At 64.2% G+C, this 54,334-nt stretch carries 57 protein-coding genes and 1 tRNA gene (1 of these 58 cut by a window edge); 22 read left to right on the top strand and 36 right to left on the bottom strand.

Annotated elements, in window-relative coordinates:
- The 3 genes from clpA to IVB13_RS00320 form a co-directional block, all read right to left on the bottom strand.
- Positions 1-1,562 carry the 5' portion of an ATP-dependent Clp protease ATP-binding subunit ClpA gene (clpA, locus tag IVB13_RS00330; protein ID WP_018455181.1) on the bottom strand. 844 nt of this gene lie to the left of the window's left edge, so 1,562 of the gene's 2,406 nt are visible here — the first part of the coding sequence; it begins with the start codon at positions 1,560-1,562; its stop codon lies off the left edge, out of view.
- Between the two features lie 290 nt (positions 1,563-1,852).
- Complete coding sequence (gene clpS / locus IVB13_RS00325; protein WP_018455182.1) at positions 1,853-2,185, bottom strand: ATP-dependent Clp protease adapter ClpS; 333 nt, start codon at positions 2,183-2,185, stop codon at positions 1,853-1,855.
- A gap of 781 nt (positions 2,186-2,966) precedes the next feature.
- Positions 2,967-3,305 (bottom strand): phasin family protein, encoded by a 339-nt coding sequence (locus IVB13_RS00320; RefSeq protein ID WP_007603238.1) that lies wholly within the window; start codon positions 3,303-3,305, stop codon positions 2,967-2,969.
- Positions 3,306-3,689: 384 nt separating this feature from the next.
- Between IVB13_RS00320 and IVB13_RS00315 the strand changes: the two genes are divergently transcribed.
- Entirely contained in the window at positions 3,690-5,534 is a 1,845-nt protein-coding gene (locus IVB13_RS00315; protein WP_247487266.1) for a D-alanyl-D-alanine carboxypeptidase, read from the top strand.
- 224 nt (positions 5,535-5,758) lie between these two features.
- Here the strand turns inward: IVB13_RS00315 and IVB13_RS00310 are convergent, their stop codons facing one another.
- From IVB13_RS00310 to IVB13_RS00295, 4 genes are all read right to left on the bottom strand, one after another.
- Positions 5,759-6,484 carry a DnaJ domain-containing protein gene (locus IVB13_RS00310; RefSeq protein ID WP_018455184.1) on the bottom strand — a complete coding sequence of 242 codons (726 nt, stop codon included), beginning with the start codon at positions 6,482-6,484 and terminating at the stop codon, positions 5,759-5,761.
- A 70-nt stretch (positions 6,485-6,554) separates the two neighbouring features.
- Positions 6,555-7,304, bottom strand: coding sequence for a VWA domain-containing protein (locus tag IVB13_RS00305; protein ID WP_247483040.1), 750 nt, complete (start codon positions 7,302-7,304; stop codon positions 6,555-6,557).
- A 121-nt stretch (positions 7,305-7,425) separates the two neighbouring features.
- Positions 7,426-8,286: an alpha/beta fold hydrolase gene (locus tag IVB13_RS00300; protein WP_007603233.1), complete on the bottom strand. Its 861-nt coding sequence runs from the start codon at positions 8,284-8,286 to the stop codon at positions 7,426-7,428.
- Positions 8,287-8,633: 347 nt separating this feature from the next.
- Complete coding sequence (locus IVB13_RS00295) at positions 8,634-9,557, bottom strand: division plane positioning ATPase MipZ (protein WP_018455186.1); 924 nt, start codon at positions 9,555-9,557, stop codon at positions 8,634-8,636.
- A gap of 281 nt (positions 9,558-9,838) precedes the next feature.
- On the opposite strand from IVB13_RS00295, the gene panC reads away from it, so the two are divergent.
- The gene (gene panC / locus IVB13_RS00290; RefSeq protein WP_247487264.1) at positions 9,839-10,690 is read left to right on the top strand and encodes a pantoate--beta-alanine ligase; all 852 of its coding nucleotides are present in this window, start codon (positions 9,839-9,841) and stop codon (positions 10,688-10,690) included.
- Here the strand turns inward: panC and IVB13_RS00285 are convergent.
- The 4 genes from IVB13_RS00285 to IVB13_RS00270 form a co-directional block, all read right to left on the bottom strand.
- Positions 10,687-11,127: a DUF1489 domain-containing protein gene (locus tag IVB13_RS00285; protein ID WP_018455188.1), complete on the bottom strand. Its 441-nt coding sequence runs from the start codon at positions 11,125-11,127 to the stop codon at positions 10,687-10,689. The two genes, panC and IVB13_RS00285, sit on opposite strands and share 4 nt — an antisense overlap.
- A gap of 42 nt (positions 11,128-11,169) precedes the next feature.
- Positions 11,170-12,135 (bottom strand): hypothetical protein, encoded by a 966-nt coding sequence (locus IVB13_RS00280; protein WP_085351366.1) that lies wholly within the window; start codon positions 12,133-12,135, stop codon positions 11,170-11,172.
- A gap of 159 nt (positions 12,136-12,294) precedes the next feature.
- Positions 12,295-12,498 (bottom strand): hypothetical protein, encoded by a 204-nt coding sequence (locus IVB13_RS00275; protein WP_007611353.1) that lies wholly within the window; start codon positions 12,496-12,498, stop codon positions 12,295-12,297.
- Between the two features lie 325 nt (positions 12,499-12,823).
- Positions 12,824-13,486 carry a glutathione S-transferase family protein gene (locus IVB13_RS00270; RefSeq protein WP_085360925.1) on the bottom strand — a complete coding sequence of 221 codons (663 nt, stop codon included), beginning with the start codon at positions 13,484-13,486 and terminating at the stop codon, positions 12,824-12,826.
- Positions 13,487-13,610: 124 nt separating this feature from the next.
- Between IVB13_RS00270 and IVB13_RS00265 the strand changes: the two genes are divergently transcribed.
- From IVB13_RS00265 to IVB13_RS00245, 5 genes are all read left to right on the top strand, one after another.
- A complete protein-coding gene (locus IVB13_RS00265; RefSeq protein WP_018455192.1) occupies positions 13,611-14,324 on the top strand; it encodes a DUF599 domain-containing protein in 714 nt (237 codons plus the stop codon).
- 1,111 nt (positions 14,325-15,435) lie between these two features.
- Positions 15,436-16,281 carry a glycosyltransferase family 2 protein gene (locus IVB13_RS00260; RefSeq protein ID WP_247487262.1) on the top strand — a complete coding sequence of 282 codons (846 nt, stop codon included), beginning with the start codon at positions 15,436-15,438 and terminating at the stop codon, positions 16,279-16,281.
- Positions 16,278-16,700 (top strand): hypothetical protein, encoded by a 423-nt coding sequence (locus IVB13_RS00255; RefSeq protein ID WP_247487261.1) that lies wholly within the window; start codon positions 16,278-16,280, stop codon positions 16,698-16,700. Before IVB13_RS00260 ends, IVB13_RS00255 begins: the two co-directional genes overlap by 4 nt.
- Positions 16,697-17,749, top strand: a complete 1,053-nt coding sequence (locus IVB13_RS00250; RefSeq protein ID WP_247487258.1) for an HlyD family efflux transporter periplasmic adaptor subunit — start codon at positions 16,697-16,699, stop codon at positions 17,747-17,749. Before IVB13_RS00255 ends, IVB13_RS00250 begins: the two co-directional genes overlap by 4 nt.
- Positions 17,750-18,230: 481 nt before the next feature.
- Positions 18,231-18,395: a hypothetical protein gene (locus tag IVB13_RS00245; RefSeq protein ID WP_247336178.1), complete on the top strand. Its 165-nt coding sequence runs from the start codon at positions 18,231-18,233 to the stop codon at positions 18,393-18,395.
- Positions 18,396-18,934: 539 nt separating this feature from the next.
- On the opposite strand, the gene IVB13_RS00240 is transcribed toward IVB13_RS00245, so the two are convergent.
- The 4 genes from IVB13_RS00240 to mgtE form a co-directional block, all read right to left on the bottom strand.
- A complete protein-coding gene (locus IVB13_RS00240; RefSeq protein WP_085384444.1) occupies positions 18,935-19,918 on the bottom strand; it encodes a hypothetical protein in 984 nt (327 codons plus the stop codon).
- A 49-nt stretch (positions 19,919-19,967) separates the two neighbouring features.
- The gene (locus IVB13_RS00235; protein ID WP_018455196.1) at positions 19,968-20,786 is read right to left on the bottom strand and encodes an aldo/keto reductase; all 819 of its coding nucleotides are present in this window, start codon (positions 20,784-20,786) and stop codon (positions 19,968-19,970) included.
- A 185-nt stretch (positions 20,787-20,971) separates the two neighbouring features.
- Positions 20,972-21,289, bottom strand: a complete 318-nt coding sequence (locus IVB13_RS00230; protein WP_247487256.1) for a helix-turn-helix domain-containing protein — start codon at positions 21,287-21,289, stop codon at positions 20,972-20,974.
- Positions 21,290-21,511: 222 nt separating this feature from the next.
- Positions 21,512-22,933 carry a magnesium transporter gene (mgtE, locus tag IVB13_RS00225; protein WP_018455198.1) on the bottom strand — a complete coding sequence of 474 codons (1,422 nt, stop codon included), beginning with the start codon at positions 22,931-22,933 and terminating at the stop codon, positions 21,512-21,514.
- A gap of 116 nt (positions 22,934-23,049) precedes the next feature.
- Between mgtE and IVB13_RS00220 the strand changes: the two genes are divergently transcribed.
- A complete protein-coding gene (locus IVB13_RS00220; RefSeq protein WP_162496377.1) occupies positions 23,050-23,823 on the top strand; it encodes a polysaccharide deacetylase family protein in 774 nt (257 codons plus the stop codon).
- A 190-nt stretch (positions 23,824-24,013) separates the two neighbouring features.
- Positions 24,014-25,333: a polysaccharide deacetylase family protein gene (locus IVB13_RS00215; protein ID WP_247487254.1), complete on the top strand. Its 1,320-nt coding sequence runs from the start codon at positions 24,014-24,016 to the stop codon at positions 25,331-25,333.
- Between the two features lie 3 nt (positions 25,334-25,336).
- Here the strand turns inward: IVB13_RS00215 and IVB13_RS00210 are convergent, their stop codons facing one another.
- Complete coding sequence (locus IVB13_RS00210) at positions 25,337-25,711, bottom strand: hypothetical protein (RefSeq protein ID WP_018455201.1); 375 nt, start codon at positions 25,709-25,711, stop codon at positions 25,337-25,339.
- Positions 25,712-25,978: 267 nt separating this feature from the next.
- Here IVB13_RS00210 and IVB13_RS00205 point away from each other — a divergent pair, with 267 nt between their 5' ends.
- Positions 25,979-26,251: a hypothetical protein gene (locus tag IVB13_RS00205; protein WP_204511410.1), complete on the top strand. Its 273-nt coding sequence runs from the start codon at positions 25,979-25,981 to the stop codon at positions 26,249-26,251.
- 19 nt (positions 26,252-26,270) lie between these two features.
- Here IVB13_RS00205 and IVB13_RS00200 read toward each other — a convergent pair whose 3' ends face one another.
- The 6 genes from IVB13_RS00200 to IVB13_RS00175 all read right to left on the bottom strand — a co-directional run bounded on the left by IVB13_RS00200 (position 26,271) and on the right by IVB13_RS00175 (position 30,051).
- Positions 26,271-26,459 (bottom strand): hypothetical protein, encoded by a 189-nt coding sequence (locus tag IVB13_RS00200; protein WP_204511411.1) that lies wholly within the window; start codon positions 26,457-26,459, stop codon positions 26,271-26,273.
- 160 nt (positions 26,460-26,619) lie between these two features.
- Positions 26,620-27,564, bottom strand: coding sequence for a cation diffusion facilitator family transporter (locus IVB13_RS00195; RefSeq protein ID WP_204511412.1), 945 nt, complete (start codon positions 27,562-27,564; stop codon positions 26,620-26,622).
- 18 nt (positions 27,565-27,582) lie between these two features.
- Positions 27,583-28,488, bottom strand: coding sequence for an NAD(P)/FAD-dependent oxidoreductase (locus IVB13_RS00190; RefSeq protein WP_247487252.1), 906 nt, complete (start codon positions 28,486-28,488; stop codon positions 27,583-27,585).
- Positions 28,485-29,561: a flavodoxin family protein gene (locus tag IVB13_RS00185; RefSeq protein WP_247487251.1), complete on the bottom strand. Its 1,077-nt coding sequence runs from the start codon at positions 29,559-29,561 to the stop codon at positions 28,485-28,487. Before IVB13_RS00185 ends, IVB13_RS00190 begins: the two co-directional genes overlap by 4 nt.
- Positions 29,562-29,641: 80 nt before the next feature.
- Complete coding sequence (locus IVB13_RS00180) at positions 29,642-29,842, bottom strand: hypothetical protein (RefSeq protein ID WP_247412476.1); 201 nt, start codon at positions 29,840-29,842, stop codon at positions 29,642-29,644.
- A gap of 2 nt (positions 29,843-29,844) precedes the next feature.
- Positions 29,845-30,051, bottom strand: coding sequence for a hypothetical protein (locus IVB13_RS00175; protein WP_018455208.1), 207 nt, complete (start codon positions 30,049-30,051; stop codon positions 29,845-29,847).
- A 72-nt stretch (positions 30,052-30,123) separates the two neighbouring features.
- Between IVB13_RS00175 and IVB13_RS00170 the strand changes: the two genes are divergently transcribed.
- Positions 30,124-30,666, top strand: a complete 543-nt coding sequence (locus IVB13_RS00170) for a hypothetical protein (RefSeq protein ID WP_247487249.1) — start codon at positions 30,124-30,126, stop codon at positions 30,664-30,666.
- A gap of 12 nt (positions 30,667-30,678) precedes the next feature.
- Here IVB13_RS00170 and IVB13_RS00165 read toward each other — a convergent pair whose 3' ends face one another.
- The 5 genes from IVB13_RS00165 to IVB13_RS00145 all read right to left on the bottom strand — a co-directional run bounded on the left by IVB13_RS00165 (position 30,679) and on the right by IVB13_RS00145 (position 36,396).
- Positions 30,679-30,891, bottom strand: coding sequence for a hypothetical protein (locus IVB13_RS00165; RefSeq protein ID WP_247487247.1), 213 nt, complete (start codon positions 30,889-30,891; stop codon positions 30,679-30,681).
- A 138-nt stretch (positions 30,892-31,029) separates the two neighbouring features.
- Entirely contained in the window at positions 31,030-31,776 is a 747-nt protein-coding gene (locus tag IVB13_RS00160) for a Crp/Fnr family transcriptional regulator (protein ID WP_085351355.1), read from the bottom strand.
- Positions 31,776-34,943 carry a CheR family methyltransferase gene (locus IVB13_RS00155; RefSeq protein WP_247487245.1) on the bottom strand — a complete coding sequence of 1,056 codons (3,168 nt, stop codon included), beginning with the start codon at positions 34,941-34,943 and terminating at the stop codon, positions 31,776-31,778. Before IVB13_RS00155 ends, IVB13_RS00160 begins: the two co-directional genes overlap by 1 nt.
- A 170-nt stretch (positions 34,944-35,113) precedes the next feature.
- On the bottom strand, positions 35,114-35,380 hold the full coding sequence (locus IVB13_RS00150; protein ID WP_018455213.1) for a hypothetical protein: 267 nt from the start codon (positions 35,378-35,380) through the stop codon (positions 35,114-35,116).
- A gap of 8 nt (positions 35,381-35,388) precedes the next feature.
- Positions 35,389-36,396 (bottom strand): chemotaxis protein CheB, encoded by a 1,008-nt coding sequence (locus IVB13_RS00145; RefSeq protein WP_247362515.1) that lies wholly within the window; start codon positions 36,394-36,396, stop codon positions 35,389-35,391.
- An 89-nt stretch (positions 36,397-36,485) separates the two neighbouring features.
- Here IVB13_RS00145 and IVB13_RS00140 point away from each other — a divergent pair, with 89 nt between their 5' ends.
- Positions 36,486-36,896, top strand: a complete 411-nt coding sequence (locus IVB13_RS00140) for a response regulator (protein ID WP_085384485.1) — start codon at positions 36,486-36,488, stop codon at positions 36,894-36,896.
- Positions 36,897-37,227: 331 nt separating this feature from the next.
- On the opposite strand, the gene IVB13_RS00135 is transcribed toward IVB13_RS00140, so the two are convergent.
- A complete protein-coding gene (locus IVB13_RS00135) occupies positions 37,228-38,010 on the bottom strand; it encodes an SDR family NAD(P)-dependent oxidoreductase (RefSeq protein WP_018455217.1) in 783 nt (260 codons plus the stop codon).
- 171 nt (positions 38,011-38,181) lie between these two features.
- On the opposite strand from IVB13_RS00135, the gene IVB13_RS00130 reads away from it, so the two are divergent.
- The 5 genes from IVB13_RS00130 (at position 38,182) to IVB13_RS00110 (ending at position 43,024) form a co-directional block, all read left to right on the top strand.
- Positions 38,182-39,357, top strand: coding sequence for a zinc-dependent alcohol dehydrogenase (locus IVB13_RS00130; RefSeq protein WP_018455218.1), 1,176 nt, complete (start codon positions 38,182-38,184; stop codon positions 39,355-39,357).
- A gap of 12 nt (positions 39,358-39,369) precedes the next feature.
- Positions 39,370-39,912, top strand: coding sequence for a hypothetical protein (locus IVB13_RS00125; RefSeq protein ID WP_204511419.1), 543 nt, complete (start codon positions 39,370-39,372; stop codon positions 39,910-39,912).
- Positions 39,913-39,939: 27 nt separating this feature from the next.
- Complete coding sequence (locus tag IVB13_RS00120; RefSeq protein WP_247487243.1) at positions 39,940-41,544, top strand: alpha-amylase family glycosyl hydrolase; 1,605 nt, start codon at positions 39,940-39,942, stop codon at positions 41,542-41,544.
- Between the two features lie 143 nt (positions 41,545-41,687).
- Positions 41,688-41,867: a hypothetical protein gene (locus tag IVB13_RS00115; protein WP_018455222.1), complete on the top strand. Its 180-nt coding sequence runs from the start codon at positions 41,688-41,690 to the stop codon at positions 41,865-41,867.
- Positions 41,864-43,024, top strand: coding sequence for a DUF305 domain-containing protein (locus IVB13_RS00110; protein WP_247487241.1), 1,161 nt, complete (start codon positions 41,864-41,866; stop codon positions 43,022-43,024). Before IVB13_RS00115 ends, IVB13_RS00110 begins: the two co-directional genes overlap by 4 nt.
- Before the next feature lie 12 nt (positions 43,025-43,036).
- Here IVB13_RS00110 and IVB13_RS00105 read toward each other — a convergent pair whose 3' ends face one another.
- Together IVB13_RS00105 and IVB13_RS00100 are read right to left on the bottom strand one after the other, a co-directional pair.
- Positions 43,037-43,645 carry an isochorismatase family cysteine hydrolase gene (locus IVB13_RS00105; protein ID WP_018455224.1) on the bottom strand — a complete coding sequence of 203 codons (609 nt, stop codon included), beginning with the start codon at positions 43,643-43,645 and terminating at the stop codon, positions 43,037-43,039.
- Positions 43,646-43,679: 34 nt separating this feature from the next.
- Entirely contained in the window at positions 43,680-46,001 is a 2,322-nt protein-coding gene (locus tag IVB13_RS00100; RefSeq protein WP_018455225.1) for an FdhF/YdeP family oxidoreductase, read from the bottom strand.
- A 117-nt stretch (positions 46,002-46,118) separates the two neighbouring features.
- Here IVB13_RS00100 and fdhD point away from each other — a divergent pair, with 117 nt between their 5' ends.
- Positions 46,119-46,991 (top strand): formate dehydrogenase accessory sulfurtransferase FdhD, encoded by an 873-nt coding sequence (gene fdhD, locus IVB13_RS00095; protein WP_249808079.1) that lies wholly within the window; start codon positions 46,119-46,121, stop codon positions 46,989-46,991.
- Positions 46,992-47,177: 186 nt separating this feature from the next.
- On the opposite strand, the gene IVB13_RS00090 is transcribed toward fdhD, so the two are convergent.
- Positions 47,178-47,262: transfer RNA gene (locus tag IVB13_RS00090), tRNA-Leu, on the bottom strand.
- Positions 47,263-47,499: 237 nt separating this feature from the next.
- Complete coding sequence (locus IVB13_RS00085; protein WP_085351347.1) at positions 47,500-47,742, bottom strand: FliM/FliN family flagellar motor switch protein; 243 nt, start codon at positions 47,740-47,742, stop codon at positions 47,500-47,502.
- Between the two features lie 79 nt (positions 47,743-47,821).
- Here IVB13_RS00085 and lipB point away from each other — a divergent pair, with 79 nt between their 5' ends.
- Both lipB and IVB13_RS00075 read left to right on the top strand, forming a co-directional pair.
- Entirely contained in the window at positions 47,822-48,559 is a 738-nt protein-coding gene (gene lipB / locus IVB13_RS00080) for a lipoyl(octanoyl) transferase LipB (RefSeq protein ID WP_247399122.1), read from the top strand.
- A gap of 184 nt (positions 48,560-48,743) precedes the next feature.
- Positions 48,744-49,457: a DNA helicase gene (locus IVB13_RS00075; RefSeq protein WP_018455229.1), complete on the top strand. Its 714-nt coding sequence runs from the start codon at positions 48,744-48,746 to the stop codon at positions 49,455-49,457.
- Between the two features lie 57 nt (positions 49,458-49,514).
- On the opposite strand, the gene IVB13_RS00070 is transcribed toward IVB13_RS00075, so the two are convergent.
- Positions 49,515-49,937 carry a 4-oxalocrotonate tautomerase family protein gene (locus IVB13_RS00070; protein WP_247487239.1) on the bottom strand — a complete coding sequence of 141 codons (423 nt, stop codon included), beginning with the start codon at positions 49,935-49,937 and terminating at the stop codon, positions 49,515-49,517.
- 112 nt (positions 49,938-50,049) lie between these two features.
- Between IVB13_RS00070 and IVB13_RS00065 the strand changes: the two genes are divergently transcribed.
- Entirely contained in the window at positions 50,050-50,904 is an 855-nt protein-coding gene (locus tag IVB13_RS00065) for a LysR substrate-binding domain-containing protein (protein ID WP_247336146.1), read from the top strand.
- Positions 50,905-51,051: 147 nt separating this feature from the next.
- Complete coding sequence (locus IVB13_RS00060; RefSeq protein WP_247487237.1) at positions 51,052-52,572, top strand: PAS domain-containing sensor histidine kinase; 1,521 nt, start codon at positions 51,052-51,054, stop codon at positions 52,570-52,572.
- An 8-nt stretch (positions 52,573-52,580) separates the two neighbouring features.
- Here the strand turns inward: IVB13_RS00060 and IVB13_RS00055 are convergent, their stop codons facing one another.
- The 3 genes from IVB13_RS00055 to IVB13_RS00045 all read right to left on the bottom strand — a co-directional run.
- A complete protein-coding gene (locus tag IVB13_RS00055; protein WP_007603158.1) occupies positions 52,581-52,880 on the bottom strand; it encodes an acylphosphatase in 300 nt (99 codons plus the stop codon).
- Complete coding sequence (locus tag IVB13_RS00050) at positions 52,877-53,743, bottom strand: isocitrate lyase/PEP mutase family protein (RefSeq protein ID WP_018455234.1); 867 nt, start codon at positions 53,741-53,743, stop codon at positions 52,877-52,879. Before IVB13_RS00050 ends, IVB13_RS00055 begins: the two co-directional genes overlap by 4 nt.
- 163 nt (positions 53,744-53,906) lie before the next feature.
- Positions 53,907-54,334, bottom strand: a 428-nt coding sequence (locus IVB13_RS00045; RefSeq protein ID WP_247487235.1) for a biotin/lipoyl-containing protein, incomplete at its 5' end; no start/stop codon positions are given.

Raw genomic sequence — 54,334 nt, 5'->3', positions numbered from 1 at the left:
CCGAGCGACGCCGCCAGCTGTTTTGCGACCTCGGTCTTGCCGACGCCAGTCGGACCCGAAAACAGGTAGCAGCCGATCGGCTTCTCCGGCTCGCGCAGGCCGGCACGCGCCAGCTTGATCGAAGCGGCGAGCGATTCGATCGCCTTGTCCTGACCGAACACCGTGCGCTTCAGGGTCTGCTCGAGATGCTTGAGCACCTCGGCATCGTCCTTTGACACGCTCTTCGGCGGGATCCGCGCCATCGAGGCGATCGTGGTCTCGATCTCCTTGATGCCGATGGTCTTCTTGCGCTTGTTCTCGGCGACCAGCATCTGCGCCGCGCCGGATTCGTCGATCACGTCGATCGCCTTATCCGGCAGCTTGCGGTCGTGGATGTAGCGCGAAGAGAGCTGTACCGCAGCCTCGATCGCCTCGTTGGTGTATTTCAGCCGGTGGTAGTCTTCGAAGTACGGCTTGAGGCCCTTGAGGATTGCGATCGCGTCCTCGACCGTCGGCTCGTTGACGTCGATCTTCTGGAAGCGCCGCACCAGCGCGCGGTCCTTCTCGAAGTGCTGCCGGTATTCCTTGTAGGTGGTCGAGCCCATGCAGCGAATGGTGCCGGAAGCCAGCGCGGGCTTGAGCAGGTTCGAGGCATCCATCGCCCCGCCCGACGTCGCGCCCGCACCGATCACGGTGTGGATCTCGTCGATGAACAGGATGGCGTTGGGATGCGCCTCGAGCTCCTTCAGCACCTGCTTCAGGCGTTCCTCGAAGTCGCCGCGATAGCGCGTACCGGCGAGCAGCGTGCCCATGTCGAGCGAGAACACGGTCGCAGCCGCCAGCACCTCCGGCACCTCGCTGTCGACGATGCGCTTGGCCAGGCCCTCCGCGATCGCGGTCTTGCCGACGCCGGCCTCGCCCACGAACAGCGGATTGTTCTTCTGCCGGCGACACAGCACCTGGATCGCGCGGTTGATCTCGGAATTGCGTCCGATCACCGGATCGATCTTGCCGTCGCGCGCCTTCTTGTTGAGGTTGACGCAATAGGTCTCGAGCGCCTCGCCCTTCTTCTTGGCGTCCTCGCTGCCCTTGGTCTCGGTCTCCTCGTCGACACCGCGCACCGGCCGCGCCTCGGAGACGCCTGGCCGCTTGGCAATACCGTGGCTGATATAATTGACGGCGTCGTAGCGCGTCATGTCCTGCTCCTGCAGGAAATACGCGGCATGACTCTCGCGCTCGGCAAAGATCGCGATCAGCACGTTGGCGCCGGTCACCTCTTCGCGACCGGACGACTGCACGTGGATCACCGCGCGCTGGATCACGCGCTGGAAGCCTGCGGTCGGCTTGGCGTCATCGGCGCCGTCCGTCACCAGGTTCTCGAATTCGGTCTCAAGATAATTGACGAGGCTCGTACGGAGCTTGTCGAGGTCGACGCTACAGGCGCGCATGACGGCGGCTGCATCGGAGTCGTCGATCAGGGAGAGCAAAAGATGCTCGAGCGTCGCGTATTGGTGATGACGCTCGTTTGCGATCGCCAGTGCACGATGCAGGGATTGTTCAAGGCTTTGGGAAAAAGTCGGCATTCGCGTCCTCTATGGCCCCCACCATCATGATCGCCATCGCCCGGTCAGGCAACAACAACCTTTGTCACATATAGTTATACAAGATCGCGGCGAAAGACCGGTTCCGCGACTCAGGCGGCTGCACAGCTACGGTATTTTTTGATGCAAAACCCGTTCCGGTTTGGGCACGATCAGCACCGGTCCGAAATTCCGTAGTTTTGCCCTCTGCAACGAACATCGCGCGCAGACATCACGCGGCAATCACACTGCGACATGCACAAGAACCGGCTTCGAATGCGCCGTAACGTGTCTTACTTCTTTTCCATCACGCATTGCAGCGGATGCTGGTGCTTGCGAGCGAAATCCATCACCTGCGTTACCTTGGTCTCGGCGATCTCGTAGGTGAACACGCCGCACTCCCCGATCCCGTGATGATGAACGTGCAGCATGATCTTGGTTGCGGCCTCGGCGTCCTTCTGGAAGAATTTCTCCAGCACATGAACGACGAATTCCATCGGCGTGTAATCGTCGTTCAGGATCAGCACACGGTACAGGTTCGGCCGTTTGGTCTTCGGCTTGACCTTGGTGATGACGGACGTGTTTGGCGCGGAAGGACCGCCGGAACGGTTCTCGTCGTTGCTCATCAGGGCAGCGTGGGCGGCGGCGGCCGCGGACGGATCTGGTCTGGAAGACAGTTGCGGCATGGCTCAGGCGTTCAAATTCCCCACGGAAGCGTATGACGGTTCGCCGCGCAGCCCCGGCCTTCGGAGCTTCGCACAGGCGCACCGCCTTTTGGATCGCCGCTTCCAGCCGGTCCGGTCCAAACCGGATCGGCCTCACCGAATATGGGCCTGCCCCCGGCTCGCCGCAAGCGTGCGGCAGCTCGGCCGATGCGGCCATGGCGGTCCCGATTCCCGGTCCGGGCGATCCTCACCAAGGTTAATCAATCCGGACTGATTTGACAAAAGCTTCCGCCCCGCCGGTTTAGAAGATGTTCACCAGGAACCCGGCCAGCAACGCGGCTGCGGCGGTTTCGCGCGGGCTATCTCCGGTTTTCTACGGACCAATTGCCCCTCAATGGCGTGACGCGAAAACGGGCAAAGGCACAGATTTCCGGGGATCGTCACGCCTCGCAGATCGACGCGCGGCAGAAGAAGCTGTGCGATAACGCCAAGGCGGCGAACATCACGATCCATACGGTGCAGGTGAACACCGGAGCGACCCGACCTCCCGCGTGCTGCAGTATTGCGCGAGCCGCTCCGACAAGTTCTATCTGGTGACGAAGGCAGATCAGACGTCTCGATGTTCAAGGAAACCGGCACGCTGTGGAAGCTGCGCGTGGCGCGCTGAGACCTACACTTCGAGACAAACAAAAAAAGCCCGGCTACTGCAGCCGGGCTTTTGATTCCAGGACGTCAGGAAACGTTAGCTGGCGGCCGGGGTGAACTTCGACACGATGGTCTCGACCGGCTTGAACGCCTGCTTGGCGAGGTCGCTGTAAAGGCCGGCGATCTTCTGCGATTCCGCGACGAAGGACTCGTAGGCGGAACGGGCGAATTCGGTCTGCGCTTCGACGGCCTTGTCCAGCGACTTCACGCCGGAAAGCTTCTCGACGAAGGACTTGGTGTCTTCGAACGACTTCTTGGTGTAGTCGCCATAAGCGCTGGCGATCGCCTGAAGGCCGTGCTGCATCGACGTCGCGGAGGCGACGTACTGCTCGAAGTGCTCTTTCCCGTAGCCCTGAAAGTCTTCAACCTTGAACATTCGGAATCCTTTTCCCTAGCCTGTCGGAAGCCCCGGCTCCCTGACTCTGCTCACGATTAGTGCAACGCACAAAAAAGTCAAGAATTTTGTGCGTCGCACAAAATTGCGGGCAAATTTGCCAAGATTCCCGGGGTTTCCCGCAATGGTTCCTTAAGCTTTTGGAAACCGCGGCCCCCTACCTTGATTCCCTGGACGTGTTCAACTTCCACAAGCGGCCAAAAGCCGTTGGAGAACATCACCTTAGCCAGAACAGCGGCTCAGGTCCAACGTCCCCCGCGGCGAACATCTGCGGAGGACAGCCTGAGCAGGTAATGATCCCGGGTCCCTTGGGCACAATTTCGCCTCACGAGCCGGTGATCAAGTCAGAAACGGGGACGGGGTTTCATGCTTCGTAAAAACTTGTCTTCCTCGCGCTTGGCGCGGGTTGGCGTTTTTGGGCTTCTTGCGGTCACGAGTGCAGTCATCTTCACCACCGATGCTGCCGAGGCGCGGCGCCACCGGCGTCACACCGCGCACCACCGCGTGCAGCGCGATGTGTCCGAGAGTTCCAGCCCGAAATTCGCGTCGATCATCGTCGACGGCAACTCCGGCTCCGTGCTTCAGGCCACGAGTCCCGACGGGATCCGCCATCCGGCCTCGCTGACCAAGATCATGACGCTCTATTTGCTGTTCGAGCGCCTCGAGTCCGGGAAGATGAAGCTCGACACCGAGATGCCGGTGTCGCAGCACGCCGCCGATCAGGATCCCACCAAGCTGAACCTGCGTGCCGGCCAGACCATCCGCGTCGAGGACGCGATCAAAGGTCTCGTCACCCGCTCCGCCAACGACGCAGCCGTTGTGATCGCGGAAGCGATTGGCGGCGACGAGGACGACTTCGCCCAGATGATGACGCGCAAGGCGCGTTCGCTCGGCATGTCCAGGACGGTTTACCGCAACGCCAACGGTCTTCCCAACGACGAGCAGGTCACGACCGCGCGCGACCAGGCCACGCTCGGCCGCGCCATCCAGGAGCGCTTCCCGCGCTACTATCGCTATTTCGCGACCTCGACGTTCAACTGGCGCGGACAGTCGATCCGGAACCACAATCATCTGCTCGGGAATGTCGAGGGCGTGGACGGCATCAAGACCGGCTATACTCGCGCCTCCGGCTTCAATCTCGTGACCTCGATGCGCCGCGGCAACCGCCACCTGATCGGCGTGGTGCTGGGCGGCCGTAGCGGCGGCTCGCGCGACGCCATCATGCGTAACCTGCTCGCGGAGAACCTCGATAAGGCCGCGACCACCCACACCGTCGCCGCGGTCACCGAACGCAGCGGTTCCGACGCCGCTGCCGAAGTCGCCGATACATCGGACACCCCGGCCCGTTCCGCTCCGCAGGTCCAGGCGTCGGCTGCCCCTGCTCCCGAAGCAGCCCCGTCGCGTCTCGCCGCGCGCCTTTCGACGCTTGCGGCTGCGGCTGCCGCGGTGCCGCCGGCTCAGCCCAGATCTGAAGCCAATAGGCCTGAAGTTCGGCCGATAGAATCCAAGATCGAGCCTGCGCCGCTCACCAATGGCGTGATCTCGAGCCAGCCGCTCTCGATCATCCCCGGTTCGTCCGAACCGATGAAGCCGGTCCGGGTCAAGACCGTCCAGGTCAAGGCCGGCGCGGTGAAGGTCGCCTCCGCCGCCCCGGCTCAGATCGCACCGCAGGTCACGAGCACGATCGCATCCCGCTCCGAAGTCGCCGAAACCTCCGGTGCCGTCGTCGCCCGCGCAGACCTCATCAACAAGCCCGAGGCCAGCCAACCGGAAGCTCCGAGGGCCGAGATCACCCGTGCCGAGCTGCCGCGGCAGCCGGCGGGCTTCGGCACCGGCAACGGCACCCTCGGCGTCTTGCCGGCCGCCACCGCCGCACCCGCCCCGGCTGCTGCGAAGCTCGCATCAGCCGACCCGGCGCTGCAGCCGATCCAGATGAGCGCCACCACGAAGCCGGTTGCTACCCACAGCGGCTGGATCGTTCAGGTCGGCGCGCTCGAGAGCGAGAACCAAGCCCAGCAGCGCATCGACGCGGCGCGCAGCTCGGCTCGCGGCCTGCTCAGCAAGGCCGACCCGTTCACCGAGCCGGTCGTCGCGAAAGATAATCGCAAGCTCTACCGCGCCCGCTTCGCCGGGCTCGACCGGGACCAGGCCGAAGCCGTCTGCCGCACCCTGAAGCGCGCCGATATCTCCTGCATGACCGTCCGCAACTGAACTTTCGCACCGCTCCAATGAAAATGCCCGCGCCTTGCGCGGGCATTTTCATTTTCGGGATGCGGTGACCGACGAGGCTGTTCCACGACAACCTCTCGTCAAGGATTTACGGTTAAAACTTTACGCAAGGGATCGACCACGCCGACAATGGCGGGCATCGGGGCGACGGCAAACAGAGCAAGCAGAGCTCACACGGGACGAGCGTTTGTAGCGTGGTGCCGGAGTTAGCCGTTATGCGTGCGAAGCAGAGTATCCTTGGCCTCGTTTACACGGGCAGCGAGATACGTCGAGCCCCCCTGGTCGGGATGCAGTTTCTTCATCAGGGACTTGTGAGCCCGGCTGATGTCGTCACGCCCCGCCCCCGGCTGCAGGCCAAGGATCTGATAGGCCTCCTCCGTCGTCATTTTACCGCTCGCCACCGTGCGGCGCTGCCCCCCTGCCGCATCGCCCTGCGCGTTCTGACGCCAAGCGGGAAACCGGCGGTCCAGATAGCTTTCAAGTAGGGCCACGCTCTCGGCGTCGAACGCCGGGACCATTGCCAGCAGGGCCGCGAGATCGAACTCATCGAGATCGCGCCCGGCGTGAGGCCCGGCGACGATCTGGCCTCCGAGCTGGCCGGAATCGTGATCGAGCCGCATATCCAGGAATTGCGAGCGCACGCGCGAGGCCTGACCGGCCGGGCGCGTCGCGCCCCCGCCGAACAGCCCGCCGATATTGCCGAAGCCGGCGTTTGCCATCGGTGTCCAGCCCAAGAGCCCGGCGCCGAATATCCCGAGCGGGATCGCCACCACCAGTTCGCCCTTCAAGCCCGTGAACGCTGCGACAGCCAGCGCCACCACGCCGCCACCGAACCTGATCGCGCGTGCCAGCACGGCCGGATTGGCCGAACGGAACATCTGGAGCAGCAAATAAAGGGTGATAATGGCGATAGCGCCGGCGATCAGGGTCATGGCCGGAATATAGTCGGCCTACCGCCAAAAAGCATCGAGTCCTTGCGCCCCCGCCGACCGCGCGCCAGCGCTACTTCATCTGGCCGATCAGCCTGGCCGCGCCACTGGCGGTCTTGGCCAATTGCAACAGCGCCTCGCGTCCGCCGGCCGCGTAGGCGGCGGCTGCGCGCAACAGCTCGCGCAACTGCGCCGCCGCGCCCGGATCGAACCGGCACCAAGCGCCGCCGGTCAGGCGCGCGATCTCGCGAAAGGCCTTCTCGGCCACCGCGTCATGGCCTTCCTGAAAGACGAACACAGGCACTTTGAGCATGCCGAGCTCGCCTGCCTTGGCGCAGAGCTGGTCGACGTTCTCCTCCATGGCGTCGCCGACGAAGACGACGGCGCGCACGCCGGATGCGACGGCCTCGCGCCGCGCCTCGCTCAGCACCTTGCCGATCTGGGTGTCGCCGCCACGGCAATCGATCTTGCTCATCAGCGCCGCCAGCCTGGCGCTGTCGGAGATCCATCCCGTGGCGCGGCACTCGTTGAAGCCGCGATAGTAGACGAGCCGGATGTCGAGACTGCCGAGCGCGGCGGTCTCACGGAACATGTCGGCCTGAAGCGCGCAAGCCATGTCCCAGGTCGGCTGCCGGCTCATCGTCGCATCCAGCGCGAAGATCAGCCGCCCTTTTGAACCGGGCGCATGCGGTGACAGCGCGCGCGCGTTGGCGACGAAGGCGGCGATGTCCTCCGAGGTCGAGGTCCCCGCCTGCGGCACAGCGTCGCCTGGTTGCGCCGAGACGGCATCGCGGCCGCGCGGTTTGATGGGTTCGCCGGACATTTCCTTGACCCTTGCGTGAGCGGCTAATGTGGTCAGCACATGCAGCCCGGTCAATGCGCAAAGCCCCCGCAGGCGGCAGCCGGCGGAGGCTTTGAAATCGGTATCGACGACGAGGAAGGCGTCAGCTCTTGGCGGGCGCCATCAAAGCGACCGGCCCGGGCTCGAGAATCTTGGGCGGGGACGATTGCGTGTCGACCGGCGCCACTTCACTGTCGGTCGCGCTCAGGAACTTGTCGAGCATGCCCTGGATCGAGTTCTTGGCAGCATCCGGACCGGTGTCGCGCATGTCGTTGTGCTGGAATTCGGTCTTCACGACCTGGATGCCGGCCTTCTCGCATTCTTCGTCGGTCGGGATCACACCCGCATCGGCCTTGAACTGCGGATCGGTGGAGCGGAACGACAGGATCTTGAACTTCCCGGCGGTGACGAAGGGCACGCGAAGATTGTCGAGTGTGACGACCTTCTTGACCTCATCCGGATACTGCTTGGCGAAATACATCGTGATGTCGCCGCCCATGGAGTGGCCGACCATCGTCACCTTTTCGTAGTCGGCGTTGGGCTGAACCTTCTTCATCTCCTGCATGGCGAGATGGATGTTGGCGACGCCGCGCAGGATCTGCGGCAGCCGGCCGACATAGATCTCGCCGGGCTTGGTCACCATCGGTGGATCGGTCGGCAAATCATGCTGCGGGCTGACGACGAGGTAGCCGCGCGCGGCGAAAATGTTGGCGAGGAAGCCGTACTCGGTGTTCTTGACGGTGTTGCCGTGGTTGATCACGGCGACCGGCATCGTGATCATGCCGGCATTGGCCTGCATTTCCTTGTCACGACGGATCGCGATATCGACGGGCACCGCACGGTTGTCGCGCGAGGCATCGTAGAAGGTGATGGTCTCGTGCCTGATTGCCCACTTGCTCGCCGTGAAATAGGCGACGCCACAGAGGGCACTGACCGAAACCAGAACGGCAATTCCACGCTTCATTTTCGTCCTCAGCCTCAGGCTCTTGCGGCCTGAATCTCCCTGTTGAAAATCGTGTTCTTCCGGAGCTCTTCGGCCCCTGGTCGCCTATTCCCTAATATATGTCACAGCCGCGTGACAGGAAGGCCAAATATTGTGAACCGGCAGCCCTTTCATTGTGCGGCGCACACGTTTCTTGGGCATCTCGCTCTCACACGGCTACGTCAGGGTGCACGTCACCATCCGACGCAACCTGTCTCGATCGGGTTCCGTTTTGCAGTAAACACGGGGTGAAAACGGTTGAGCGCGGGCTCGGTTCCCCGGGGGAGACCGGCCTCTTGATCGACTGGAAGTAGCGATGTACCGCCGCCTCAAGCGCCGAGGATGTCGTGGACCTCGAGCGGCTTGTCGACCTGGTTGAACCACTCGGCGCGATTGGCCGCGCGGCGACGTCCGCGCTCGTCGAGCGGAAGCTTGAGCTGGCGGAGCAGGCTCGTCACCTCCTCCCGTGCGGTGAGATGGCCGAGATTTGGCCGCATGCCGAGCGTGGCCTCGTCGATCTCGTCCAGCGCGGTCAGACCGCGCGGGAAGAACTCGCGATAGACGACCCGTTCGGCGAAGCCGTCGACGTAGCGGAAGCCGAGCCGCAGCGACAAATCCTTCAACCCATCGGCAACGAGCTGCTTGTTGCGGGAGCCGAGCATCGACAGGCGGTTGCGCACCACGATCCAGTCGGTGGTCGCACCGTCGAGCTGGCGGCGCTTGCGCCTGACATCCCGCACCATCTCGGCGTAGTGGCTCTCGCCTGTCACCGCGTAATTGGCGGGATCGACAGTGCCGAGCACATCGAAATCGAGGAAGCTGTCATTGATCGGGGTCACCAGCGTGTCGGCCATCGAGTGCGCAAGCCGCATCAGGTAGCTGTCGGTGCCGGGCGTATCGATGACGATGAAGTCGAAGCTGCTCTCGACCGCCGAGACCGCCTCCATGAACTGAAGGAACTCCGAATTCTCGTTCTCGGCAACCTGCATCGTTTCGCCAAGCTTGATGCAGCGATGCAACGGCAGTTCGAGGTCGAGCTTGGTTCGGCGCGCCCAGGCGGAACGGTTGTTGATGTAGTGAGTAAAGCTCTGCTGACGGCAGTCGAGGTCGATGGTGGCGACGCGCTGGCCGGCTTTGAGAAGCGCGACTGCGATGTGCAGGGCGGTGGTCGACTTGCCGGAGCCGCCTTTCTCGTTGCCGAGCACGACCACATGCGCCGAGCCGGACTGGCCTTGGCTAGCTTGCACAAGCATCGCGATCCTCAACACCCCTAACGAATATCTTCGAGTTGGCCGCGTCTGCGGTCAAGTGAAATGCGTGACAGGCAAGACAAATCGCGGCGCGCTGACCTTCATCATGAATCGCGGCGCCGCTTCGCGTCTGTGATCCAGCCCACAATGCCGCGACGCTTGCGCGGCTTTGCGCGGGATGCTGTGCCGCATCCGGATGCATGGCGTCCATGGTCGCCGCTTGTTAAGGTTAGCCTGCCGGGCGCCGGAACGCGCCCGTCGATTCCCGATCGCGTCGAGTTCTGATGTCACGCAGCCCCTTGATCGCCCGCACGGTCCCCGCCTTGCGACGCGCCGTCGACAATCTTCGCAAGCGAAAGGCGACGATCGCGCTGGTCCCGACCATGGGAGCGCTCCATGACGGCCATGTGTCGCTGGTACGCCTCGCCAGGCGGCGCGCGAGCCGCGTCGTGGTGTCGATCTTCGTCAACCCGACCCAGTTCGCGCCGACCGAGGATTTTGGCGCCTATCCGCGAACCTGGAAGGCCGATCTCGCCAAGCTAGCCGCCGAGGACGTCGATATCGTCTGGCATCCCGGCGCCGAGGCCATGTACCCGGAGGGCTTTGCCACCCGCATCGTGCCGGAGGGACCGGCGCTGGCTGGCCTCGAAGACCGCTTCCGCCCGCATTTCTTCGCCGGCGTCGCCACTGTCGTCGGCAAGCTGTTCACCCAGTGCCGGCCGGATGTCGCGATCTTCGGCGAGAAGGATTTTCAGCAGTTGCGGGTGGTGGCGCAGATGGCTCGCGACCTCGAGCTCGGCGTCAAGGTGATCGGCTCCCGCACCGTGCGCGAGCGCGATGGGCTCGCGATGTCCTCGCGCAACGTCTATTTGTCGCCACAGGAGCGGCAGACCGCAACCACGCTATACCGCGCCATGAAGGAGAGCGCCGGGCGCATTCGCGCCGGCGAAGCGGTCGCGCCCGCAATGGCGCGCGGTGCCGCGATGATCACGGTGGCCGGCTTTGAGCTCGACTATTTCGAAGTGCGCCATGCAGCGACCCTGGCACAGGTCAGCTCGCGCAACGACGGACCGTTGCGCATCCTGGTCGCGGCCAAGCTCGGCACCACCCGGCTGATCGACAATATCGCGGTTTAGAGCAGCCCGAGATCGCGCAGCTCGCGCCGCATCGGCTCAGGCATCGCCGCGATCGAGCCGGCGGCGGACCTGCCGAGATCGGGCGGCACCGAATCGTCGGCAAGATAGCGCCAGCCCTGGAACGGGCGCATCGGCCGCGGCGACACCGGGATCACCTTCGGCTGCATAACGATCCGGCAGCGCCCGATGCCGTCCTTGTCGCGGAACGGCTCGATGCCGATGATCTTTTCGCGCGCGGCGACCTCGCCCTTGATCACCCAATAGAGCGACCCGCCCGACAGGATCTCGGCGTCGCGCTTGGGCACCATGCGGGTGATGTGGATGTGATGTTGCGGCAGCCCCTTCTTCTTGGCGGTCTGCATCCGTTCGGCGGTCCACTCCTTCAATTCCTTGACGGATTCGCAGCCGACGGCGAGCTTGATCAGATGTAGTGGCATGCCCCAGCATTAGCCGGACAGCCACGCATTTGGAATGCCGATCTACTCGTTATCCGCAGCCGGGGCAGCCGCGGCCGGCGGCGTGAGCGGAACCGGTGCTGCCGCCGGCGCCCGCGCAGCCTTCGGCGCAGGCGGCTTCTTCGCGGCGGGAGCTGCGGCCTGCGCCGAGGCCGCTGCGGGGGCGCGCGGAGCCGCCGCGTTTGCGGTGGGCGCCGCCTGACGCGTCGGCGGCTCGGGATTCATGATGCTGACCGGCGGCGTCGACGAGGCACTCGGGAACTCCGCATTGGTCGGCTTGCCCGTCGGCATCGACGGCGGCAGCCCCGCAAGTGCGGCAGTGGCCGGCAACGATTGCGCTGCTGCAGGCGCATTCCAGGTCGGGGCGTAGCGCGCGACCAGCGTGTCGTAGAGATGGGAATCCATGTTGGCGGCGACCCGCTGCTGGTCGGTCAGCGAGCGGAAGGCCGCGCAGTCAAACTGCGTGCAGCCATCGCGCGCGACCAGCACATGCGCGACCAGGCCGTAGCGATCACGCTCCAGCGACTTGCGCAGCACCTTGATGTCGGGCGTCAGGCTCTTCTCGGCGGTCGCGGCATCGCCGAGCGCCGTCAGCCGGTCGATCCTGGCCGCGGTCGTGGAGACGGCCGCAGCCGCCGCGTCAGGCGCGCCGAACAGCGCCTTCTCGCAGCCCATGGCCACGGCATCGCCCGCGAGATCGTCGAGACAGGACAGCGCCGGCAGGCTCGCGGTCATCGCCGCCTGTGCGCGCGCCTCGGTCGGCGTGGTCTGCCCCGCCGGTCCATCGACGCGCACAACAGCAGCCAGCGCGATGGCAATGGCGAGCAGCGCAATGACGGTCAGCGCGCCGTTGGCGACCGATCGTTCGGCGCGCAGCAGCGTGACCAGGAGAATCAGTCCGAAGAAGCCGGCAGCCGCCAGCATCATCCACATTGGAAGGGCCGGCGAGCTCCAGATTTGGTCAAACGACGAGGCCCATGCCCAGTTCATGCGCGACGTCCCCTCACGCGAGCAGAGAGCGAATGGTCAAAGCGAGTACCGAGAGTCGGCAACTGCCCCCGGCCCACCTTTTGAAGGTGAAGCGGGCCTTTTGACGGCGGCAGAATACAAATTCCCGGGGACGCGCCAATGCGCGGATAGCGTCGGCCTTCAGGACAGCGCGAGCTGGCTTTCCTTGGCGACGCGTTCGAAGGCTTCGGTCGAGCTCTTGATCCGGTACTGACAGTCGTCACCATCGGTCGGCAGGAGGCGGATGACCTCATACGAGCCGCTGGCAGCGGGGCGTGCGACATTGCTGGCGGTGAACAATACGCGCGCGCCAATAGGGAATTTGTGCTTCAACACCCTCTCCATCACTCAAACAACGCCTGCCACGCCCGTGGTCCCACTGCGTCGGCCGGCCGGAAACCCGGCCGCTGTATAGCATGCGACGAGCGTTTTTGGCCAGCAGTATGCGACATGGCAAACGTGCGAATTTTGCAGTTATTTCAGAGTGATGCCGTCAGCCGACGATACCGCCGGAACCGGTTCTTCCCGGGGGTATGGGGCAAACGGTCGTCGGGGCTGGCGTGATCCACCACCTTGGGAGGTTCCTGGGCCGTGAGGTCCCTCTGCCGACGACTCTGGCGATTGAGCGCCGCCGGCTTGCTCGGCGTCGAGCGAGGCCGATCACCGCGGATTACACGTTCTCGAACTTTTCGATGACCAGCGTTTCGGCGAGCGCGTCCCGGGTCCATTCCTGGAACGCCGGCAGCGCCAGCATCGTGTCCATGTAGGCCTTGGTCTCCGGCGTGACTTGGATCGCGTAGGTGCGGAAGCGGTGCACGACCGGGGCATACATCGCATCCGCTGCGCCGAAGCGCCCGAACAGGAACGGTCCATTGGCGCCATACCGGGCCCGGCATTCGCGCCAGATCTCCTGCACGCGCGCGATATTGGCCTCGGCGTCCGCCGACAGCGTCACGGGGCGCACCGGACGGTGCAGGTTCATGCCGCATTCGTTGCGAAGGGCCATGAAGCCGGAATGCATCTCGGCGCACACCGAACGGGCATGGGCGCGCGCGGCGGCCTCGTCCGGCCACAGCTTCACTTCCGGATAGCGCTCGGCGATGTATTCGATGATGCTGAGCGAATCCCACACCGTGATGTCGCCATCGACCAGCACCGGCACCTTGCCGGCGCGGCTGAACGAGATGATCTGCTCCTTGTCCGCGGGATTGTCGGTGTAGAGCGGGATGAGGGTCTCCACGAACGGAATGTCGTTGGCGCGGAGCGCGAGCCAGGGCCGCATCGACCATGACGAGTAATTCTTGTTGCCGATTGCGAGTTTCAGCGCAGCCATGTCATCAGTCCTTCTCGATACGCCTTGAAGCGAGCCGCTTTTAACGCCATCGCCTGCCGCCAATCAATCGTTGCTGCACCTCGCCATGCGTGGCAAGCGTTGCGATCCTCTCCGGGAGACTGACATGAGCAGGCATTGGGTCGACATCACAGCCGTCGGCTTCTTCATCATCGAATGGCTGGTCTACGCCCTGACGCTGGAGCAATCGGCCTATGGCCGCGACAGCCTGTCGGCGCGCATGAACCGCTACCGCGAGGTGTGGGTGCGCCGGCTACTCGACCGCGACGCGCGCATGGTCGACATGCAGATCATGGCCTCGTTGCAGAACGGCACCGCCTTCTTCGCCTCCACCAGCCTGATCGCGCTCGGCGGCGCGCTGGCGCTGCTGCACGCGACCAACGACGCGATCACGATCTTGAGCAAGCTGCCGATCGATCTCAGTACCTCGCCGGCGATGTGGGAGCTGAAATGCGTCGGCCTCGTCCTGATCTGCGTCTATGCCTTCTTCAAATTCGCCTGGTCGTACCGCCTGTTCAACTATGTCGCGATCCTGTTCGGCGGCATGCCGGCAGCCGCGCAGCGTGACACGCCGGAGGCCGAAGCTCATGTGATCCGCACCTCGCGCCTGTTCGAATCCGCCGGCCGCCATTTCAACCGCGGCCAGCGCGCCTTCTTCTTCGCACTCGGCTATCTCGGCTGGTTCGTCAGCCCCTGGGTGTTGTTCGTGACCACGGCAACCGTGGTGATCGTGACTTGGCGGCGGCAGTTCGCCTCGAGCGCGTGGGAAGCGATGGCGCCGGAGGTGGTGAATGGCGAGGAGACGCGGCGCGGTCCCTGACGCGCTCGTGTTGCGGCTCTGCAGTGCACCGCTGAGTAGCGGTGCGTCCACAAGAGCGAATGTGGCGCACCCTCTCTCCACATCGTCATTGCGAGCGCAGCGAAGCAATCCAGAATCCCCCCGCGGCGGCAGACTGGATTGCTTCGCTGCGCTCGCAATGACGGAGCATGAGGCGGCAGCGCCACTTTTCCAGCTCGCATCTTGAATTGCGACTATAGCTTCGCACCTTCGCGGCGCATTTTGCCCGAGTCTGGCCACTTCACCCTCTTGTCCCAAGAGGCACAGGGAAGTCTCCGGTCATAGTCCTAAGCCGGCGTCTCGATCTGCTATGTGCAGCGATTGCCGCATGGAACTCCCTAAAGCCGCTTTGATCTATCTCAATTCTCTTACAGACGCGGGCATCAACTTGAGAGAGTCGCGTCATCGCTCCGCCGCGCCGGCCGGGCGGTTGGGCGCTTCCAGGGAGCTCGATATGATCAAGTCGCTCGGAATTGCCACATTCGCCTTCTGCTTCGCAGTATCGGCTCAGGCGATGACACCTGCCCCGATTGCACAGCCCGAAAGCCTCGTTACGGAAGTTGCTGCTGCCTGCGGCGTCGGTAGGACACGTATCAACGGCGTGTGCGTAGCACGGACGACGGTCCGTCATACCCGTCGGGCGGTCCGCAGATGTGTGAGAGGAACAACGTGCTGATTGCTTGTCCTTCAGGACAATACCGCAAAGTGGTCTCGCCATGATTAAAATAGAAGAGTACCGACCCCAACGGTACATCAACGGCCCCCGGCCTCAGCCCTCCAGACTGAGGCCGTCTTGCGCCTGAAAGGTTGGCCGGACCGGTCACCTTGTCGGATTTATCGACCCGGCAACAGCATGAAACCGCAATGCTGATGCCAGCAGGCCAACAAAATCAAAACTCGAGAGCACGCTTCCATCGTCAATTGGCCAAGCCGATGCTGGAGGTGAATAGCGCAGACACACAAAGCAAATGTTTACGCAATTTACCACTCGACCATCAACGCGATGGTCTTCATTTTCCCATCTGATAATTGCCTTGCGCGCCTTGTTTGGTCGGATGCTCGGAATGGTCCTTTCGCAGCGGAGGTGGCCGGCATGTCCGAAATGGTAGAAGTGCTCGCCGGAACGAGTTTGTTTCTGCTCGCCTTCTCGCTGCTGATATTCGACATACCCCGCTACACCTTATCGCTGGTGTCTCTTGCTCTGTTCAGCTCGAAGCGGCGAAGCGCCAGTGGGACGGTTTGCGAGGCGACGGTAAGCGTGATTATCCCGACCTTCAACGGCGGCTCCGGGCTTGCTCCTTCGATCAGCTCGCTGCGCCGGCAAACCCTGCGACCTGTCGAAATCATCGTCGTCGACGACGGCTCCACCGACCAAACACGCGCGGTCGCGGAGCGGGCGAGAGCGCAGGGGCTAGTTGATATGGTCATCTGCCATGGGACCCGCTGCGGCCGCAGCGCTGCCATCAACGCTGCAGCACGGTTTGCCCGCGGCGATCTTCTTCTGACCGTAGATGCCGACACTGTCTTCGAACCGAACGCGGTTGAGCGCCTCGCGGCTGCGTTCGGCGATCCGCTCGTCGCCGGCGCAAGTTGCAACATCGCGATCAGCAATGAGCGCGATTCGATATGGACAGGACTTCAAAGCGTCGAATACCTGATGTCGATCACTGCGGGGCGGTCGATCCTCGACGTGGTGGATGCGATCGCGTGTCTGTCCGGCGCCTGTTCCATGTATCGGCGGGATATCTTCACGCAGCAGGGCGGGCTCGACGTCGGCCCTGGCGAAGATATGGAGTACACCTTACGGCTCCGCAGGCTCGGCTATGTCATTCGGTTCGTGTCCGACGCCTGGGCGGAAACAGCCGGCCCCGCAAGCGGCATCAGTCTGTTGCGCCAGCGCGCGCGCTGGGATCGCGATGCTCTGCGCATCCTTTCATGATGTATGGCGAGCTGAGTTTTCGCCATCCGCTAGAGCGTTTACCGGACACGATCCAAAGGCTGGACTTCATCGTCTTCGATCTCGTTCCGACGCTCAGCCTGCCGTTCTACTTGGCCTACATTGTGCTGTTGTTCGGCCCGGATGCCGTGTTGTTTCTCTCGGCGATCTACCTGCTGCTGCTCTGGATCTCGGTATTCACTATGGCACTTGTGTTCGCCCTATTCCAACGATCCGTCGGAAACTTTGGCTGGAAGATGGCGCTGATCTTTCCCTTGTACCAGGGCGTCTATCTGAAGTGCGCGCGGTTTTTTTCCTACTCTTCGGAAATCATCTTTGCCTCGTCGCGGAACGATGATTTCGTGCCACCGCGCGTTCGCCGTGCACTATTCGGAGATCGGACAAAAGAGGTGGCCAAATGACGGTGGCCCTGACGCGACTCGATCCGCATATTCCCGATCCTATCGAGAGCCGTCGGCGCGCGGCCGGACGGACCGTCCGCGCCGCCTATGCGACAATCGTATTCGGCATACTCGCATTCTTTGTCGTCTATTTCGGGAGGCCAATTCTCTATCTCGGCGGCCCGGGCAGCGTGTCCTCGCCAAGATATTTGGTTTCACTGCCCTACATCGTGCAGATCAACAGCATCACCGTGGTGAGAGGTGGATCGGTCAAGGCAGGCGAAGAAATCGGAAGGGTGCGGTCTCCGCAGCACGATGAAATCGTCGCTACTTATATGCGCTCGCTCGCGGACATCGCCGGCCGCAAAGCGGAACTGCGTGTCAAAGCCCGGGTTGCGCGCGAATCTCTCGACGCGGCGCGCTCACATCTGCAGCTTGCTGAGGAAGCTGTCCAACTTATCGCAACCTCATCGGCCGCGAGCCTGAATTACCGCATTGACATGTCGCGGGAGCGCGCCCTGGCGAACAAAGCCGTGGTCTCGCAGGAGGCGGAAGCCGCCGAGGCCAGCACTCAATTGGCCGCTCTCGACGAATTCAGCCGGCAACTTTCTGATCGCCTCGAAAAGGTTGAAAGCAGCTTTGCCGACGGAAGAATCTTTTCACCCATAGCTGGCATCGTCGCGAACAATCCAGCGCGTGCCGGCCAGTCACTGGTGGCGGGCACTCCGATCGCAGAAATTCTCGACCCCACCGATGTCTTCGTCGACTGGTACGTTCCCAACGAACGCCTGTCCGACCCGAAAGTCGGCAACGAAGTCTTTGTCCTGTTCGGCAACCGGCGAATTCTGGGCGAGATCGTGGAAATTCTGCCGGTGTCAGACGTGTACCCCGGAGCGGGCTCATCGGCGGCGCGCGAGCGTACCGCCTCGCAAATCGCGCGAATTCAGTTCAGCCCAGGCGCGCATCCCCCGGCGCTGAACTCGGCCGTCGACGTTCACATGCACTACACACAACTCAGCGCGCGCATCGCTTCCATGCTGGTGAAACTATTCGGGCTCGACGAGCTGTGAGAGGGAGCGAGGTGCAGCATGCAGATCGAAGCGAACCAAACGGGTTGCCCGGCTTGCGGCTCCTCCGCGCTGATGTTGTTTCCAGTATTCCACCACATGATCTGCGCCTATGTTGGTCCGGAGTATGACTTCACGCCAAACATCGCGGGATATACGTGCCCGAAGTGCTGCCGCGACATTGTGTCGGCCGACCCAGCTTGCGAGATCGTGGGCACTAGCGCGCGGTGCACAAGGTGTTGGGTCGAGATGGTGGTGTCCCCAGCGTGTGCTCCGGCTGGCTTGTAAGGATTAGCGGCGATCTCGGCTTATCCGTCGCTCAAGTGCGACTGCGGCGAGCAGAGTTGGACAGAGAATAAGCATAGGGTAGCTTCAGCAGCCAGGTAGAGCTGCCTTGGTCGGTAGCACGATGCCCGACTGTAACTACGATAGTTTCAACGGTCTCGCCTGTCTCCACAGGGCGAGTGAAGTTTGAGACAAATGGTTGCAACTCAACAGCGCATCGGTCAACAATGCCGCGCGAGTTGACGAAGGCGGAATTTTCACCACTTTTCCCAAGCGCGCCCGCGCTCCCACACACGGCGTTCTGGACCCAACGCGGTTGGCCGACATTGTGGCGATGGTCGCCGAGCAGGCACAAACTGCATAGACACCCGGTCGTAGCGGAGGCATCATAGCACCCGGTTGGCGTGTATCGGAGGACACCATGATCAGCTTGATCCGCGTTTTCGATATCGCCGTACTCACGTTGGGCATGTTCAACGTCTTGCTGGTGGCATTGATTATCTTTGCATTTTGATGCTCCCGCCGACGCGGCAATCGCCGTGCACGCGCGGCGGCTGCGCTTCAATTTCGCCGCCCGACTCAGGCTGAGGTTGTATTCGCTGCCGGCGTCTCGTCTGTGGCGGTTTGACAGGCGGCGCCGTGACGAAGCTTTGCAGCGCCGCTCGTCGGCACGAAGCTTTGGGCTCAGAGAGCAATCCGCCCTGCCCTTGGCCTCTCGCCCCCGAACGCTGCCGCGTCCACCGCAAGCCGGCTCGCGAACATGACGACCACAAGATCGCCCCTCAAGGATGAGCCGGGATGGCCAACACATACGCCGTGTCCGAATTTCGGCAAAGTGGAATATATTTGCGAAGATGGATTGACAGCAGAGCGACAAAGCAAGGCCGTAGCCCAAGCGAGAGTTTAGCCGCCGAAATCCCGCGGGCTGAACGGCAGGTCCATCACCTTCCATTCCCCGTATTTGTCGGCCGGCAACATCTTGTAGGGCTGGCAGGCCTGAAGCGCGCTCATGGCGGACTTCACGAGCGCGACGCCCTTTGCGGACGGCGGGGCTTCGATCAGGATCGGCTCGCGCGCCAGCGTGCCGTCGGTCGCGAGCACGGTGCGCAGCTTGATGTTGACGTTGTCGGTCGGCGCGACCCCAGCCGGCAGCTTGGCGCAGCTTCGCAAATGACGACGCAGCTCGGCGATGATTTCGACCGGCAGCTTCGCCGCGATTGAATCCTTGGCATCGCCGCCATCGTCTTTGGGGGCGTCTTTCGGCAGCTCCGTCGGCAATTCCGGCGGCAGGCCCAGCATGACGCCGTATTTGACAGTGACGTCGGGCTCCGGCGCCTGATAGGACGGCGGCGGCGCGGCCTCCGGGTGCTGCATCGCTTGTGGCAGTAGCTGTGGCGCCGGGGGCTGCGGCGTCGCCTGAGGCGGCGGCGACTGCGATGGCTGAGGCTGTGGCTGTGGAGGCTGCGGTTGCGGCTGCGCATTTGCCTCGCGCTGCTGCGGCGTCTGTGAAGGCTGTGGCTGCGGCTGTTTCTGCTGCGGCGGTTCAGGCGAGGCCTGCTGCTTCGAGGACTGTGCCGCAGCCTGCTGCTTCGCCTCGGGCTTCGGCGCGGCCGCCGCCTTGTCCTTATCGTTCAAATCGAACTTCGGCAGTTTCAGGTCAGGGGTCGGCTCCGGCGGCTTCGCCTTGAGTTTTTCCCCGGTCTTCTCCTCGGCTTTGGCCTCCTCCTGCTTCACCTGCTCCGGCGTCACGATGCTGACGGAAACCGATTCGGGCGGGCTGGCGTGAAACGGATGGACTTCGCTGATCACGATGATCAGCGCGACCAGCGTCAGATGGGCGATCGCCGACGCTGCAATGTCCGTCCGTATGATCTTCCGCAGTTCCATCGCCTGACTTCAGGTTGCCAAGCTGGTCCTAGCATACGGCAGGCCCCTCTCAATCCCATTTTGGCGCGAAGGCGAAATCGGTCAGGCGGCCCCTGGGACTGGCCAGCGCGGCGATCTGGGCCATCTCGTCGTCCGAAAGCTCGAAATCGAAGATCTCGATGTTTTCCGACAGGCGTTCGACGCGCGAGGTGCGCGGGATCGCAGCGACATTCTGTTGCACCAGCCAGCGCAGGCAGACCTGCGCCGGCGTCTTGTGATGCAGACGCCCGATCTCGGCGAGCGTCCGGTCGGTCTTGATCCGCCCCTTGGCGATCGGGCTGTAGGCGACCAGCGCGAGCCCGTGCTGATCGCAGGCCGCCCTCACCTTCGCCTGGTCGAGATAAGGGTGGTATTCGACCTGGTTGCAGGCCAGCGGCTCCGGCGACAACGCCACCGCCTGCTCGATCAGCGCCACGGTGAAATTGGAAACGCCGATGTGGCGGGTCAGGCCCATGCGCTTGGCATGCGACAGCGCGCCCAGCGTCTCCTCCAGCGGCACGTGCGAATTGGGCCAGTGCAGCAGCAGGAGATCGACGGAGGGAAGTCGCATGCGCGCCAGGCTCTCCTTGACCGAGCGCTCGAGATCGTGGGGCGCGAAATGATTGGTCCAGACCTTTGTCGTCAGGAAGATGTCGTCGCGGCGCACGCCGGAGGCGCGCAAGCCGTCGCCGACCTCGCGCTCATTCTCGTAGACCTGTGCGGTATCGATGTGGCGATAGCCGAGCCGCAGCGCCTGCTCGACCACACGGGTGCACATGCGCCCGCTCAGCTCCCAGGTCCCCAGCCCGATCGCCGGTATCCTTGCGCCATTGGTCTCGACGAACAGCATGAGGAATCCTCTCTGTCGCGGTCGCCCCAAATCATGATCCAGGCGTCATTATGAACCCGGCTGGCAACACTGCCAACGGGCGACACCGGCCGCCGGGTCGGATCTTGCGCGCAATGCTAACGGGAGGTTCGTGCCAGGCCTTGACGTCAGGCCTTGACGTCAGGCCTTGAGGTCAGGCCTCGAGCTCAGGCTTTGGCAAGCGCCTGGAATACGGTGTCAGGCGCATGCGCGATCACAGCGAGCAGCGCGCGGGCGGGTCCCCGCGGGGCCCGCTTGCCCTGCTCCCAATTGCGGATGGTCTCGACGGGAACGCCGAGCTTGGCCGCGAACTCCATCTGGGTCGGGCAGGCACGGCGGCGCAAATCGCGCACGGCGAGCGAGCTGGTGTCGGGCGGCGCTGCGTTAGGTACGGGCTGGATTGGAAACGGCTGGACCGGAAACTCCCGCCCATCCCGCAACTCGACAATCCGTCCGTCCGCCTTCAACCGCACACGCATGCTCATTCCCCCAAGCAAGGCGATGATGCGGCAGCTCGCTTAAGTTCGGATTAAAGATGATGGCTGCGTATACGGTCTCGTGCCCCGGACGCAGCGCAGCGCTTCTTCAGCGGTGCGCTGCAGAGCCGGGGCCCATGTCGCTGCAATACTGTGCCGCTTCTGGGTCCCGGTTGCGCAGCAACGCCAAGGGCGTTGCAGCGCGCCGGGGAGACGAGAGTGCGTGTAGCCCTACCTCAACCCGAACCACAACGTCGCGATGCCGAGGAAGGAGAAGAAGCCGACGACGTCAGTGACCGTTGTCACGAACGTGCCGGAGGCCACGGCCGGATCGGCCCTGACACGTTCGAGCGCCATCGGGATCAGGATGCCTCCGAGTGCGCCGGCGAAGAGGTTCACGATGATGGCGAGCCCGATGACCAGGCCGAGGCCCGGGATCCTGAACCAGGCCACCGCAGCGACGCCCGTGATCACGGCAAAGGCGAGACCGTTGACGAGGCCGACCAGGCCCTCGCGCACCACCACGCGCCAGGCATTGGAGGAGCCGAGCTCGCGCGTCGCCAGCGCCCGCACCGCGACCGTCATGGTCTGGGTCGCGGCATTGCCGCCCTGGCTTGCGACGATCGGCGCCAGCACGGCGAGCGCCACCATCTTCTCGAGCTGCCCCTCGAACAGGCCGAGCACGGACGACGCCAGAAAGGCGGTGGCGAGATTGACCAGCAGCCAGTTGAACCGCGCGCGTGCAATGGTGAACACGGTGTCGGACAGCTCTTCGTCGCTGTTGACGCCGCCGAGCGCCTTGAGGTCCTCGTCCGCCTCTTCCTCGATGACGTCGACGACGTCGTCGACGGTGATGACGCCGACGAGGCGGTCCTGGGTGTCGAGCACCGGGGCTGCGACGAGATTGTACTTGCCGAACATGCGCGCCACCTCCTCCTGGTCCTCCAGGACGGAGACGCGGCGGCGATCCTCGTCGGTCAGTTCGGCAAGCGCCACCGGGCGGCGGGCGCGCAGCAGCACGTCGAGCGAGACCGCGCCCTGCCAGTGCTGCTCCTTGTCGACGACGTAGATCTCGTAGAAGCGGTCTGGCAGATCCGGCGTCTCGCGCATGTAGTCGATCGCCTGCCCCACGGTGAAATCCTGCGGCACTGCGATGAACTCGGTCTGCATCCGGCGGCCGGCGGAGTTCTCCGGATAAAGCAGGCTGCGCTCGAGCACGACGCGCTCCTTGAGCGGCAGCTTCTCGAGGATCTCCTCCTGATCGGCCTGATCGAGCGTTTCCAGCAGCTCTACCGCGTCGTCGGATTCGAGCTCGCGCACACCTTCCGCGACCGTCTGCGGCGGCAGTTCCTCGAGGATCTCCTCGCGCACGCCCTCGTCGAGCTCGTTCAGCGCGGAGAAGTCGAAATCGCGCCCCGTCAGCTCAACCAGGCGGACCCGATCGTCGGGCTCGAGAGCCCCAATGAGATCGCCGAGATCGGCCTCGTGCAGCTCGGCAACGCAGGCGCGCAGCGCGGCGCTGTCGCCGGCCTCGATCGCATGGGTAATTTCCGCGACGAATTCGTGACGAATTTCGCCGTCTTCATTGCGCATCGGCACGTGGTCGAGTACCGATTCCGCGGCAGATGCGGCACCGTCCAGATGTTCATCCATGGCGCGCCTCGCCGTTCGACAGGTTGGAACGAGTGGTCTGAGCTGACGGTTCAGGCAATACCCACAAGGCAACTCTGAGCGCAATGACAAAGATGCTTCGACTGAGGTGGACCTCGATGTCGGCAGGCGCAGCCCTCGCCGCCCTCACCGGCATCGCCTCGAGTGAAGCCGCCGAGTGCCCGCGCAAGGACGCGCTCGGCACCTCCCGCATTCTGAGCGTCGACGCCAAGACCGCGCCGCGCGTGGGCCTGAAGAGCTTTCCGCAGACGCTGGAGCTTGCCGATCACGAGGTCGTGCTGACCTTCGACGACGGGCCGCATCCGCCGACGACGTCGAAGGTATTGGTGGCACTGGCGCAGGAATGCGTGCGCGCGACCTTCTTCCTGATCGGCCTGCACGCCTCCGAACACCCTGACATGGTCAAGCGCATCGCGCGCGAGGGCCACAGCATCGGTCACCACACCTTCTCGCACCCGTTCATGGCGCGCATTCCGTTCGACAAAGCGAAGAGCGAAATCGACCGCGGCATCGCGGCCGTCGAGCTGGCTCTGCACGGCACCTCGACAACGACGCCCGCGACCCCGTTCTTCCGCTTCCCCTATTTCGAGGCGACGCCAGCCGAGCTTGACCTGCTCCAGTCCCGCGGCATCGTGGTGTTCGGGGCCGACCTGTGGGCCAGCGACTGGAACGAGATGACGCCGGAGCAGGAAATGAAGCTCGTCACCGAGCGGCTCGCCGCCGCCGGCAAGGGTATCATCCTGTTCCACGATCCCAAGGCGCGTACGGCTGCGATCATGCCGGCCTTCCTGCGGTATCTGAGGGAGAACCGCTATCGGGTGGTTCACGTCGTGCCGGCGGGTGCATCACAGAAGAGTGCCGACGCGCATTGATGCCGGAATGTCACGCCGGTGCAAAATGGGGTGATTTGGGCCCTATTAACAGTCTGTTCATGCTACGCCATGCAAGTATCAAGGGGACTTGTCGCGGCAGGGTTCTGGGTCGGGGTTCTTGCGCCTGAACCGTTTGCTGATGTCTCCGACCTACTATGGCGGCAATCGCGTAAGAGGGCAGACCGGGTTCATGATCGGAAGTAGCGTTGTTGCTCGGACGCGATCGTGGATCGTCCTTTGCCTTGGCAGCTTCCTTGGCGGATTCCTTGGTGTCCTGACCATCGGCTCGCCGGCCTTTGCGGCCGACTGCCCCGGCCATCGGGACGCGCTCGGGACCTCCCGCACGCTCGTGGTCGATCCGCACGAGCATCCCCGCATCGGCACCATGCAGTACCGCGAGACGCTGCCGCTGAAGGACCATGAAGTCGTCCTGACCTTTGACGACGGTCCGTTGCCGAAATATTCCAACCAGGTGCTGCAGATCCTCGCCAACGAGTGCATCAAGGCGACATTCTTCATCATTGGCGAACAGGCCAAGGCGAACCCGGAAGGCGTGCGCAAGCTGGTCGCCGCGGGCCATACCGTCGGCACCCACAGCATGACGCATCCGCTCACAATGGACCGGATGCCGCTCGACAAGGCCGAGGCGCAGATCAATGGCGGCATCGAGTGGACATCGGCCGCAATGACCGATCCGTCCAAGCTCGCGCCGTTCTTCCGCATTCCCGGCCTGATGCGCGCCGACGGCGTCGAGAACGTTCTGATCTCGCGCGGGATCCAGGTCTGGAGCGCCGATTTCCCGGCCGACGACTGGCGCCATGTGTCGCCCGATCGCGTCTATCAGCTCGCAATCCAGCGGCTTGAGGCCAAGGGCAAGGGCATCCTGCTGCTGCACGACATCCAGTCCCGCACGGTGGCGGCGCTGCCGAAGATCATCCGCGACCTCAAGGCGCGCGGCTATCGCATCGTGCACGTGGTGCCCGCGACCGCCGAGCAGCCGGCGACGCCGACAACGCCGGTGGAATGGCTGCTGCATCCGCCGACCGAGACCACACCGATCGCGCGCTGGCCGGCCGTGCCGAACTTCGTGTTCGCGCAGACCAAGACACTTCCGGCACCCTCGCTGGCCGACCTCAACGCACAGGCCGCGCACCAACCGCTGCTGCCGCGCAAGACCATGGCGCTCGCCAATGTCGCGGCCACCCTGCCCGTGCCTGGCCGCGATCTCTTTGCGATCCCGGAAGGCTCGGTCGAGGTGCTGCTGTCGACGACCTTGTCGCGGCGCGCCGCGACGCGCCTGGCAATGGCGGCCGAGACGCCTCCTGCGGCCAAGGTCAAAGCCGGCAAGTGGCACGCTCACCGCACCGCGCGCGCTGCTCATGGCACACCGAACCACGCCGCAGAGACCGAGGGCACTGCAGCCAAGAGCACTGCCCCCAAGAGCGCCGCGCCCAAGAGCACAGCGCCGCGCCCGACCCGTGTGGCAAGCCTGAAGAAGCGCGCGCAGTAGAGCTTACTGTCGCATGATGTTGGCGACGCAGAGCAATACGATCAGCGCCAGGAAGAACAGGTCCATATAGGACTTGACCTCGCCGTCGCGCCGCAGCCGGGCGACGTCAACCACGACCTGCTTGCGCACACTCGTTCCGCCAGTGCCGTCATTGAGCGGAGCCTGAAGGCGCTTGGTCTCGGCTTCCAGCTTCTCGATCTTCTGGTAAAAGTAGAACGCCCGCAGCGTCGAAGCTGCGCGCATGCCGGTATAGACCAGCACCAGGATCGCGATAATCGCCCGGTTCTGGTACTTCTCCATGAAATTCAGGCTGAAATAGACCATCGCCATGAATGCGAAGTTGGTCACGAAGCGATAGACGAAGCTTAAAAAGACCATGCGGGCTTAAGCCTTGAAGGGTGGCGCAACCGACCGTGTTGCAAATGCGGGGATCAGGAGCCCAGACCGGAACAGCCGGCCTGAATGCCATGCAGCCCCGTCTACGCCAACTTTGTTTCAACAAAGATACTATTGCCCGGGCAATGCCGCCTTTTAGCCACGCCCGGCCATAATGCAAGCCGGAGCACGGCCGCCGGTCCGCGGGCCTGCTGGCTGCAACGGCTCCTTGGAGATTTGGCCGAAGTCCCGATAGACTGGGACCGCCACATGTGGGGTCTGCCGATGCCGAAGAAGGGAATCACCGGCCACGACGACTGGGTACTGACCGAGGCGCTGGCGACTGCGCTGGTCGCACTGGAGCAGCTCGATACCAAGCATCAGCCGAGCGCGCATATGGACGACATCCGCAAGATCCTCTCGAACGGCAAGGAGCCGGCGGCGGTGAGCCTCCATCTCGCCCAGGCCAAATGCCGGCTGTTTCCCGACCTCGATCCGCTGGAAATCTACCGGGAATACGGCATCGGCGAGGAATATGGCTGAGGGCCGTTGACGGCCGGACTTAAGGCCCGCCGGCGACCGATCCGGCGATCACCATAACCAGCGCGGCCAAGTCGATCTTGCCGTTGACGATCAGCTCCTCCGAGGCTTTCGCATCGTCCGCCCGTTCGAGCTTTAGCAATTGCGGCCGGTTGGCCGCCTGCCGCTTCAGCTCCTCGACGATGGCTTCCGTGAGTTTCTCTTCCAGCATGGGCTTGTCCTCAGGCCGCCATCGCGCGGCAGGATTGCGCGCAGGAGCGGCACATGGCGACGCATTCGTCCATGCCACCGACCTGCACCGGTCAACCAGTGGGATGTTGTGATCGTTCCTGCCGTCGTGCCGATTGCGACCTCGGGGGAACTTCGCGAAGCTAGCCGTACCGCCTCGCGCGCACCGCCCGGTAGCGAGCATCGGTCTGCGGTTTGATGAACAGCGCCGCCACGCTCGGATGACGTTTGCGTATCTCGGTCTCGATCGAAACGACGCATCGCTCGATGTCGTCGGCGCGCTTGTCATCCGCAAATTCGATGCTGAGGGCCGCAACGACCTCGACCGGCGACAGCTGCACCGTCAGCAGGCCGTTGGCCCTGAGCACGCCGGGCGACCGCCTTGCGATATCGAGGACGGATCGCGCAAGCTCCGGATCGGCGGGCTCGCCGATCAGCAGGCTCTTGCTCTCGCGCGCGAGACCGATCGACACGATCGCCAGCAATATCCCGATCAGGATCGAACCGATCCCGTCCCAGACCGGCTGGCGCAGCCATACGGCCGCCGCAGTGGCCGCCGTGGCAATGGCTATGCCGACCAGCGCCGCGCTGTCCTCGAGCAGCACCATGAATGCCGGAGGATCCTTGCTGCGAACGAAAGCCTGATAGTATCCGAACCGCTGGCCGTCCGGGCTGAAGCGCCGCAGGGCAACCAGCCAGGAGCCGCCTTCAAACAGGAACGACAGCCCGAGCACCACGAAGCTGACGATCGGACTTTCGATCGGCTCGGGTGCGGCGACATGCAGAATGCCCTGATACAGCGAGACACCGGCGCCCAGCGCGAAGATCAGCAGCGCAACGATGAAGCTCCAGAAATACAGTTCGCGCCCATAGCCGAGCGGATGGGATTCGTCGGGCGAACGGCTCGCGCGCCGGTAGCCATAGAGCAGCAGGATCTCGTTGGTCGTATCGACGAGCGAATGCACCGCTTCGCTCGTCATGGCCGAACTTCCCGTCCACGCGGCGGCGCCGATCTTCGTGACCGCGACCAGGACATTGCCGAAGAGCGCCGCATAGACCGCGGTCTTCGAGGATGATTCTGTTGCCAATGTCCGATACCCCGTTCCTCATGCCAGCCGCCGCGGCAGGCTGTTGTGGATCGTGCAGGCGGCGAGCGCGGCGTGGCCGAACGCGACCGATATCTGGTGCAGGTCGGTGACGACGTCGCCGATGCCGTAGAGCCCGTCGACCGAGCTGCGCTGATGGTCGTCGACTTTCAGATGGCCGTCTGCGGTGTGTTCGGCCCCAAGCGTCATCGCGAGATGCGAGCGCACTTCCGCACCCATCACCGGGTAGACCATCTCGAATTGCGCCGTCCGGCCATCGGCGAAGACGGCTTCGACGCGGTCGTCTTTCCGCCTCAGGCGCAGGCCAGGCGCGACGACGATCTCGACACCCGCTTCATTCAGCTCCTGTGCGGCGGCCTTCCCGTCATCCTCGCCCGTTGCCAGCAACGTCACGTCGCGCGAGTAGCCGCGCATGAAGAGCGCCTTGCCGGCGGCACGGTGAAGCGGACCGACGATGCCGATGCGACGGCCGATCGCCTCGTAGGCATCGCAGACGGGGCAGTAGCGCAACAGCCCGTCTGCGACCGCCGCGCGCCATTCGTCGAACGGCGGATGGGTGTCGACGATGCCGCAGGCAAGGATGACGGTAGAGGCCGTATGCACGCCGCCGTTCCAGATCGCCTGAAAACCTCGCTCGTGTCGCCGCAAGGCGGTGACCTCGGCATCAACCCGCGTGACCGCGAGTTCGCCCAGTTGCGCGGACATGCGCGCGAGCAGGTCCGTTCCGGACAGGCCGTGGACGAAGCCCGGCACATTGTGACTGCGCGGGATCAGCGCCGCCCGGCTCGCGCCCGCGTCCACGACACAGACGCGGCGCCGAAATCGCGCGAGGTAGATCGCAGCCATCAGCCCGGCCGGGCCGCCGCCGACGATCAGGCAATCATACGGCTGATCATTCGCCGTCATTTGGGGTTTGGGTCCGACAGGCCCGCACCGGGCTCGCGAAGCTGTCCGCTCCGCGCCAGGCGGACCGCGTTGCCGAGTGCGCGCGCGACGTTCTGCACCTCTGTCTGGAATGCCCTGTCGTCGTCGAGGTCGCGGTGCGAGGTGGCGTATGGCTCCATGTAGCCGAGATAGCCATCGAGCTCGGCGAAGCGGCCCGCCGAGATCAACTGCATGTCGGTCAACCAATCCGACAAGGCCCGACGTACGCCCTCGGCGCCGACCGCATCCCCGTGAACGACGAGGCCGAAATGGCGGCCGGCGAGATGGCGCGGATAGGACCAGCCCTTCAGCTCCAGCGCCTTGGCTTCGGCAGCCTTCTTGCCGTGGGTCGAGGTCGGATCGGGATTGCCGCCATCGGCGCAGACCATGCGATCCATCATCGCCTTCAATCCGGCGGGCACGTGATACCAGTTCACCGGCGTCACGATCAGGATGCCGTGGGCGGCGACCCACAGCGGATAGATATCGTTCATCCAGTCGTCGGTCTGTCCCAGCGAGTAGTTTGGATAGCAGCTGCACGGCCAGTGGCAGAGCGGCATCGCTGTTCCGACGCAGGATTTGCAGGGATGGATCGTCCTGCCGAACTCCGAAGCCAGGCGCGACAGATCGAGGATGTCGACGGCGAAGCCAAGCTCGGCAAAGACCGGCTCGGCGAGCTCGACCAGGCGCCAAGTCTTGGACATCTCGCCGGGACAGGTGTGCTCGCTGCGGGCCGCGCCGTTGATGATGAGGATGCGCGGCGTCTCGTCCGCGTCGTCATGGCGCCGCTGCGCTGCCAGGATCTTCGCGCGCGCATCGAGCCAGTCGATGGCGATGTCGTAATCGGGATCGGAGAATCCCGCGCCTGCCTTTCGCGTCAGCGGGGCCTTGCGTGAATTGCTGTAGGCATCCCAGGCCGCGCCGACGATGGCGTCGAGCTCGCGCTGGAGCGGTGCAAAGGCGGGATCGACGAACCGGCTCCTGTAGCGGCGCTCGAAGGCCTCGCGCGAGAGCTTGACGGGCGGCATCCCCTTGCGAATGTCGACTTCCGTCATGCTGGCTCCTCGCGAGGTCGGTACAGTTCGACCAACCCGGGGCGCAACGCGCGGTTCCTTCTCGCTCTCCTCTCGTCGCCCTACTGGCGAACAACTTCCGGCGGCGCATCGAACTGCGCGATGCGCTGGTCCAGCCGCCACAATTCGATGCGGTGCACCAGCACGAGCGATGCGGCCTCGCGCTTGGCCTGCTCATCATCGTCGCAGACCAGGTTGATGCATCCAAACACATGCCCGTCCGGATCGATCTGGAACGCGCGGTAGTGCTTGATGCTCCGCATCGTCACCCTCCCCGTCTCGGGTAGACGGGTTCGCTCAGCCAGTCCGTCAGGTTGGAGGTCACCTCGTTCTGCTTGGCGCGCTGAAGCAGCATGTCGCGCTCCTTGCCGGGCGGCAGGCTGCGCGCGCGCTCGCGAGCGGTTTGGGCGAATGCCGCCAACCGCTCCTGGAGCGATTGGGTCTGTTTCCTGCGGTTGCGTTTCGCGGTCATTGTACTTTCACAAAGCCCTTTTGATCGGAGGAATTGGCCCCGGCGGGAGGTCGGGCGCCGGGGCCAAAGTTCATGCCGGTGGGGGCGGCCCAGCCCGGCAGTGTTGGCAGCTTCGGCCGCAACCGCAGGTTCCGGCATTTCAATAAGTTAACGGTGCGTGATTTTGCTGGTGCGAAACGAAGGGGCCGAGCAGCGACGGATGTGCGCATTCCCTTCGCACGCCGGCGCTGCTTCGAGTGCGCCGGAACCGAAATGCTGATTCGCTTATTGATGAAGGACTTGAAGGAGGATCATCATGGCGAAAGCAGCATGGAAACGGCCGGGCTCACCGATCGGCCGCAAAGGCCCGCGCAAGGCAAATCCCGCGTACAAGCGCAGGGCGCGCGAACGGTGGACACCTGCGGACGTGAGCAAGCTGAAGCAGCTCGCAAAAGGAAACACGCCCACGGGCGTCATGAGCATCAAGCTGCAGCGCCCGGTTGCGGCCATTCGCAGCAAGGCGCAGCGCGAAGGCATTTCGCTCAGGCCCGTCAACCGCTCGCCATACAACAGGCGATCCAAAGCAGCGAAGCGGCGTTGAGCGGGGCACCCATCCCGGCGCAGCTAGACGTTTAGTGTCGTCGGCTCCTATTCCGACGGCGCGCGGTGCCGGAGATCCTGTCCTTCCCGGTCGTCGCGGAGGGCCTTGAGCTCCGAGCGCAACATCGCGCTTTCCAACACCACCCGGCGCACCTGGCGCGTGGCGTCATCAAGCTGATCCGCGACCGCTCTGCGCTGCGCCCGGAGGGCGCGGCTTGCTTCGATCGCGCGCTCAGCGCGGGCAAGCAGGACGTCGTTCATAGAACGACAATACAGGATTCGGGACGAAACTGCCTTTACGTAAGTTACGTCAATTACTCAAAACCAGCCATCCGGTCAAAAAACATCCGCGAACACTAACCTGGATCAAGTACGACCGTTCCCGAAGCGAGCAAACGCTTAGCTCCGTCGATAGAGTTGCAGATAGCTCGGGGAGAACAGCGCCGCATCCTTGAGCGCATCGAGATCGGTGATGGTCAGCGTGCGATCGCGCAGCACGATCAGGCCGGAAGCACGCAACTCCTGAACCGTGCGATTAAGATGGACCACCGACAGGCCGGTGGCGTCCGCAAGATCCATTTGCGTCACCGGCATCACGCAGGAATTGCCCTCGACCATGCCGACAGGACGCAGCCGCTCGATGATCTCGCAGAACAGATGGGCCACGCGTTCAAAGGCCACCCGGCGGCCGAGGTTGATGGCCCATTCGCGCTGGATCGCGTTGTTGACGAGCGTCTCGCACCAGAACGCTTCCGCGAGCCCACGGTCGCCCGCCACCAGACTCTCGAACCGCGCGCGCTTGATTTCGGTGTAGACGACCGGCGTCATCGCCGCGATGGAATGATCCATCACCGAGAGCAGGAACGCGTGCGCGTCGCAACTTTCGCCGGGAAAGAGAAAATTGACGATCTGTCTCCGGCCGTCCTCCAGCGTCTTGTAGCGGCAGAGCCAGCCGGACAGCACGAGGCGCACGCTGTCGACCGGATCGCCCTCCGAGATCAGATCCTCGCCCGCTCCTGCGCGCTGGATTCCCTCGAGCATCGCGTATTCGAGCGAGGTGCGGGCCTCCGTCGACAAGGGCCTCAGCACGTTCAGCCGGCGAATGACCGGGTCCACCTGGCTGCGATCTAGCGTCGACAAGGGCATCAGCTGGCCACCGCCGGTGTATGAAACGCCCGCTTGCTGAGGGGAATGGTGATCGTGCATTCCAATCCCTTGGGACTGAATGCCAACCTGGTCTGCCCCTTGAACTCGAACGCGAGTGTGCGCTCCAGAAGCTCGGTCCCAAATCCTTTGTGCGGCGGCGGCGCAACCGGCGGCCCACCGCGCTCCCGCCACTCGAACACCAGCTCCGCCGGGTCGGTGCCCTGCTCGAGGCGCCAGGAAATCTCGATGCGACCGGTCGGCCGGCTCAGGGCGCCGTATTTGAGTGCGTTGGTCGCGAGCTCGTGAATGGCAAGGGCAAAGGTTTCCGCTGCCTTCGACTGAAAACGCACCGGGGGACCGCTGACACGTACCTGCTCGCCCTCCCTGGCATTATAGGCCAGCATCTCCTCGACGGCGAGGTATTCGAGATCGACGCCGCCTTCGGGATCGCGGGTCACCAGCGCCTGGGTACGGGCGAAAGCGTTGAGCCGGCCGTCGAGATGAGAGGCAAACTCCTCGACCGTCGAGCTCGTATCGGCCGTGCGACGGGCGATCGAGCGCACCACGCCGAGCGTGTTGCGGACCCGATGCTGGAGCTCGGCCAGCAGCAGGCGCTGCCGCTCCTCGGCGCGGGTCATGGCGGTGATGTCGACGAAGGTGATCACGACCCCGGCGATGAAGTTTTCGATGCTGCGATAGGGCAGGATTCGCACGATGTAGCGCGTGCCGCTGTCCGGCGCCCTCAGCTCGCGCTCGGCGCTGGCAAGCGTCCGCAGCACGCTGCGAACGTCGTCATAGAGGTCCTCGATCGGGACGCGCGCCTTGATGTGCGCGATGGGCCGGCTAATGTCGGTTTCTACGAGATGCAGAATTTGCGTGATCGCCGGCGTGAAGTTCATCACGCGCAACTCGTTGTCGAGGAATACGGTCGCGATCTGCGTGCTCTCCAGGAAATTCCGGAGGTCACTGGTGGCGCGCGTCAATTCCTGGACGCGGTGAGCAAGCTCGCCGTTGACGGTGGTCAGCTCCTCGTTGACCGACTGCAATTCCTCGCGCGAGGTTTCGAGTTCTTCGTTCGCGGACTGGAGCTCCTCGTTGAGGGACTGGTATTCCTCGTTCGAGGACTTCAGCTCCTCATTGGTGCTTTCGAGCTCTTCGATGGTCGCCTGAAGGCGCTCCCGCGTCGCCCGCAGCTCGCCTTCGATACGCTCGACATGCTCGGTCTGCACCAACGCATTGGGCTTGCCTGCGCCGGCATCGATGGCGCGCACCGGGCCGTCCTTGAACAGGACGACAAAATTGCGATCGCCGCTGCCGCCCTCCTGGATCGGCTCCACCGTGATGTCGACGGGAATGTGCTGGCCGTTGGCGCCGAGCTGCACCTGTTCGGCATGGGCGGGCTCGTTGGTCTCCGCCGCGCGGCTGAGCACCGCACGCAGGTCCAGGCGGAGATCGCGGTGGACGAGTTGGAGCAGATCGAGCGTGGCGGCGCCTGCCGTCGGCTCGATGTAGCGTCCGGTGCGCCCGGAGAAGTGCAGGACCTGAAAGTTGCTGTCGGCGATGACATAGGCGGGCGCATAGCGCTCGGCGATCCGCTGTGCGCGGCGCTCCAGCCCGACGTCGGGGCGGAACGAGCGCGACGGCGCCACCTCGAGGGTTGCCCTCCCGGCAGCGGTCGTGATGGGAAATTCCGGCGGCAGCCGGGTTCCGGTCTCGAGCTTCTTGAAGATGCGGGCGCGACGGTCGATCGGCACGAACAGTTTTGGATGCCGCGTGACGTTCTCGGAATTGCCGAGGAACAGGAACCGATCCGGCAGAAGGGCGAAGTGGAATAACGGGATCACCCGGTTCTGCAATTCGGCATTGAGGTAGATCAGCAGGTTGCGGCAGGAGACGAGATCGAGCTTGGAGAACGGTGCGTCCTTGATCACGTTGTGCTGCGAGAAGATGCACATCTCGCGCAGCTCCTTGACCACGCAATAGGTGTCACCTTCGCGCACGAACCAGCGCGCCAGGCGCTCGCCGGTCATCTCCGCTTCGATCTTGGTGCGATAGCGGCCGACGCGCGCAGCCGCCAGCGCCCGTCCGTCGATGTCGGTCGCGAAGATCTGAACCTGCGGTGGCGAGTCCATTTTGGCCATGTACTCGCGCAGGAGGATAGCGATCGAATAGGCCTCCTCGCCGGTTGCGCAGCCGAGCACCCAGACGCGAACCTGCTGGCTCGCGTCCTTGCCTTCGAAGAGCTTCGGGACGATCTGGTTCTCCAGCACCTCGAATTCACGCTTGTCGCGGAAGAATTCGGTGACGCCGATCAAGAGGTCGTTGAAGAGGTGCTGCGCCTCGTCCTGGTCGTTGCGCAGGAAATCGACGTAAGCGGAAATGTCGCCGATCTGGACCACCTGCATCCGCCGCTGCACGCGACGCAGGAAGGTGTTCTGCTTGTAGCCGTGGAAATCATTGCCGGTCTTGCTGCGCAGGATGTCGGCGATGCGCGACAGCGAGGTCGCTGCAGCAGCCAGCACCTCATCGAACCCCTGCTTCTCCTCCAGCCGCCGCAGATGACGGGCATAGACCTGGATGTGCTCGGCGATGTCTTCGGCGGTCAGCACGTAGTCGGCGATCGCGGCCGGCGTATCGGCGTCCTTCAGATGATCCGCGTCGTCGCTCGCGCCTTTTTCGGCGATGGCAAGACCGCCGTGGTCCTTCAGTGTCGCGGTACCCAACGTGCCATCGCCGCCGATGCCGGACAGGATCACGCCGATCGATTGCTCGGCGCGTTCTTCCGCCAGCGACACCAGGAAGCTGTCGATCGTCGCCCGCTCGCCGGGCGCCTGCTCGGCCGGGCGAACGCCGAAGCGACCGCCGTGGATCGTCGTGATCATCGCGGGCGGGCACAGATAAATCGTGCCACCCTCGATGGTCTGGTCGTTACCGACGTCGGAAATCTTGCCACCGTGGGAATTTCGCACGATCTGGCGCAGCCGCGGCTCGTCGAGGGCCTCATGATGCTGGAACGCGAGCACGACGGCCTGGTCGGCGCTTACGGTCAGCCTGGAAAAGAACCGCTCGACACTATCCAGAGCTGTCGGCGCGGCGCCCACCCCGATGATCAGCGGAGACCTGGTCTGGCGCTCTCTTTCGACCGGCTGGTCGCCGATTTCATGCATGATCTCGATAGCTCTCATTCATTGACGGGAACCAGAGGACGCCCGCTCGCCGCAAATAGCAGAATTGATATTATCCCAACAGGTGCAAGGCGGAAACGTCACGCTGCGTTCCGTACAGCGAGCATTGGGCATTAGGCATTGAGCTTGGGTGGCCTGCCAACGCCCCCAGATCACTCCGGACCGACTTGCTGCCGAAGATAGGCGATCCGCTGCTCGATCAGGACGCGATGGCGCAGCCATTCCGTGAGGGTCTGCTTCAGCGCCTCGACCAACCGTTCCGCCTGGCCCGCGTCGTGGCCGCCGGCACTGAGCTCGCGGATGCGCGCCTCCTGATCGAGGATGCGCCGCGAACCCTCCTCGATATCCCGATCGGCCTTGATCAGATGGCGGCGCTCGGTATCGAGTTGCTCGGTCCATTCGGCGAGGGAAATGGCCATCGCGACCCTCAAGCCTCCCGCCTGCGAATGGGAGGATCGAGCGACTTTAGCACAACGCGCCGGATCATGTCGGCATATTCGCGATATTCGGCAGCGCGCGCCTGGTACATCTCGGCCACCGCCGGCCGGCCGTTGCGCCGTCCGTCGGCGGCCATGCGCTGCACCAGCTCGGCCCGCTCCTCGATGATGCGCAGTGCGACCCGCAGGGCTTCATCCACTTGCCCCTCCTGCTCTTTTGCGAGGACGTCGGCGGCGAAGGCGTGACCGACCTGGCAACGGAAGCGCATCGGGTGCGATTCCTTCATCTCGGACAGGACGCCCCCGCAGGCCGGACAGGTCAGCGCAACCGGATCGGCCATCGAGACGAGACGGTCACTGCCGATCCGTTCGCCGGCCGCGATCTCGACCTCGAGCCGGATCTCCGGCGGGATCGGCAGTGCGGCGCCGGCAGCCTCCCTGGCGAGATCAGACAGCACGTCGCCCATTCCGGCGCCGGGAACGCAAAGATCGATGATGGTCGCCTCGAGGGCGCTCCTTGGCATTTCATCGGCGATGGCATCCGAGGGGTCCTGAACCACCGAAATCCCGCCGCAACGCTTGATGGCGTTGAGACCGGCCGAACCGTCGGACAACAGGCCGCTGAGCAGCACACCGATCACACGCGGGCCGTAGTTGATGGCGGCCGAGCGAAACAAGGCATCGATGGCCGGCCGGACCATGTTCTCGCGCGGGCCGCGCCCGAGGAATACGCGATCCTCGGACAGCAGCAGATGGTGGTCCGGTGCGGCCAGATAAACCCGGCCTGGCTCGATCTTCATGCCGTTTTCGGCCTGCCGGACCGGGAGCGGACCGGCGCTGCTGGCCACCGTCGAGAGAATGCCGATGCCCTGCGCCGGGATGTGCAGCACGATGAACACCGCCGCGGGCAGATCCGGCGGCAGCCGGCCCAGGATCTGCTTCAGCGGCGCGGTCGCGCCGGCCGAGCCACCTATGACGATGATGTCGCGGTTGCTCATGGAACCCACTATCGGTTGTATTCGTTTGTACCAAGGCGGGTCACCGCCCTATGTTCCTATGAACCGGCAACGAAGGGGTGGAAGGCACCATGGCGATGTCGCCTCGATCGTCAGGTCCAGAGTCGGCGCTCAGCGGGCGACGCATCTTCATTGTCGAAGACGAATATTTTCTCGCCGACGACATTGGCAGAGCATGTCGCGCGCTCGGCGCAGACATCGCGGGCCCGGTGGGCGATCTCAACGACGCACTCAGTATCCTGCACGACGGCAGTGTTCTGGATGCCGCCGTGCTCGACGTGAACATCCGCAGCGAGATGATCTTTCCGGTCGCGCGCGAACTGAAGGCACGGAACGTCCCCTTCCTCTTCACGACCGGATACGACAAGGTCACGATCAGTCCGGAATTCCACGACGTGCCGATCCTGGAGAAACCGATCGATATGCCTGCGATGGCACAGAGGCTGGCCGCGCTGATCGCCGATCCGCACGGCCGAGCCTGACGGCGATCAGAACAGATGCGCGAAAGCGAGCCAGGCGGTCACCGCCAGACACAGAAGCACCGCAGCATAGGGCAACGCGATCCGCAAATCAGCAGCCCTCCCGGTCATCAACCCATCATCATCCAGACGATCGCCGCCATCATGACGAGAAAACCCGTGATTGCCGTTGCGACAAAGGCCTGTTCGACGCGATCCATCGGCATCACAGCCCCCTTTTTCCAGCCGAACCAGTCTGACGGCGCGGGGAGCTTTGCGCATTAGGCTATGTGAATCGGCGTCCTCCTTATCGGTCCGCGCCGCACCGGTTAGCTTAGATTGCGACGGTATCGTTCTACGACTTCGCCGTGCCCGGCTCCGCCATCTTCCGATGCTGCTTGGCCAGCATCTCGTTCGGCGTGACGTTGGCGATCGTGGTCTGGATCTTGTTCTTCATTCCGGTCACGATGTCGGACTCCCCGCGCAACATGGCGTCGAAGCCGGCCTTCGCGACGTCGTAGGCACTGTCCTTCGGCTCGGTGCCGACCTTGGTATCCATCATGTCGGCGCGGCGGAAGAACTCCGTTTCCGTGGCGCCAGGCATCAGGCAGGTGACGGTGACGCCGCTGTCGCGCAACTCCTCGCGGAGCGCGAATGAGAATGAATCAAGAAACGCCTTGCTGGCGTTGTAGACCGCCTGAAAACTGCCCGGCGTGAATCCCGCGATCGAGCCCGTGATCAGGATGCGCCCCGAATTGCGGCGAAGCATCGCGTTGCCGGCGCGATGGATCAGATACAGCGTGCCGGTGATGTTGGTGTCGACGAGGTGCTTGATCCTGGCAAAATCCTGGTCGAGGAAGGCCTTGCCAAGACCAACGCCGGCATTGGCCAGCAGCGCGTCGATCGGCCGGTCGCCGACCGCGGCGCAGAGCTCGTCGACGCCTTCGGTGGTGGCGAGATCGGCCTGGACCGGTTCGACGCTGCTGCCGAGCCTGCGCAGATCGACGGCCACCCTCTCGATCTCGGGCTCGTCCGCCGCAATGACAAGGTTGAAACCTGCTTGGGCACAGCATCTGGCGAGTTCCAGCCCGATGCCGGTGGAGGCGCCGGTGACGACGGCAAGTTGATTGGCGGGCATGAGCGTATCCTTCGCTAATCCTCGAGGGGGATTGATGACGCTCCAATCACCGCAATGGGCGCTCGTTCCTATCGGGGACGCACGCTGGTGCGGCGCAAAGATTTTGCACTGTGCAATAGCAACCATCGTTCGTTGTTCGACTTGGTTGCCTCGTAGCTCGGGAGAACAGAGATGAAGGCGCTGGTTTGGCACGGCAAGGAAGACATACGCTGCGACACCGTCACCGATCCGGAAATTCAGGACGCGCGGGATGCCATCATCAAAGTCACGAGCTGCGCCATCTGCGGCTCGGACCTCCACCTCTTTCACAATTACATTCCGGGCATGCTGCCCGGGGACATCATGGGCCACGAGACCATGGGCGAAGTGGTCGAGGTCGGCTCGGGCGTCGACGGCAAGCTGAAGAAGGGCGACCGCATCGTCGTGCCCTTCACAATCATTTGCGGCGAATGCGACCAGTGCAAGCGTGGCAATTTCTCGGTCTGCGAAACCACCAATCGCAAGAGTCATCTCGCTGAAAAAGCGTTTGGTCATTCGGGCGCCGGCCTGTTCGGCTATACGCACCTGACCGGCGGCTATCCCGGCGGCCAGGCCGAATATTTGCGCGTGCCGTTCGCTGACGCCACGCACATCAAGGTGCCCGCGGGCATTCCCGACGAGCAGTTGCTGTTTCTCAGCGACATCTTCCCGACCGGCTGGCAGGCCGCCGTGCAATGCGACATCGAGCCGACCGACACGGTCGCGATCTGGGGCTGCGGTCCCGTGGGGCAGATGGCGATCCGCAGCGCCATCCTGCTCGGCGCCAACCAGGTGATCGCGATCGATTGCCTGCCCGAACGGCTCAGCATGGCCGAAGCGGGCGGCGCCACCACCATCAACTTCGAAACCGAAAGCGTCCTCGAGCGACTCGAGGAGCTCACCGACGGCAGAGGCCCTGAGAAGTGTATTGATTGCGTCGGGATGGAGTCGCATGTGATGGCGTCCCTGCCCGACACGCTGCTCGACCGCGCCAAGCAGATGGTCATGGTGGAGAGCGACCGGCCGCATGTGCTGCGCGAGATGATCTATGTCTGCCGGCCCGGCGGCATCATTTCGGTGGCAGGCGTGTACAGCGGATTCTCCGACATGCTGCCGATGGGCGCCTTCATGAACAAGGGCCTGACGATGCGCACCGGCCAGACCCACGTCAACCGCTGGACCGACGACCTGCTCCATCGCATCGAGGAAGGTCAGATCGATCCGTCCTTCGTCATCACCCACACCGTCCCGCTTAGCCAAGGCCCCGAGATGTACCAGGTGTTTCGCGACAAGCGCGACTCCTGCGTCAAGGTCGTGCTGAAGCCCTGAGGAGCAAGACCCATGTTTCATTTCTCCAACATCGTTCGCACCAAGGGCGACCCGAAAATCGTCGAGGGCGGCCCGAGCCTGAAGCGGCCCGAAGACCAGCTCGCCCGTGCGCTCGGCTGGTTCAGCATCGGTCTCGGCGTCGTGGAATTCTTCGCGCCGCGGCGCGTCACGGAAACGCTGGGCATGGAGGGCCATGAGACGCTGGTCCGCACCTTCGGCCTGCGCGAGATCCTGGCCGGGGTCATGACGCTCTCGGTCGAGAAGAACGCCGGCCTGTGGGCCCGCGTCGGCGGCGACGGCCTCGATGCCGCCGCGCTGCTCTCGGGGCTGACCGCGGACAATCCCAAAAAGGGCAATATCGCGCTGGCGCTGCTGATGGTCGGCGGCATCGCGATGCTCGATTACCGCGCCGCGCAGGACACCAAGCCGCAGCGGCCGCCGCGCGACGCACGGCGCAAGCTGTATCCGAACCGCAGCGGCTTTCCCAAGGGCATCGAGAGCGCCCGAACCGCGGCCAAGCAGATCGCAGCGCACGCCGCGACGGAACGGACCTGAGAACGCGCGACGAGGTGATGCAAGACAATGAGCGAAGCGTCCCGTAACGAAGGTGCGTGGTGGGAATCCGCCGTCATCTACGAAATCGCACTGATCTCGTTCCAGGACTCGGACGGCGACGGCAAGGGTGATCTCGCCGGCCTGACATCCCGCATCGACTATCTGAAATGGCTCGGCGTCGACGCCGTGTGGCTGACGCCGGTCTACAAGAGCCCGTTTCGCGACCTCGGCTACGACATCTCCGACTACTGCTCGATCGATCCTGCGTTCGGCAGCCTCGAGGCGTTCGACCGCCTGCTCAAGGCCCTGCACGCGGCGGATATCCGCGTGATCCTCGATCTCGTGCCCAATCATACCGCGAACGATCACGCATGGTTCGTCGAGAGCAGCAGCTCACGGAACAGCGCGAGGGCCGATTGGTACATCTGGGCCGACGCAGCCGAGAACGGCGGCCCGCCCAACAACTGGCTGAGCCGCTTCGGCGGCAGCGGCTGGGAATGGTGCGAGGCGCGGCGGCAATATTACTATCACTCCTTCCTGGTCGAGCAGCCTGATCTGAACTGGCGCAACCCGCAACTGCGCGCCGCGATCGCCGACGTCATGCGCTTCTGGCTCGATCGCGGCGTCGACGGCTTTCGCGTCGATGCCAGCGCGGTCCTGATCAAGGACGCGCTGCTGCGCGACAATCCGCATAACCCGCAAGCGAAAGGCAAGCCGCCGCCGCAGCGCCAGACGCCCGTCTTTACCGACGACCGGCCGGAGACGATGGATTGCATCGAATTCATTCGCGAGGTGATCGACGGCTATCCAGGGCGGATGTTGTGCGGTGAAGTCCAAGGCAAGACCGACCGCATCGGCCACTTCTACGGCAACGACCGACCGCGCCTGCATCTGCCCCTCAATTTCGCACTGCTGGACTCGCAATGGGACGCGCTGTCCCTGCAAGCAACGATCGACGCGTATTTCAACGCCATCCCGGATCATGCATGGCCGGTCTGGGTGATCGGTGGTCACGACAAGCAACGGATCGCGAGCCAAATCGGCGAGCCGCAAATGCGCGTGCTGGCGATGCTGCTGATGACGCTGCGGGGAACGCCCTTCTTCTTCATGGGCGACGAGATCGGCCGCAAGCGCGTTCCCATTCCGCCCGACCGCGTCCACGATCCCTTCGAGAAGCTCGTGCCGGGGTATGGCCTTTGCCGCGATCCCGAACGCGCGCCGATGCGATGGGATGACAGCAGCAACGGCGGCTTTACAACCGGCGATCCATGGCTGCCGCTCGAGCCGCGCGACGGCGCGGCCAACGTGGCCGCGCAGCAGCGCGACCCACGTTCGATCCTGGCGCTGTTTCGCGCGCTGATGCGACTGCGGCGCGAGCGCGCGTGCCTGCGCCACGGCGGCTACGAGCCCCTACGCGCGCAGAACGACGTTCTTGCCTACAGGCGGACGGATGGCGGCAAGGAAATTCTGGTCGCGCTCAACATTGCCGCCGAGCCGCGGAAATTGCATTGGCAAGGTCGCGGCCGCCTGCTGATGTCGACGCATCTCGACCTGCCGTCCGAGCCGCTGCCGGACGCCTCCATCCTGCTCCGCGGCAATGAAGGCGTGATCATCGAACTCGAGCCACGGTGACGGCCGAGGAACCATCCGCGCGTCAGAGAGTCTCATCAACGCCTCCGACGTCCCCCCTGCCGGAGGCTGAATAGACGAAACCGCAGCCCCGGCGCTCACCCCCTTCAAGCGCCGGGGTGGCGGCGTGAGCCAGGAGGCGGATCATGAGCAAGACCAAGGGCCTCGGTCAGCGGATCGCCGGCAAGACGAAACAGGCCGTCGGCGAGATCGTCGGGGATCAGGATCTCCATGAGGAAGGCAAGCAGCAAGCGGAGCGCGGCCGGGACGAACAGAGCAAGCCGAGCGAGCTCAATCCGTTGAAGAAACTCAATCAGCTGACGTGAACGCCGCCGCGCCGTCAGCCATTTCCAAGTCAATTCGCACCGGTGATGAAGCCGCCTCACGGCGACGCTCGCGCTGGGTCGCCGCTGCCGAACTCGGCCTGGTCAGCAGCACCTTCTCGACCATCGTCAGCCAGCTGTTCGCCGCGCGCATCGGACGCGATGCCGCCGTCGACTGGATGACGGTCGCCGCCATCCCCGCGCGCGATTGGGCGATCAGCGCAGAGCCGTCGTGGAGCGCGATCCTTGTCGGGATCGCCTTCCACCAATGGGCGGACTTCTCCTGGGCTCTGGTGTTCTTCGGTGTGCTCGGGCGCTGGACCGCCGACCTGCGGCCGCTGACGATCCTGCTGCTCGCGCTGCCCTGGGCCGTGTTCTCGTCAAGCATGGAATGGTTCGTGCTGGTGCCCCTGTTTCCGTTTTGGCAACCGCTGTTCACGCTGCAGCAGCCCTACTGGATCGGCCTGCTCGTCCACGGCTCCTCGGCCGTGATGTACCCCCTGTTTGCCCGGCTGCGCTGGACCGGGGGAGCAGCACCCGCGCGCGATGTTCGCTTCGCCGATGCCTGGATCACCGGCGCGCTGGCTTTGATCGCACTGCTCGGCGCGGCTGCCTTGTTCGGCAGCCATGGTTACGAGCCGCAGTGGGCGGGCCGCGACAGGGACGCGGACCAGACTTACATCCGCCACATGACTGCGCATCACGCCCAGGGCGTCGCGCTGGCCCGGATCGCCACCGAGCGCGCGCAGGACCCGCATCTGCGAAAGCTGGCGATGCTGATGGTCGCAAGCCAGACCGGCGAGAACCGGATTTTCGAGACGTGGTGGCTGAGCTGGTTCGACACCGAGATGCCCGATTGCAGCTCGGACGAACGTGCCGCCATGCCGGGCTTCCTGACACAGGCCGAGATGCGACAGGTCAAGGCCGCGCCGGCGGACCAATTCGACACGGTGTTCGTCGAGACGATGAGCAAGCATCACGCAGGCGCGGTCAGGATGGCCGACCAGATGTGGCATAGCCGCGGCGATCTGCGCCTGCGTGTGATGGCCCACGCCATCCGCCATGAGCAACAGGGCGAGATCGCGCTGATGCACGGCGCCAGCGGCATTGCCGCCGTCGCCGCCGCCTTCCGCAACATGCTCGGCGACAATGTCAATTGAGCGGGTCGTGCCCTACTCGCGCCAGAACTCCGCCAATTCCTCGGCGGTCATCAGATCGACCTGGCCGTGAAAGCGGGTGCGATACATCGTCATCAGCGCATCATGGCCGACGTCGGACGAGCTGCACAGCGCATCCTCGACGATGACGACCCTGAAGCCGAGATCGACGGCGCTCAGGACCGTCGAGAGCACGCAGACGTCCGTCTCCGCCCCGGTGATGACGACCGTGCCGACGTTCTTGTCGATCAGCAGGCTCGCGAGGCCAGGATTGCTGAACGCGGAATAGGCCGGCTTGTCGATGACGGCGGCCGGCGGAACGAAGCGGCTCAGAGCCGGCACGAGTTCGAGGCCGGATGGCGGCAGATGTTTGCGGGTCGCTTCGCGCCAGCGACGAAAATAGCGCTGCCACTGTCCGGGACGATCTTCCGGATCTTCCGGCGTGATGAATCGCGTGAAGATCGTTCTGGCCTGATGGCGCGAAACGATCGAGGCGATCGTCGGCAACACTCGCGCCATCCATGGCGTCTCCCAAAGGCCACCCGGAGCGAAGATGTTCTGCATGTCGATGCACAAGTGAACGGCGTCGCTGATGTCGGTCACGTCCGACGCGCTGTCTCTCATCGTCCTTCACTCCTGTGGGCGTGATCGACGGCGTTCACGACGCCGAGATCGGAGCCTCTCCGGCCTCGACGATCTCTGGAAGGATGTCCTTGAACAGACGCACCGGAATGGATTTTGCCGCAGGGACCTTGCTGCCCTCCGCGTAATGCCAGAGCGGAATGAGCACGTTGCACTCCGGATAATAAGCCGCAATGCTCCTGCGCGGGATGCCATAGGGGACGATTTGGAGTTCGCTCAGGCTGCGTTCGACACCGTCGCCCGCCTCCGTCACCAGCGTGACGGTATCTCCTGCTTTCAACCCGTCTCCCTCCATGTCGGCGGGATTCATGAACACGACGTAGCGGCCGCCCTCGATGCCGCGAAAGCGATCGCCTTCGGCGTAGATCGTCGTATTGAACTGCCCGTCCGCGCGCAGTGTCATCAGCTCATAGACGCGGTCGGTCTCGCGCGGCGGCGCGAAGGCCGACTTCGGAACGGTGAAGTTGGCCTTGCCGTTCGGGGTCTTCCACTTCCGCTCGCGCGCCGCGAGCGGCCGCGCAAAACCGCCGGGTTCGAACATGCGCGCATTGAAGTCCTTGAACTGGTCGGGATAGGTGCGCTCGATGGCGTCCCGAACCCGCGAATAGTCGGCGACCCAGGCGTCCCAATCGATCTTGGGGTTGGGCTTCAACGTTGCCTTTGCCAGGGCGGCGACGATCGCCGGCTCCGACAGGAGATGGTCGGCCACCGGCTTGCGCTGGCCGCGCGATCCGTGAATGCAGGTGGTGGAATCCTCCATCGACACCGCTTGTGCGCCGCTGGCCTGCCGGTCGATCTCGATCCGGCCGAGGCACGGCAGCAGATAAGTGACCTCGCCCGGCACGAGGTGGGTCCGGTTGAGCTTGGTCGCGATCTGCACCGACAGGCGCAGGCCGGACCAGGCGGGCTCCATCAGGGACCGCTCCGGAACGGCGCGCAGGAAATTGCCGCCGAGGCCGACGAAGCCGCGAACGTCGCCTTTCAGAATACCCTGGCAGGCGTCGACGGTGGACAGTCCCTCCCACCGCGGCGGCTCGAAACCGTAAAGCTCCGCAAGCTTGTCGAGCGGCACCAGCTTGGTCTTCTCGGAGATGCCGACGGTGCGCTGGCCCTGCACGTTGGAGTGGCCCCGGATCGGCAAAATGCCCGCGCCCGGCTTGCCGATATTGCCGCGAAGCAGCAGCAGGTTGACGATCATCTTGTTCGTCTCGACGCCGTGCTTGTGCTGGGTGATGCCCATGCCGTAATTGGCGATCACAGCCTTGGCTTCCATATAGGTGTTCGCGGCTTCGCGCAGCGCACCGCGCGAAAGCCCCGAGGCCCGTTCGATCTCGTCCCAATCCTGTGTACGGCAGAATGCGGCGAACTCCTCGAAGCCGGCCGTGTGCTGCTGGATGAATTCGACATCCACCACGCGCGCAGCTTCATTCTTGCGCGCGAGGTCGTCCGCCTCGATCACCCATTTGCAAATCCCGACGATCGCCGCAGCATCACCGCCGACCCGCACCTGATAATATTGCGAGCTGATGCGCGTGCCGCCGGCGATCATCTGGACCGGATTTTGCGGATTGACGAAACGCTCCAGGCCGCGCTCGCGCAGCGGATTGAAAGATATGATCGGCACGCCGCGCTGCGCCGCCTCCTGGAGCGGATGCAGCATGCGCGGCGCATTGGTGGTCGTGTTGTGGCCGAAGAAGAAGATGCAACCGGTAGTCTCGAAATCCTCCAGCAGAACGGTCCCGACCGGAACTCCGATCACCTCCGGCAGCGCCACCGACGTGGTTTCGTGGCACATGTTCGAGCTGTCGGGGAAATTGTTGGTGCCGTACATGCGGCCGAATAATTGGTACATGTAGCTGGTTTCGAGCGAGGCACGTCCAGACGTGTACATCACGACCGAACGGGGATCGAGCCGGTTCAGCTCGGCGCCGATAGCCGCAAAGGCCTCCTCCCAGTCGACCGGCAGATATTTGTCGCTTGCCCTGTCGTAACGCATCGGCGTCGTCAGGCGCCCCTGCTCCTCCAACTGATGATCGGACCAAGTTCGTAGTTCAGCCAGCGTATGTTGCGCAAAGAACTCCGGTGTCACGGTCTTGCGCGTAATCTCCCAGGCGGTCGCCTTGGCGCCGTTTTCGCAGAACTCGAACGGACGCGGCTTGGCCGGCTTGGCCCAGGAGCAGCTCACGCACATGAATCCGTCCGGCTTGTTCTGCTTGAGCAGGATCTCGCTGCCGAGAATGGCGACCTCTTCCTGTGTCAGGATACTGGCAACGGCTTTGAGCGAGCCCCAGCCGCCTGCCGGCGCATCATAGTTCTCGACCTTTGCCTTTTGCCGCATGGCGTTTCCTTCAATCGCAAGCCCTGCACGCAAAACCCGAGATGGGATGGCAAGTTCCAAGCGTTCGGAACCTTGCTCCGGTTCGTGCGTCGATGAATCGACGTAGGACGAACACCCATGCACGGCTCTCGATCCGGCGCACACGATCGCGCATCCATGCCCACGGCATCCGTGAGAATGCCCCGGCTGACGTCGAGCGGAACGCGGGATGAGCGGATGCTGGCGGAGGAATGTCCCGTGGCACTCGTCTACGACGGAACGACCGTCGCCGTTGTGATGGCAACTCCCGCCGATCTGACCGATCTTGCTGTGGGATTCAGCCTGACCGAAGGGATCATCGGGGACATCGGCGAGATCGAGGAGCTCACGGTCGTTTCCGGTCGCGACGGCATCGAACTGCGGCTATGGCTGCGAACGAACGCCGGGCGCCGCCTGAAGGAGCGCCGGCGACATCTGGTCGGGCCGACGGGTTGCGGCCTGTGCGGCATCGACAGCTTGCGGGAAGCCGGGCGGATCGTTCAGTGCGTCGAGCAGCCAGCGAACCTCACGGCGGAGCAGATCAGCACGGCCGTCGCAACCCTCAGCGAGTCACAGATCCTCAACCACAAGACACGCGCCGCTCACGCCGCGGGTTTTTTCGAGCCAGTCGGCAAGACCATGACGGTGCGCGAGGACGTGGGGCGCCACAACGCCCTCGACAAGCTTGCCGGCGCTCTCGCGACGGAAGGAGCATCCGGCCGCGCTGGCGCCGTCATTCTCACCAGCCGGATTTCGGTCGAGATGGTGCAAAAAACCGCCGCGATCGGCGCCGGCGTCGTCGTTGCCATGTCTGCACCGACCGCGCTCGCAGTCCGAACGGCCGAAGCCAGCGGGATCACGCTTGTCGGCATAGCGCGGGGCGACGAGTTCGAGATCTTCAGCCATCCGGCGAGGGTGTTTAAGCCCGCCGCCACGCAGATCGAGCCGGAGTCTCGACCGCAGGCAAACTAAGGGAACCCGGACGTGAGGGCATAGCGAACTTCGCCAGGCAACTTCATGCCCGATCGCGCCGAGGGAGCGAACCCTCGGCCGCGAGATCGAACATCGAAGACTTGGGGAGGCCCCGTTCCAGGGTCCGCAGCGCGAACAGGGCGGGCACCGAAAATCGCGAAACAATCTTTCGCGTGTCTGTTTGCTTGGTGCGCTCGGAGGGACTCGAACCCCCACGATTTTACTCACTGCCACCTCAAGGCAGCGCGTCTACCAATTCCGCCACGAGCGCTTTGGGGATGCCGGCTTGAGGCTTGAAGGCCAACCGGATCAACGGCGCCGATCTAACAAATCCGTCAGAGGGGTACAAGCCTCCAAAGGCCCTGAATTCCACAAGCTTGGCAGGAAAGTTCCGGCTCCTTGCGCCGGGATCGGCCTTTTCCGCCTGCCCGGCCGCTACTGCGTGCCCAGGCCGCGACGCGTGCCCGGGCCGCGACGCCTGCCCGGGCCGCGACGCCTGCCCGGGCCGCTACCGTGTGCCCGGGACACGTGGCAGCATCTGCTTGACCTCGACCGCGATGCGGTTGCGGTCGACCAGCACCACCCCGGAGGCGACCGGTAAATTATTGGCCAGAACCTTGACCTCGTCGGCCTCGGTTGCGTCCAGCTCGATGATGGCGCCGCGGGAAAGACGCAATACCTGATGGATCGGCATGGTCGTCGTCCCGAGGACGACCATGAGGTCCACGGTGACTTTGTCGAGAGTAGGCACTTCAGCACCACCGCAACTTGGGACTAGGACTAGGGACTGGTATTTGCTCCTGGGATCATCACCCGGTTATGGTTAGCCAATGGTTAATTCGCCCCAACACCCCCGCCAAGAGCTCGATTTGACGCCGTTTTCCGCTTCCACCGGCGAGCCAGTGGAATGGCGGATTTCGGACGCGCCGGTGCCCTATCCGGAGGCGGTCGCCGAAATGGAGGCGCGCGCCGCGGCGATCGCGGCCGGTGCAGCCCCGGAGCTGGTCTGGCTGCTGGAGCACCCCCCGCTCTACACGTCCGGCACCTCGGGCAAGACCACCGACCTGCTCGATGCCCGATTCCCGACCTTTGCCACCGGGCGCGGCGGCCAGCTCACCTATCACGGGCCCGGCCAGCGCGTGGCCTATGTCATGCTTGACCTGAAGCGCCGCCGGCCGGATGTCCGAGCCTATGTCGCGAGTCTGGAGGAGCTGATTCTGCGGACGCTCGCCGCCTTCAACATCCGTGGCGAGCGGCGCGAGGACCGGGTCGGCGTCTGGGTCAAGCGGCCCGACAAGGGACCCGAGCACGAGGACAAGATCGCCGCGATCGGCGTCCGGCTGAAGCGCTGGGTCTCGTTTCACGGCATTGCCATCAATGTCGAGCCGGAGCTGTCACATTTCGCCGGCATCGTGCCCTGCGGCGTCGCCGATCCCCGCTACGGCGTCACCTCGCTGGTCGATCTCGGCCAGCTCCTGACGATGAGCGATGTCGACGTGGCGCTTCGGCAAGCCTTCGAGGAGCTGTTCGGGCCGACCCAGGCGCTGATGCCGGAAGCAGCGGCCTAACTTCGGTCTCCCTCATTCTCGGCAAACCCGGAATCAGCTACCCTCGATTCCGGTGTCGCCCACGCCTCCCCCCTCCGCCGGGAAAGCAGATGTCATGCCGGGCGAATTGATCATCGGACCGACTGTTCGAGCGCCAAGGCATAAGGAGGGGTTGCGCTTCAGCTTGCAATGGGAGGTTTTTGCGATGAGACTGTCTGCACCCATTTATCATCTGAAACGAAAAGCGAAGCGCTTGTCCCACGAGGTAGGCATCCCGCTGCACGATGCGCTCGACCGCGTCGCTGCGACGCAAGGCTTTTCCGCATGGAGCCTGCTCGCGGCGAAAGCGGCCACAGCGACGCCGGCCAACCGGCTTTTCCCGCAATTCCAACCGGGTGACCTGGTGCTGGTGGGCGCGCGTCCCGGCCAGGGCAAGACCCTGATGAGCCTCGGGCTTGCCGTAGAGGCGATGCGGTCGGGCCACCGCGCCGCGTTCTTCTCGCTCGAATACACCGAGAAAGACGTTCTGGATCGCTTTCGGGCGATCGGCGTGGATCTGGCGGAGTTCGAAAAACTCTTCGAGGTCGATTGCTCCGACGCCATCAGTGCCGACTACGTCGTCAAGCAGATGGCCGCAGCACCGCGCGGCACGGTCGTGGTGATCGACTATCTGCAGCTGCTGGACCAGCGGCGGGAAAATCCCGACCTCACCGTTCAGGTGCGCGCGTTGAAATCATTCGCGCACGACAAGGGATTGATCGTCGTCTTCATCTCGCAGATCGACCGTTCCTATGATTCCTCGCTCAAACCCTGCCCTGACCTGGACGATGTCAGGCTGCCGAACCCGCTCGACCTGAAGCTGTTCGACAAGACCTGTTTCCTGAACAAGGACGAAGTTCAGTTTCGCATAGCGAGCTGACGATCCCTGGCAACGGTTCAGGCCGCGGGTGCGGTTATTCACCCGCGGCCTCCCTCCTCACGCCTTCTCCGGCGAAACCTCGAGCTTGCCGGCGATGTAGCGCCGCTCCTGGGTCAGGCCGCCAAAGCCATAGGCGTCGCCCTTGACCTCGTCGACATGCAGATAGGTCTCGTGATGCAGCGGGCCCAGGATCCCGGCCATGCGCTGGAACATCGCGGCGAGATAGGCGGCCTTCTCGTCCTTGGTGTTGGTGCCTTCGCTGACGTGAATGTCGGTCCAGTAGCTCGCGAGCTTTTGCTCTGCGAGCGACTTGCCGCCAGCGAACCAGTCGCTCGCCTCCACCGACTTCACGATAATGGCCGTGACCTCAGGGTCCTTGTGCAGGATTTTTGCGGTGAGCTCGGATACGGCGCTCGCGATGTCGGCCTTCAGCGGCGGCGACTGGCGCGGGGTGGTGTAGGACACGGTGATCAGCGGCATGGTCGTTCTCCTCGGATGTCGCGCAGATGTTGCGCGGCGTTGGTGAGAAGCTAGACCCGCCCTCGACATCTTGGTATCTTATCTCTGTTGATACCAGTGATAAGAAATCGTAATGATAGCAACGCTCGACATCGCCACCGTCCAGGCCTTCCTGCTGGTCGCCGACCTCCAGAGTTTCACGCGGACCGCCGAAGCGCTCGGCACGACCCAGGCGGCTGTCAGCCTCAAGCTGCAACGGCTGGAGACGCTGCTGGGAAAACGTCTCGTCGAGCGCTCGCCGCGCGCGGTCCGGCTCACGGCAGACGGCGCGACGTTCCTGGAGCGCGCCCGCGCGCTGATCGCGGCGCATGACCGCGCGCTATCGGGCGAGGCCTCGGTCGCGCAGTCGCTCTCGCTCGGCATCTCCGACCATGCTGCGGGGCCGGAGCTGGTACCCCTGCTCGAACGCCTGCATGCGATGTCGTCGAACCTCACGCTTGCCGTCATCATCGGCTTCTCGCGCGAGATGCAGGAGGCCTATGATGCGGGCCGACTGGATGCGGTGATCGTGCGCCAGGAAGGCAGCCGGCGCGGCGGAGAGACGCTGGCCGAGGACGAATTCGGCTGGTTCGCGTCACGACGCTTCACCGTGCCAAAGGGGCAGCCTTTGCCGCTCGCGACGCTCGCCCCGCCCTGCGGCGTCCGCGCCATCGCTGTGCGCGCGCTCGACAAGGCCGGCCTGAAATGGCGTGAGCGCTTCGTCGGCGGCGGCGTCACCGCCGTGGTTGCAGCCGCGCTCGCCGGACTTGCAATCGCGCCGCTGGCGCGACGGATCGCGCCGGCAGGCCTGGTCGACGTCGGCCCCGCCCACAAGCTGCCGAAACTCGGCAGCTCAAAGGTGATGCTCCATTCGAAGGTCAGCGATCCCGCAAAGCTGGCGGCGCTGCGTGCGGTGGCGGCGACGTTCCGTAGCGTGGCGGCGGTCTGACGCGCACGGCTTTCCGGCTCGAATGCGGGCGAGCGTCTGCTGGCTTGCGTCCTGCATACGGACGCGCAATGTTGCCTAAAAATGTTCCAACCTCCGGGAACAATCCGCCACCTACTGCGTTTGCCCCCGTTGAGGCAGGGTCCGCGAATGGTCGAGAAGTCTAGTCAGCAGAGGGATTTGTTCGAAAGCGAACGCAGTTTCCGCCTGTTAGTTGAAGGAGTTGCGGACTACGCACTCTACATGCTGGATCCCACCGGGAGAATCACCAGCTGGAACATTGGCGGCGAGCGCATCAAGGGCTATTCACCCGGGGAGATCCTCGGCCAACACTTTTCCCGGTTCTACACCGAGACCGACCGCGCCAACGGCAAGCCCGCCCGTGCGCTCGGCATCGCGCGGGAAAAGGGCCGCTACGAGGAGGAAGGCTGGCGCGTCCGCAAGGACGGCACCTTCTTCTGGGCCAGCGTCGTGATCGATCCGATCTACGAGGCCGGCGAGCTGGTCGGCTTCGCCAAGATCACGCGCGACATCACCGAGCGGCGCAATACCCAGCTCAAGCTCGAGGCGATGCAGAAGCAGCTCGCCGAATCCCAGAAATTCGACGCGCTCGGCCAGCTCACCGGCGGGGTCGCCCACGATTTCAACAACCTCCTGATGATCATCAGCGGCAGCCTCCACATGCTGAAACGAGGGGCCGACGACAAAGCCAAGCTTCAGCGCGCGATCTCGGCCATCGAGACCGCTACCAGGCGCGGCGCCGCGCTAACCAACCAGCTCCTCACCTTCGCGCGGCGGCAGAGCGTCAATCCGCAGGCGATCGACTTCGCCGACCGCATCGCGGCGATCCGCGAGGTACTCGATGCCGGCGTCGGCAGCTCCGTGCGCCTGGCTTTCGACGTCAGCGACGACGTCTGGCCGATCAGGACCGACGTTTCCGAGCTCGAGACCGCGCTGCTCAACCTTGTCATCAATGCCCGCGACGCGATGCCCGACGGAGGCACGGTGACGATCGCAGCGCGCAATCTCGTGCTCGACGAGGACCCCCTCGTGGGCGAATTCATCGCGATCGACGTCACCGATACCGGCCTCGGCATTCCCTCCGACGTTCTCGACAAGATCTTCGAGCCGTTCTTCACGACCAAGGCGATCGGAAAAGGCACTGGCCTCGGTCTCTCCCAGGTGCACGGCTTCGCCCATCAGGCCGGCGGCACGGTCCGGGTCGCGAGCGCGCTCGGCAAGGGCACGACCTTCACCATCCTGCTGCCGCGCGGAGAAGACGAGCCATCGCGTGAGGCGGCGGGAGAACCGGCGTTCCAAGGCAGCGGCACGGTGCTGCTGGTCGAGGACAATCCGGACGTCGCCGCCGTCAGCATCGGCCTTCTGGAGCAGCTCGGCTATCAGGTGCGCCGGGTCGCGGACGCCGAAGCCGCCTTGAGCGAGATCGAGAAGAACGGCGTCGACTTCGTGTTCTCGGATATCGTCATGCCCGGCAAGATGGACGGGCTCAGCCTCGCCCATCACCTCCGCCAGATCCGCCCCGGCCTGCCGATTCTGCTCGCCACCGGCTACAGCGAAGTCGCCGCAGGCGTGCGCGGCGATTTCCCGATCCTGCGCAAGCCCTACGAGATCCACGAATTGAGCGAAGCGATCGCCAAGCTGCCGCGGTGATTCTTTAGCTACACCGTCGGCAACACCGAAAACGCCTCGCCTGCTCGGCGCAAGTTCAGTTCATCGACGTCGGCCGTCTCGCTGGTGACGCTGTCGACGCGCGAGGACGGCGGGCCGTGGCGGCACAGCGCAACCATGTCCGCGACGTGCTTCGGCGGCCCCGCGAACAGCGCTTCGACGCTGCCGTCACGGCGGTTGCGGACCCAGCCTTCGAGACCGCACGTCGTCGCCTGATACTCGAGCCAGGCCCGGTAGCCTACCCCCTGCACGCGGCCGCGGATCATGACCTGGAGGATCGCCCGGCTCATTGTTTCAGTCCGAGGACATCGGCGCTCCGCGCCTTGACGTCGGCCTCCCGCGTGACGCGGCTGGTCAAGTCCGACGATGGGAGACCTTTGAGATTCTTCGGCGCAGTGCCGTCGCGTAGCGCCTTCTGCGTCTCGTAGACGGCCTGCGTTGCGGCCGCGATCGGCGCGTGGCCCTGAAGCGCGATGCGCACGCGCTGGCCAGCGAGGTATTCGAGCACGTTCAACTCCTCCGGCGCGCCGCCGAGCACGATCGGCAGGCGCGTCGCAGACACGATGGCCTCGAGCTCGGCGCGCGACTTGATGCCGGTGAAGAACAGCGCGTCGACGCCGGTAGCCTCATAAGCTCTGGCGCGGCGGATCGCATCCTCGATCGAGGTGATCGAGGCCGCACCGGTGCGGCCCATGATGACGAGCGAGGGGTCGCCGCGGCCGTCGAGTGCCGCCTTCATCTTGCCGACGCCCTCCTCGAGCGAGATCAGCTGCGTCTTCGCTTCGCCGAAGCCAGCCGGCAGCAGCGTGTCCTCGATGGTGAGGCCGGCGGCGCCCGCCGTTTCCAGCTCCTGCACCGTGCGACGCACGTTGAGCGCGTTGCCATAGCCGTGATCGGCATCGACCAACACCGGAAGCGCTGCAGCACGCGACATCCGCCGCATCTGCTCGGCAAGTTCCGTGAGCGTGATCAGCGTGATGTCGGGGTCGCCGAGCACCGCGAGCGAAGCCACCGAGCCGCCGAACATGCCGAGCGGGAAACCGAGATCCTCGGCGATGCGGATCGAGATAGCGTCGTAGACCGAGCCGGGATGGACGCACGTCCCGCCCGACAGGATCGATCGCAGTTTTTCGCGGCGGGAACGAAAGGCCATGGTGATGTCTCGGTTAGGTCACGGAGGCCGCAGCATACTCCGTCATTGCGAGCGAAGCGAAGCAATCCAGAAATGCATCCGCAGAGACAGACTGGATTGCTTCGTCGCGGAGCCTGTCATCGGGCCGCGCTTCGCGCGGACCCGGTGGCTCCTCGCAATGACGTTACGCAAATTCCAAAATCAGCGCATCCACCGCGAGCGTCGCGCCGGCGCTGGCGTGGATCTTCTTCACCGTGCCGTCCTGCTCGGCGCGCAGAACGTTCTGCATCTTCATGGCTTCGACCACCGCGAGCGTCTCGCCGGCCTTGACCTCCTGCCCTTCGGTCACCGCGATCGAGACCACGAGACCGGGCATCGGACAAAGCAGCTTCTTGCGGGTGTCGGCAGCCGTGGTCACCGGCATCAGCCGCGCCGAGGCAGCTTCCGCTTCGGTCCAGACATAGACCGGCACCTCGACGCCCTGATGCGCGAGGCGGATACCGTTCGCGATCGGGCGCACCTGCACCGCGACGACATGCCCGTCGATGGTGCCCTGCCAGACAGGATCGCCCGGCTTCCACGGCGACTGCAACAGATGCGCATTGCCGGTCT

Origin of the sequence: Bradyrhizobium sp. 17 (genome assembly GCF_023073515.1) — a bacterium.
Lineage (GTDB): Bacteria > Pseudomonadota > Alphaproteobacteria > Rhizobiales > Xanthobacteraceae > Bradyrhizobium > Bradyrhizobium canariense_D.
The sequence above is the reverse complement of the archived record's forward strand: the minus strand, read 5'-3'. Positions and strand labels throughout refer to the sequence as shown.

What these genes read in the sequence shown, in the direction of transcription:
- IVB13_RS00295 (WP_018455186.1), bottom strand. Translation starts at nt 9,557, where the DNA reads ATGCTTGTGCAAGCTAGCCAAGGCCAGTCCGGCTCGGCGCATGTGGTC.
- IVB13_RS00055 (WP_007603158.1), bottom strand. Translation starts at nt 52,880, where the DNA reads ATGAGCCGGGCGATCCTCCAGGTCATGATCCGCGGCCGCGTGCAGGGG.
- IVB13_RS00060 (WP_247487237.1), top strand. Translation starts at nt 51,052, where the DNA reads ATGGTCGAGAAGTCTAGTCAGCAGAGGGATTTGTTCGAAAGCGAACGC.
- IVB13_RS00200 (WP_204511411.1), bottom strand. Translation starts at nt 26,459, where the DNA reads ATGCTGGAAGAGAAACTCACGGAAGCCATCGTCGAGGAGCTGAAGCGG.
- lipB (WP_247399122.1), top strand. Translation starts at nt 47,822, where the DNA reads ATGGTTAATTCGCCCCAACACCCCCGCCAAGAGCTCGATTTGACGCCG.
- IVB13_RS00230 (WP_247487256.1), bottom strand. Translation starts at nt 21,289, where the DNA reads ATGAGCATGCGTGTGCGGTTGAAGGCGGACGGACGGATTGTCGAGTTG.
- IVB13_RS00105 (WP_018455224.1), bottom strand. Translation starts at nt 43,645, where the DNA reads ATGAGAGACAGCGCGTCGGACGTGACCGACATCAGCGACGCCGTTCAC.
- panC (WP_247487264.1), top strand. Translation starts at nt 9,839, where the DNA reads ATGTCACGCAGCCCCTTGATCGCCCGCACGGTCCCCGCCTTGCGACGC.
- IVB13_RS00275 (WP_007611353.1), bottom strand. Translation starts at nt 12,498, where the DNA reads ATGGAGAGGGTGTTGAAGCACAAATTCCCTATTGGCGCGCGCGTATTG.
- IVB13_RS00210 (WP_018455201.1), bottom strand. Translation starts at nt 25,711, where the DNA reads ATGGTCTTTTTAAGCTTCGTCTATCGCTTCGTGACCAACTTCGCATTC.
- IVB13_RS00235 (WP_018455196.1), bottom strand. Translation starts at nt 20,786, where the DNA reads ATGCTGTTCGTCGAGACCAATGGCGCAAGGATACCGGCGATCGGGCTG.
- clpS (WP_018455182.1), bottom strand. Translation starts at nt 2,185, where the DNA reads ATGAGCAACGACGAGAACCGTTCCGGCGGTCCTTCCGCGCCAAACACG.
- IVB13_RS00285 (WP_018455188.1), bottom strand. Translation starts at nt 11,127, where the DNA reads ATGCCACTACATCTGATCAAGCTCGCCGTCGGCTGCGAATCCGTCAAG.
- IVB13_RS00160 (WP_085351355.1), bottom strand. Translation starts at nt 31,776, where the DNA reads ATGCCCTTGTCGACGCTAGATCGCAGCCAGGTGGACCCGGTCATTCGC.
- IVB13_RS00260 (WP_247487262.1), top strand. Translation starts at nt 15,436, where the DNA reads ATGTCCGAAATGGTAGAAGTGCTCGCCGGAACGAGTTTGTTTCTGCTC.
- IVB13_RS00315 (WP_247487266.1), top strand. Translation starts at nt 3,690, where the DNA reads ATGCTTCGTAAAAACTTGTCTTCCTCGCGCTTGGCGCGGGTTGGCGTT.
- mgtE (WP_018455198.1), bottom strand. Translation starts at nt 22,933, where the DNA reads ATGGATGAACATCTGGACGGTGCCGCATCTGCCGCGGAATCGGTACTC.
- IVB13_RS00120 (WP_247487243.1), top strand. Translation starts at nt 39,940, where the DNA reads ATGAGCGAAGCGTCCCGTAACGAAGGTGCGTGGTGGGAATCCGCCGTC.
- IVB13_RS00190 (WP_247487252.1), bottom strand. Translation starts at nt 28,488, where the DNA reads ATGACGGCGAATGATCAGCCGTATGATTGCCTGATCGTCGGCGGCGGC.
- IVB13_RS00305 (WP_247483040.1), bottom strand. Translation starts at nt 7,304, where the DNA reads ATGTCCGGCGAACCCATCAAACCGCGCGGCCGCGATGCCGTCTCGGCG.
- IVB13_RS00185 (WP_247487251.1), bottom strand. Translation starts at nt 29,561, where the DNA reads ATGACGGAAGTCGACATTCGCAAGGGGATGCCGCCCGTCAAGCTCTCG.
- IVB13_RS00100 (WP_018455225.1), bottom strand. Translation starts at nt 46,001, where the DNA reads ATGCGGCAAAAGGCAAAGGTCGAGAACTATGATGCGCCGGCAGGCGGC.
- IVB13_RS00115 (WP_018455222.1), top strand. Translation starts at nt 41,688, where the DNA reads ATGAGCAAGACCAAGGGCCTCGGTCAGCGGATCGCCGGCAAGACGAAA.
- IVB13_RS00170 (WP_247487249.1), top strand. Translation starts at nt 30,124, where the DNA reads ATGCCGGTGGGGGCGGCCCAGCCCGGCAGTGTTGGCAGCTTCGGCCGC.
- IVB13_RS00145 (WP_247362515.1), bottom strand. Translation starts at nt 36,396, where the DNA reads ATGAGCAACCGCGACATCATCGTCATAGGTGGCTCGGCCGGCGCGACC.
- IVB13_RS00125 (WP_204511419.1), top strand. Translation starts at nt 39,370, where the DNA reads ATGTTTCATTTCTCCAACATCGTTCGCACCAAGGGCGACCCGAAAATC.
- IVB13_RS00065 (WP_247336146.1), top strand. Translation starts at nt 50,050, where the DNA reads ATGATAGCAACGCTCGACATCGCCACCGTCCAGGCCTTCCTGCTGGTC.
- IVB13_RS00050 (WP_018455234.1), bottom strand. Translation starts at nt 53,743, where the DNA reads ATGGCCTTTCGTTCCCGCCGCGAAAAACTGCGATCGATCCTGTCGGGC.
- IVB13_RS00215 (WP_247487254.1), top strand. Translation starts at nt 24,014, where the DNA reads ATGATCGGAAGTAGCGTTGTTGCTCGGACGCGATCGTGGATCGTCCTT.
- IVB13_RS00240 (WP_085384444.1), bottom strand. Translation starts at nt 19,918, where the DNA reads ATGGAACTGCGGAAGATCATACGGACGGACATTGCAGCGTCGGCGATC.
- IVB13_RS00070 (WP_247487239.1), bottom strand. Translation starts at nt 49,937, where the DNA reads ATGCCGCTGATCACCGTGTCCTACACCACCCCGCGCCAGTCGCCGCCG.
- IVB13_RS00155 (WP_247487245.1), bottom strand. Translation starts at nt 34,943, where the DNA reads ATGCATGAAATCGGCGACCAGCCGGTCGAAAGAGAGCGCCAGACCAGG.
- IVB13_RS00205 (WP_204511410.1), top strand. Translation starts at nt 25,979, where the DNA reads ATGTGGGGTCTGCCGATGCCGAAGAAGGGAATCACCGGCCACGACGAC.
- IVB13_RS00310 (WP_018455184.1), bottom strand. Translation starts at nt 6,484, where the DNA reads ATGACCCTGATCGCCGGCGCTATCGCCATTATCACCCTTTATTTGCTG.
- fdhD (WP_249808079.1), top strand. Translation starts at nt 46,119, where the DNA reads ATGCACGGCTCTCGATCCGGCGCACACGATCGCGCATCCATGCCCACG.
- IVB13_RS00280 (WP_085351366.1), bottom strand. Translation starts at nt 12,135, where the DNA reads ATGAACTGGGCATGGGCCTCGTCGTTTGACCAAATCTGGAGCTCGCCG.
- IVB13_RS00265 (WP_018455192.1), top strand. Translation starts at nt 13,611, where the DNA reads ATGAGCAGGCATTGGGTCGACATCACAGCCGTCGGCTTCTTCATCATC.
- IVB13_RS00140 (WP_085384485.1), top strand. Translation starts at nt 36,486, where the DNA reads ATGGCGATGTCGCCTCGATCGTCAGGTCCAGAGTCGGCGCTCAGCGGG.
- IVB13_RS00130 (WP_018455218.1), top strand. Translation starts at nt 38,182, where the DNA reads ATGAAGGCGCTGGTTTGGCACGGCAAGGAAGACATACGCTGCGACACC.
- IVB13_RS00255 (WP_247487261.1), top strand. Translation starts at nt 16,278, where the DNA reads ATGATGTATGGCGAGCTGAGTTTTCGCCATCCGCTAGAGCGTTTACCG.
- IVB13_RS00300 (WP_007603233.1), bottom strand. Translation starts at nt 8,286, where the DNA reads ATGAAGCGTGGAATTGCCGTTCTGGTTTCGGTCAGTGCCCTCTGTGGC.
- IVB13_RS00180 (WP_247412476.1), bottom strand. Translation starts at nt 29,842, where the DNA reads ATGCGGAGCATCAAGCACTACCGCGCGTTCCAGATCGATCCGGACGGG.
- IVB13_RS00165 (WP_247487247.1), bottom strand. Translation starts at nt 30,891, where the DNA reads ATGAACGACGTCCTGCTTGCCCGCGCTGAGCGCGCGATCGAAGCAAGC.
- IVB13_RS00075 (WP_018455229.1), top strand. Translation starts at nt 48,744, where the DNA reads ATGAGACTGTCTGCACCCATTTATCATCTGAAACGAAAAGCGAAGCGC.
- IVB13_RS00175 (WP_018455208.1), bottom strand. Translation starts at nt 30,051, where the DNA reads ATGACCGCGAAACGCAACCGCAGGAAACAGACCCAATCGCTCCAGGAG.
- IVB13_RS00150 (WP_018455213.1), bottom strand. Translation starts at nt 35,380, where the DNA reads ATGGCCATTTCCCTCGCCGAATGGACCGAGCAACTCGATACCGAGCGC.
- IVB13_RS00250 (WP_247487258.1), top strand. Translation starts at nt 16,697, where the DNA reads ATGACGGTGGCCCTGACGCGACTCGATCCGCATATTCCCGATCCTATC.
- IVB13_RS00270 (WP_085360925.1), bottom strand. Translation starts at nt 13,486, where the DNA reads ATGGCTGCGCTGAAACTCGCAATCGGCAACAAGAATTACTCGTCATGG.
- IVB13_RS00320 (WP_007603238.1), bottom strand. Translation starts at nt 3,305, where the DNA reads ATGTTCAAGGTTGAAGACTTTCAGGGCTACGGGAAAGAGCACTTCGAG.
- IVB13_RS00135 (WP_018455217.1), bottom strand. Translation starts at nt 38,010, where the DNA reads ATGCCCGCCAATCAACTTGCCGTCGTCACCGGCGCCTCCACCGGCATC.
- IVB13_RS00220 (WP_162496377.1), top strand. Translation starts at nt 23,050, where the DNA reads ATGTCGGCAGGCGCAGCCCTCGCCGCCCTCACCGGCATCGCCTCGAGT.